The 55807-nt window shown below is 43.8% G+C and carries 68 protein-coding genes and 1 riboswitch (2 of these 69 cut by a window edge); of the genes, 53 read left to right on the plus strand and 15 right to left on the minus strand.

The window, feature by feature from the left end; translation table 11 throughout:
- The 5 genes from G6N79_RS05750 to G6N79_RS05770 all read right to left on the minus strand — a co-directional run.
- Positions 1-123, minus strand: the start of a protein-coding gene (locus G6N79_RS05750; RefSeq protein WP_103906725.1) for a DUF4833 domain-containing protein. Its footprint begins 399 nt before the window's first position; only the first 123 of its 522 coding nucleotides appear in the window; its start codon is at positions 121-123; its stop codon lies off the left edge, out of view.
- Positions 124-188: 65 nt separating this feature from the next.
- Positions 189-368, minus strand: a complete 180-nt coding sequence (locus G6N79_RS05755) for a hypothetical protein (protein ID WP_103906726.1) — start codon at positions 366-368, stop codon at positions 189-191.
- A 147-nt stretch (positions 369-515) separates the two neighbouring features.
- The gene (gene metE, locus G6N79_RS05760) at positions 516-2825 is read right to left on the minus strand and encodes a 5-methyltetrahydropteroyltriglutamate--homocysteine S-methyltransferase (RefSeq protein ID WP_103906727.1); all 2310 of its coding nucleotides are present in this window, start codon (positions 2823-2825) and stop codon (positions 516-518) included.
- A gap of 71 nt (positions 2826-2896) precedes the next feature.
- Positions 2897-2995: riboswitch (SAM riboswitch) on the minus strand.
- A 427-nt stretch (positions 2996-3422) separates the two neighbouring features.
- Complete coding sequence (locus G6N79_RS05765) at positions 3423-4112, minus strand: response regulator transcription factor (protein WP_103906728.1); 690 nt, start codon at positions 4110-4112, stop codon at positions 3423-3425.
- Between the two features lie 21 nt (positions 4113-4133).
- Entirely contained in the window at positions 4134-6008 is a 1875-nt protein-coding gene (locus G6N79_RS05770) for a sensor histidine kinase (RefSeq protein WP_103906729.1), read from the minus strand.
- A gap of 128 nt (positions 6009-6136) precedes the next feature.
- Between G6N79_RS05770 and G6N79_RS05775 the strand changes: the two genes are divergently transcribed.
- Positions 6137-6553: a hypothetical protein gene (locus G6N79_RS05775; RefSeq protein ID WP_103906730.1), complete on the plus strand. Its 417-nt coding sequence runs from the start codon at positions 6137-6139 to the stop codon at positions 6551-6553.
- Positions 6554-6640: 87 nt separating this feature from the next.
- Here the strand turns inward: G6N79_RS05775 and pyk are convergent, their stop codons facing one another.
- Together pyk and G6N79_RS05785 are read right to left on the minus strand one after the other, a co-directional pair.
- Positions 6641-8074 carry a pyruvate kinase gene (gene pyk, locus G6N79_RS05780; RefSeq protein ID WP_103906731.1) on the minus strand — a complete coding sequence of 478 codons (1434 nt, stop codon included), beginning with the start codon at positions 8072-8074 and terminating at the stop codon, positions 6641-6643.
- Positions 8075-8183: 109 nt separating this feature from the next.
- Positions 8184-8684 (minus strand): IPExxxVDY family protein, encoded by a 501-nt coding sequence (locus G6N79_RS05785; RefSeq protein ID WP_103906732.1) that lies wholly within the window; start codon positions 8682-8684, stop codon positions 8184-8186.
- Between the two features lie 266 nt (positions 8685-8950).
- On the opposite strand from G6N79_RS05785, the gene G6N79_RS05790 reads away from it, so the two are divergent.
- From G6N79_RS05790 to G6N79_RS05995, 42 genes are all read left to right on the plus strand, one after another.
- On the plus strand, positions 8951-9187 hold the full coding sequence (locus tag G6N79_RS05790; protein ID WP_079643602.1) for an acyl carrier protein: 237 nt from the start codon (positions 8951-8953) through the stop codon (positions 9185-9187).
- Positions 9188-9214: 27 nt separating this feature from the next.
- The gene (fabF, locus tag G6N79_RS05795; RefSeq protein ID WP_103906733.1) at positions 9215-10468 is read left to right on the plus strand and encodes a beta-ketoacyl-ACP synthase II; all 1254 of its coding nucleotides are present in this window, start codon (positions 9215-9217) and stop codon (positions 10466-10468) included.
- Between the two features lie 80 nt (positions 10469-10548).
- Entirely contained in the window at positions 10549-11289 is a 741-nt protein-coding gene (gene rnc / locus G6N79_RS05800; protein ID WP_103906734.1) for a ribonuclease III, read from the plus strand.
- Positions 11290-11426: 137 nt separating this feature from the next.
- Positions 11427-12806, plus strand: a complete 1380-nt coding sequence (gene hisS / locus G6N79_RS05805) for a histidine--tRNA ligase (protein ID WP_103906735.1) — start codon at positions 11427-11429, stop codon at positions 12804-12806.
- Between the two features lie 323 nt (positions 12807-13129).
- Complete coding sequence (gene pdhA / locus G6N79_RS05810; protein ID WP_103906736.1) at positions 13130-14125, plus strand: pyruvate dehydrogenase (acetyl-transferring) E1 component subunit alpha; 996 nt, start codon at positions 13130-13132, stop codon at positions 14123-14125.
- Positions 14126-14167: 42 nt separating this feature from the next.
- Positions 14168-15847 carry a pyruvate dehydrogenase complex dihydrolipoamide acetyltransferase gene (locus G6N79_RS05815; protein ID WP_103906737.1) on the plus strand — a complete coding sequence of 560 codons (1680 nt, stop codon included), beginning with the start codon at positions 14168-14170 and terminating at the stop codon, positions 15845-15847.
- Between the two features lie 277 nt (positions 15848-16124).
- Positions 16125-17327 (plus strand): serine hydrolase domain-containing protein, encoded by a 1203-nt coding sequence (locus G6N79_RS05820; protein ID WP_200818808.1) that lies wholly within the window; start codon positions 16125-16127, stop codon positions 17325-17327.
- A gap of 18 nt (positions 17328-17345) precedes the next feature.
- Positions 17346-17705 (plus strand): CoA-binding protein, encoded by a 360-nt coding sequence (locus G6N79_RS05825; protein WP_103906738.1) that lies wholly within the window; start codon positions 17346-17348, stop codon positions 17703-17705.
- A gap of 278 nt (positions 17706-17983) precedes the next feature.
- Positions 17984-18601 carry a 50S ribosomal protein L3 gene (gene rplC / locus G6N79_RS05830; protein WP_103906739.1) on the plus strand — a complete coding sequence of 206 codons (618 nt, stop codon included), beginning with the start codon at positions 17984-17986 and terminating at the stop codon, positions 18599-18601.
- A gap of 5 nt (positions 18602-18606) precedes the next feature.
- Entirely contained in the window at positions 18607-19236 is a 630-nt protein-coding gene (gene rplD / locus G6N79_RS05835) for a 50S ribosomal protein L4 (protein ID WP_103906740.1), read from the plus strand.
- Between the two features lies 1 nt (position 19237).
- Positions 19238-19528: a 50S ribosomal protein L23 gene (rplW, locus tag G6N79_RS05840; protein WP_103906741.1), complete on the plus strand. Its 291-nt coding sequence runs from the start codon at positions 19238-19240 to the stop codon at positions 19526-19528.
- A gap of 6 nt (positions 19529-19534) precedes the next feature.
- Positions 19535-20359: a 50S ribosomal protein L2 gene (gene rplB / locus G6N79_RS05845; protein ID WP_103906742.1), complete on the plus strand. Its 825-nt coding sequence runs from the start codon at positions 19535-19537 to the stop codon at positions 20357-20359.
- Positions 20359-20625 carry a 30S ribosomal protein S19 gene (gene rpsS, locus G6N79_RS05850; protein WP_002997495.1) on the plus strand — a complete coding sequence of 89 codons (267 nt, stop codon included), beginning with the start codon at positions 20359-20361 and terminating at the stop codon, positions 20623-20625. Before rplB ends, rpsS begins: the two co-directional genes overlap by 1 nt.
- A gap of 6 nt (positions 20626-20631) precedes the next feature.
- Positions 20632-21063 (plus strand): 50S ribosomal protein L22, encoded by a 432-nt coding sequence (gene rplV, locus G6N79_RS05855; RefSeq protein WP_103906743.1) that lies wholly within the window; start codon positions 20632-20634, stop codon positions 21061-21063.
- Between the two features lie 11 nt (positions 21064-21074).
- A complete protein-coding gene (gene rpsC / locus G6N79_RS05860; protein WP_103906744.1) occupies positions 21075-21857 on the plus strand; it encodes a 30S ribosomal protein S3 in 783 nt (260 codons plus the stop codon).
- A 51-nt stretch (positions 21858-21908) separates the two neighbouring features.
- Positions 21909-22331 carry a 50S ribosomal protein L16 gene (gene rplP, locus G6N79_RS05865; protein ID WP_094257903.1) on the plus strand — a complete coding sequence of 141 codons (423 nt, stop codon included), beginning with the start codon at positions 21909-21911 and terminating at the stop codon, positions 22329-22331.
- A gap of 92 nt (positions 22332-22423) precedes the next feature.
- Positions 22424-22648, plus strand: a complete 225-nt coding sequence (gene rpmC / locus G6N79_RS05870) for a 50S ribosomal protein L29 (RefSeq protein ID WP_103906745.1) — start codon at positions 22424-22426, stop codon at positions 22646-22648.
- Positions 22649-22654: 6 nt separating this feature from the next.
- The gene (gene rpsQ / locus G6N79_RS05875) at positions 22655-22909 is read left to right on the plus strand and encodes a 30S ribosomal protein S17 (protein ID WP_099370336.1); all 255 of its coding nucleotides are present in this window, start codon (positions 22655-22657) and stop codon (positions 22907-22909) included.
- A gap of 1 nt (position 22910) precedes the next feature.
- The gene (rplN, locus tag G6N79_RS05880) at positions 22911-23279 is read left to right on the plus strand and encodes a 50S ribosomal protein L14 (protein WP_037498951.1); all 369 of its coding nucleotides are present in this window, start codon (positions 22911-22913) and stop codon (positions 23277-23279) included.
- Between the two features lie 2 nt (positions 23280-23281).
- Positions 23282-23626, plus strand: coding sequence for a 50S ribosomal protein L24 (gene rplX, locus G6N79_RS05885; RefSeq protein ID WP_103906746.1), 345 nt, complete (start codon positions 23282-23284; stop codon positions 23624-23626).
- Positions 23626-24195: a 50S ribosomal protein L5 gene (rplE, locus tag G6N79_RS05890; protein ID WP_103906747.1), complete on the plus strand. Its 570-nt coding sequence runs from the start codon at positions 23626-23628 to the stop codon at positions 24193-24195. The genes rplX and rplE overlap by 1 nt, the downstream gene beginning before the upstream one ends.
- Complete coding sequence (rpsN, locus tag G6N79_RS05895; RefSeq protein ID WP_103906748.1) at positions 24188-24457, plus strand: 30S ribosomal protein S14; 270 nt, start codon at positions 24188-24190, stop codon at positions 24455-24457. The genes rplE and rpsN overlap by 8 nt, the downstream gene beginning before the upstream one ends.
- 140 nt (positions 24458-24597) lie before the next feature.
- Entirely contained in the window at positions 24598-24996 is a 399-nt protein-coding gene (gene rpsH, locus G6N79_RS05900; protein WP_099365470.1) for a 30S ribosomal protein S8, read from the plus strand.
- A gap of 20 nt (positions 24997-25016) precedes the next feature.
- Positions 25017-25571, plus strand: a complete 555-nt coding sequence (gene rplF, locus G6N79_RS05905; protein ID WP_103906749.1) for a 50S ribosomal protein L6 — start codon at positions 25017-25019, stop codon at positions 25569-25571.
- A 5-nt stretch (positions 25572-25576) separates the two neighbouring features.
- Complete coding sequence (gene rplR / locus G6N79_RS05910) at positions 25577-25930, plus strand: 50S ribosomal protein L18 (protein ID WP_103906750.1); 354 nt, start codon at positions 25577-25579, stop codon at positions 25928-25930.
- 12 nt (positions 25931-25942) lie between these two features.
- Positions 25943-26461: a 30S ribosomal protein S5 gene (gene rpsE, locus G6N79_RS05915; protein WP_093100392.1), complete on the plus strand. Its 519-nt coding sequence runs from the start codon at positions 25943-25945 to the stop codon at positions 26459-26461.
- Between the two features lie 4 nt (positions 26462-26465).
- The gene (gene rpmD, locus G6N79_RS05920) at positions 26466-26645 is read left to right on the plus strand and encodes a 50S ribosomal protein L30 (protein WP_045753985.1); all 180 of its coding nucleotides are present in this window, start codon (positions 26466-26468) and stop codon (positions 26643-26645) included.
- 109 nt (positions 26646-26754) lie between these two features.
- Positions 26755-27201 (plus strand): 50S ribosomal protein L15, encoded by a 447-nt coding sequence (rplO, locus tag G6N79_RS05925; RefSeq protein ID WP_103906751.1) that lies wholly within the window; start codon positions 26755-26757, stop codon positions 27199-27201.
- A 6-nt stretch (positions 27202-27207) separates the two neighbouring features.
- A complete protein-coding gene (secY, locus tag G6N79_RS05930) occupies positions 27208-28554 on the plus strand; it encodes a preprotein translocase subunit SecY (RefSeq protein ID WP_103906752.1) in 1347 nt (448 codons plus the stop codon).
- 7 nt (positions 28555-28561) lie between these two features.
- Positions 28562-29344, plus strand: coding sequence for a type I methionyl aminopeptidase (gene map / locus G6N79_RS05935; protein WP_103906753.1), 783 nt, complete (start codon positions 28562-28564; stop codon positions 29342-29344).
- A 73-nt stretch (positions 29345-29417) separates the two neighbouring features.
- Positions 29418-29636 (plus strand): translation initiation factor IF-1, encoded by a 219-nt coding sequence (gene infA, locus G6N79_RS05940; RefSeq protein ID WP_002997456.1) that lies wholly within the window; start codon positions 29418-29420, stop codon positions 29634-29636.
- Positions 29637-29678: 42 nt separating this feature from the next.
- Entirely contained in the window at positions 29679-29795 is a 117-nt protein-coding gene (gene ykgO / locus G6N79_RS05945; protein WP_013665024.1) for a type B 50S ribosomal protein L36, read from the plus strand.
- A gap of 27 nt (positions 29796-29822) precedes the next feature.
- On the plus strand, positions 29823-30200 hold the full coding sequence (gene rpsM, locus G6N79_RS05950; RefSeq protein WP_103906754.1) for a 30S ribosomal protein S13: 378 nt from the start codon (positions 29823-29825) through the stop codon (positions 30198-30200).
- A 10-nt stretch (positions 30201-30210) separates the two neighbouring features.
- The gene (gene rpsK / locus G6N79_RS05955) at positions 30211-30600 is read left to right on the plus strand and encodes a 30S ribosomal protein S11 (protein WP_103906755.1); all 390 of its coding nucleotides are present in this window, start codon (positions 30211-30213) and stop codon (positions 30598-30600) included.
- 66 nt (positions 30601-30666) lie between these two features.
- The gene (rpsD, locus tag G6N79_RS05960; RefSeq protein ID WP_103906756.1) at positions 30667-31275 is read left to right on the plus strand and encodes a 30S ribosomal protein S4; all 609 of its coding nucleotides are present in this window, start codon (positions 30667-30669) and stop codon (positions 31273-31275) included.
- Positions 31276-31353: 78 nt separating this feature from the next.
- Complete coding sequence (locus G6N79_RS05965; protein ID WP_103906757.1) at positions 31354-32346, plus strand: DNA-directed RNA polymerase subunit alpha; 993 nt, start codon at positions 31354-31356, stop codon at positions 32344-32346.
- Positions 32347-32449: 103 nt separating this feature from the next.
- Positions 32450-33190 (plus strand): 50S ribosomal protein L17, encoded by a 741-nt coding sequence (gene rplQ, locus G6N79_RS17670; RefSeq protein WP_103906758.1) that lies wholly within the window; start codon positions 32450-32452, stop codon positions 33188-33190.
- A gap of 135 nt (positions 33191-33325) precedes the next feature.
- On the plus strand, positions 33326-34459 hold the full coding sequence (locus tag G6N79_RS05975; protein WP_103906759.1) for an aspartate aminotransferase family protein: 1134 nt from the start codon (positions 33326-33328) through the stop codon (positions 34457-34459).
- Between the two features lie 13 nt (positions 34460-34472).
- Complete coding sequence (locus tag G6N79_RS05980) at positions 34473-35438, plus strand: Rossmann-fold NAD(P)-binding domain-containing protein (RefSeq protein ID WP_103906760.1); 966 nt, start codon at positions 34473-34475, stop codon at positions 35436-35438.
- Positions 35439-35444: 6 nt separating this feature from the next.
- Positions 35445-36233 carry an acetylglutamate kinase gene (argB, locus tag G6N79_RS05985; protein ID WP_103906761.1) on the plus strand — a complete coding sequence of 263 codons (789 nt, stop codon included), beginning with the start codon at positions 35445-35447 and terminating at the stop codon, positions 36231-36233.
- 12 nt (positions 36234-36245) lie between these two features.
- On the plus strand, positions 36246-37046 hold the full coding sequence (gene proC, locus G6N79_RS05990; RefSeq protein ID WP_103906762.1) for a pyrroline-5-carboxylate reductase: 801 nt from the start codon (positions 36246-36248) through the stop codon (positions 37044-37046).
- A complete protein-coding gene (locus G6N79_RS05995) occupies positions 37039-38109 on the plus strand; it encodes a M20 family metallo-hydrolase (protein WP_103906763.1) in 1071 nt (356 codons plus the stop codon). Before proC ends, G6N79_RS05995 begins: the two co-directional genes overlap by 8 nt.
- Before the next feature lie 130 nt (positions 38110-38239).
- Here the strand turns inward: G6N79_RS05995 and G6N79_RS06000 are convergent, their stop codons facing one another.
- A complete protein-coding gene (locus G6N79_RS06000) occupies positions 38240-38710 on the minus strand; it encodes an Lrp/AsnC ligand binding domain-containing protein (protein ID WP_103906764.1) in 471 nt (156 codons plus the stop codon).
- A gap of 378 nt (positions 38711-39088) precedes the next feature.
- Between G6N79_RS06000 and G6N79_RS06005 the strand changes: the two genes are divergently transcribed.
- The gene (locus tag G6N79_RS06005) at positions 39089-40132 is read left to right on the plus strand and encodes a hypothetical protein (RefSeq protein WP_103906765.1); all 1044 of its coding nucleotides are present in this window, start codon (positions 39089-39091) and stop codon (positions 40130-40132) included.
- On the opposite strand, the gene ruvC is transcribed toward G6N79_RS06005, so the two are convergent.
- Complete coding sequence (gene ruvC / locus G6N79_RS06010) at positions 40129-40692, minus strand: crossover junction endodeoxyribonuclease RuvC (protein ID WP_103906766.1); 564 nt, start codon at positions 40690-40692, stop codon at positions 40129-40131. The genes G6N79_RS06005 and ruvC overlap by 4 nt on opposite strands.
- Before the next feature lie 69 nt (positions 40693-40761).
- On the opposite strand from ruvC, the gene G6N79_RS06015 reads away from it, so the two are divergent.
- Together G6N79_RS06015 and G6N79_RS06020 are read left to right on the plus strand one after the other, a co-directional pair.
- Positions 40762-41754 (plus strand): lysylphosphatidylglycerol synthase domain-containing protein, encoded by a 993-nt coding sequence (locus tag G6N79_RS06015; RefSeq protein WP_241241726.1) that lies wholly within the window; start codon positions 40762-40764, stop codon positions 41752-41754.
- Positions 41755-41770: 16 nt separating this feature from the next.
- Complete coding sequence (locus G6N79_RS06020) at positions 41771-42871, plus strand: glycosyltransferase family 2 protein (RefSeq protein WP_103906768.1); 1101 nt, start codon at positions 41771-41773, stop codon at positions 42869-42871.
- A 3-nt stretch (positions 42872-42874) separates the two neighbouring features.
- On the opposite strand, the gene G6N79_RS06025 is transcribed toward G6N79_RS06020, so the two are convergent.
- Positions 42875-43621: a lysophospholipid acyltransferase family protein gene (locus G6N79_RS06025; protein ID WP_103906769.1), complete on the minus strand. Its 747-nt coding sequence runs from the start codon at positions 43619-43621 to the stop codon at positions 42875-42877.
- Between the two features lie 136 nt (positions 43622-43757).
- On the opposite strand from G6N79_RS06025, the gene G6N79_RS06030 reads away from it, so the two are divergent.
- From G6N79_RS06030 to G6N79_RS06045, 4 genes are read left to right on the plus strand one after another with little or no spacing between them, the layout of a single operon-like run.
- Positions 43758-44018: a DUF2089 family protein gene (locus G6N79_RS06030; protein WP_103906770.1), complete on the plus strand. Its 261-nt coding sequence runs from the start codon at positions 43758-43760 to the stop codon at positions 44016-44018.
- 2 nt (positions 44019-44020) lie between these two features.
- Positions 44021-44488 carry a hypothetical protein gene (locus G6N79_RS06035; protein WP_103906771.1) on the plus strand — a complete coding sequence of 156 codons (468 nt, stop codon included), beginning with the start codon at positions 44021-44023 and terminating at the stop codon, positions 44486-44488.
- Positions 44475-45071, plus strand: a complete 597-nt coding sequence (locus tag G6N79_RS06040; protein WP_103906772.1) for a hypothetical protein — start codon at positions 44475-44477, stop codon at positions 45069-45071. Before G6N79_RS06035 ends, G6N79_RS06040 begins: the two co-directional genes overlap by 14 nt.
- A 4-nt stretch (positions 45072-45075) precedes the next feature.
- On the plus strand, positions 45076-46443 hold the full coding sequence (locus G6N79_RS06045; protein WP_160003757.1) for an alpha/beta hydrolase family protein: 1368 nt from the start codon (positions 45076-45078) through the stop codon (positions 46441-46443).
- Positions 46444-46666: 223 nt separating this feature from the next.
- Here G6N79_RS06045 and G6N79_RS06050 read toward each other — a convergent pair whose 3' ends face one another.
- The 5 genes from G6N79_RS06050 to G6N79_RS06070 form a co-directional block, all read right to left on the minus strand.
- Complete coding sequence (locus tag G6N79_RS06050) at positions 46667-48052, minus strand: RagB/SusD family nutrient uptake outer membrane protein (RefSeq protein ID WP_103906774.1); 1386 nt, start codon at positions 48050-48052, stop codon at positions 46667-46669.
- 15 nt (positions 48053-48067) lie between these two features.
- Positions 48068-51073 carry a SusC/RagA family TonB-linked outer membrane protein gene (locus tag G6N79_RS06055; protein ID WP_103906775.1) on the minus strand — a complete coding sequence of 1002 codons (3006 nt, stop codon included), beginning with the start codon at positions 51071-51073 and terminating at the stop codon, positions 48068-48070.
- 271 nt (positions 51074-51344) lie between these two features.
- The gene (locus G6N79_RS06060) at positions 51345-52055 is read right to left on the minus strand and encodes an SDR family NAD(P)-dependent oxidoreductase (RefSeq protein ID WP_103906776.1); all 711 of its coding nucleotides are present in this window, start codon (positions 52053-52055) and stop codon (positions 51345-51347) included.
- Positions 52055-52969, minus strand: a complete 915-nt coding sequence (locus G6N79_RS06065; RefSeq protein ID WP_103906777.1) for a lysylphosphatidylglycerol synthase transmembrane domain-containing protein — start codon at positions 52967-52969, stop codon at positions 52055-52057. The genes G6N79_RS06060 and G6N79_RS06065 overlap by 1 nt, the downstream gene beginning before the upstream one ends.
- A 26-nt stretch (positions 52970-52995) precedes the next feature.
- Positions 52996-53319, minus strand: a complete 324-nt coding sequence (locus tag G6N79_RS06070; protein ID WP_103906778.1) for a hypothetical protein — start codon at positions 53317-53319, stop codon at positions 52996-52998.
- A gap of 65 nt (positions 53320-53384) precedes the next feature.
- On the opposite strand from G6N79_RS06070, the gene G6N79_RS06075 reads away from it, so the two are divergent.
- From G6N79_RS06075 to G6N79_RS06085, 3 genes are all read left to right on the plus strand, one after another.
- A complete protein-coding gene (locus tag G6N79_RS06075) occupies positions 53385-53942 on the plus strand; it encodes a hypothetical protein (RefSeq protein ID WP_103906779.1) in 558 nt (185 codons plus the stop codon).
- 107 nt (positions 53943-54049) lie between these two features.
- Entirely contained in the window at positions 54050-55201 is a 1152-nt protein-coding gene (gmd, locus tag G6N79_RS06080) for a GDP-mannose 4,6-dehydratase (RefSeq protein WP_103906780.1), read from the plus strand.
- Positions 55202-55309: 108 nt separating this feature from the next.
- Positions 55310-55807, plus strand: partial view of a hypothetical protein gene (locus G6N79_RS06085; RefSeq protein WP_103906781.1) — the 5' portion only. Its footprint extends 444 nt past the window's final position; only the first 498 of its 942 coding nucleotides appear in the window; the start codon lies at positions 55310-55312; the stop codon falls past the right edge of the window.

Here is a 55807-nt window from a genome sequence, read left to right on the forward strand (position 1 = left end):
TCGATTATGTTGAATATAAAAGAGGAGGCCATTTTTATCGGAAGGTTCTGGATATCCTTCCTGGGCAATGATGGGTAACCCTGCAAGGAACATCAGTATTATAAAACACGTAATCCTAATCATGCCGCGCAAATTTTTTAGGAAGATACTGATATTCCATTAAGGGCAAGTAAAGTTAAGGTTAATCTTTAATCTCGTCGTCCACCGAACATTTTGGAAAACAACCAAATGACCAAAGCCACGGCTCCTACCACCAAAATAATTCCCCACCACATACCGGCTTTGAAGATCCCTTCGATCAGGTTACAAGAACTGAATAGCATACTTGCCAGGGCAACCCCTAAAAATCCTAATAATCTATTGTTCATAATATTTCTTTTACTGTAAAACAATATTAGCGGGTAAAAGTTTGGTTTCGTCTTTTTCAGGTAGAAAAACGCATGGGCAGGCGTATAAAAACGGAAAGTCCGAGCAGCTGCCCGGACTTTCCTATACGATTATATCACAAACGTGGCTTATTCTGCACGTAAGATTTTAGCGGCTTCCACCATGGATTCCAAAGCTGCCTTTGTTTCTGGCCAAGCACGAGTCTTCAAACCACAGTCTGGGTTCACCCATAGCTGCTCTGCAGGAACTACGGCTTTTGCTTTGCGCAATAGGTTCACCATCTCTTCGGTGCTAGGCACACGAGGGGAGTGGATGTCATATACACCAGGACCGATATCGTTCGGGTATTTAAAGTCTGCGAAAGCATCCAATAATTCCATTTGTGAACGAGAAGTCTCGATCGTGATTACGTCAGCATCCATTGCAGCGATATCTTGAATGATATCGTTGAATTCCGAGTAACACATGTGTGTGTGGATCTGCGTATCATCTTCCACATTGGAGGAAGAAACACGGAATGAACGAACCGCCCAATCCAAGTATGCCTGTTGGTCAGCTTTACGCAATGGAAGACCCTCACGGATTGCTGGCTCATCGATTTGGATGATCTTGATTCCTGCTTTTTCCAACGCTTGAACTTCATCCAAGATCGCCAAAGCGATTTGGTAAGTCGTTGTGGAACGTGGTTGGTCGTTACGTACGAATGACCATTGCAAGATTGTCACAGGACCAGTTAACATTCCTTTTACAGGACGGTTTGTCAAGGACTGTGCATATGCAGACCAACGTACGGTCATGTCTTCTGGACGGTAAACATCACCGAAGATAATCGGAGGTTTTACACAACGGGAACCGTAGGACTGTACCCAACCGTTCTGCGTAAAGGCATAACCAGCCAATTGCTCACCGAAATATTCTACCATGTCGTTACGCTCGAATTCACCGTGTACCAATACATCGATGTCCAATTCTTCCTGTAGACGGATGGTTCTTTCTGTTTCTTCAGCGATTTCCTTATCGTATTGTTCCTGAGTGATCGCACCTTTTTTCAAGTCTGCTCTCCATTTACGAACGTCTTTTGTTTGCGGGAATGAACCGATTGTTGTTGTCGCAAATCCAGGAAGGTTAAATTTCGCCTGTTGTGCTTCTTTACGTGCATTGAACGTAGAAGTACGTTTAGCGTCTTCATCCGTGATGTTGCTCACGCGGTTTTTCACTTCCGGTTTGTGGATCAATGGAGAAGTACGACGGCTTTCTGCAGCTTCTTTGTTCGCTTCGAAACGTTTTTGCGTTTCCGCATCAACATCACCTTCTGCCAATACAGCAAGGTCACGAACTTCCGCTAATTTCTGCTTCGCAAATGCCAACCAGTTTTTCACTTCCGCAGGAAGGGACTCTTCGTTGTTCTCATTGTCCAAATCGAAAGGAACGTGCAATAGGGAAGAAGATGGAGCGATCCATACACGGTCTTTACCTAATGCATCTACTGCTTGTTTGATTTTCTTCAATGAATTTTCGTAATCATTTTTCCAAATGTTACGGCCTTCAACTACCCCTAAGGAAAGGGTTAGGTTGGCAGGAACTTTCGCCAATATGGTGTCGAGTTGGTTTTCACCACGGACAAGGTCCAAGTGAAGTGCATGCACAGGAAGATTCACAGCGATATCCTCATTGTCGCGCAATGCCTCGAAGTAAGTTGCAACGATTAATTTGATGCCTTTTGCTGCAGCAGCTAATTTTTCGAATACTTCAGGGTATAAAGCTTTCGTAGCATCATCGATATCCAATGCCAAGAAAGGCTCATCGATCTGCACATATTTTGCGCCAGCATCAGCAAGCTTGCCCAAGATCTCTTCGTAAACCGGTAATAGTTTGTCGATAAGATCGATACGGTTGAAGCCAGCTTCTTTTTCCTTACCCAACAAAAGGTAAGTGATCGGGCCGATCAAAACAGGTTTTGTCTCGATACCCAATTTTTTTGCTTCGTTGTATTCGTTCAAGAATTTCTCGGAAGTCAATTTGAATTCCTGATCCTTCACGAATTCAGGAACGATATAGTGGTAGTTCGTATCAAACCACTTGGTCATTTCCATCGCTGTCACATCGACACCGCCTTCTTGGAAACCACGAGCCATCGCAAAGTACAGATCCAAGTTGTACTGACGGTCGATTTTGTTCAATAGGGAATTGTAACGCGCAGGGATAGCGCCTACAGTTAATGATAAGTCAAGAACTTGGTCATAGAAAGAAAAATCGTTGGAAGGGATTAATTCGATGCCGTTCTCTTTTTGAGTGTTCCAATTGCTTTCACGGATTTTAAGTCCTGCTTGCAATAATTCTTCCGCGCTGATCTTTTTCGCCCAGTAAGCCTCATTAGCTTTTTTCAATTCACGGAAGGCGCCCACACGTGGGTAACCTAAATTGTTTGTTAATAGCATATAGTTCTACTAAATTAAATGTTCAATATGTCTTTTTTGCTAAGAGAAGGCTACTAAGGACTCATGTAACCAGCTTATCGTTCCTTTATCAGGTAGAATGTAGCACCTTGTCAAGTGACAGGTTGCTAAGGCTTCATTGGGTCTAGTCCCTCTGCCTTTCTCTATAAGCGGTGGCTAAGTTAGGGAGAAGATTTTATATATGCAAATTAGATTTGAGATGTGAGATATGAGATGTGAGATAGAAAGGGTCCTTTAGATTTGAGATGCTAGATTTGAGATATGTGATAGGAAGGTTGTAGATATGTTTTTTATGATTTTTTAAAGTTTTGCGAATTAAAATTTAAAAAAAATAAATGGGTAACGGAAATTTCCGTTACCCATATAAATATCTCAACTCTTATATCTCAGATCTGGCCACCACATATCACCCTCACTGTCACATATCTCATATCTCAAATCTCTCATCTATCTCTCGTATCGGGCCACCACATATCACCCTCACTGTCTCAAATCTCACATCTCAAATCTAACATCTAACTCTCATATCTCACATCTCAAATCTCATATCTGGCCACCACATTACATGTGGTGGCCAAACTAGCTGACCAACAACTTATATCCCTTGCCATGTACATTGACGATTTCCACGTTGGGATCTTCCTTCAGGTATTTTCTCAATTTGCTGAGGAATACGTCCATACTGCGGCCGGTGAAGTAGTTGTCGTCGTGCCAGATTTTGATCAGGGCTTCCTCACGTGTCAGGACATCGTTTTTCTTGAGGCATAGCAGGCGCAACAGCTCGGCTTCCTTCGTGGAGAGCTTTTGCTGCTGTCCTTTGTAGGAAATGATCTGGCTGGTGTAGTCAAAGAAGTAGTCGCCGATTTCAAATTTGTCGGACACTTCTTCCTCCTTGTCCTTGGCCGCTCTTTTCAGGAGTGCGTTAATGCGGAGCAGGAGTTCTTCCACGCGGAAAGGCTTGGTGATGTAATCATCGCCACCCAGCTCGAAAGCCTGCGTTTTATCTTCCATCATGCCCTTTGCGGTAGCATAGATGATGGGGATGGTCTGATTGATCTTCCGGATGTCCTTACCCAGGGAGAAACCATCCTTTTTGGGCATCATGATATCCAGGATGCACAAATCGAATTCATCCTTGCGGAATGCATCCATTGCTTCTTGACCATCGACACAAAGTACGACGTCAAATTTCCCTTTCAGCTCCAGGTAATCCTTTAACAATTCGCCTAGGTTCGGGTCGTCTTCCGCTAATAATATCTTTTGATTCATATGTGTCCTTTATAATAATGATTATGCAACTTCCTTTGATGCATTCTTCAAAGGTAAAGTTACTTCAAATTGTGTGCCTTTATCTTTTTCGCTCTTTACGGTAATCTTGCCGTTGAGGCGTCTAATAATATCGTTGACATAACTTAATCCCAGTCCGAAACCCTTTACATTGTGGATGTTTCCCGTCGGGATGCGGTAGAATTGGTCGAAAATCTTCTCCGCCTGATCCTTAGTCATGCCCATGCCCTTGTCGGCCACGGAGATGACGATCTGGTTCCCCCGATTAAATGTACGGAAAGTAATTTCGGGTTTATCCTTGGCGTACTTAATGGCGTTGTCCACCAGATTGAACATGACGTTGGAGAGGTGGAGTTCGTCGCCGATCACCAGGTCATTGGTCGCCTCCAAGTTAACATTCAGGATACCATCCGCCTTCTCCAATTGCAGGCGCATACTTTCCAGTACAGCGTGCGCAATGGTATTGATATGGACGTTCACCCGTTCGATCTTGAGGTTTTCCTTTTCGAGGCGGGCAATATTCAAAACGCGCTCGATATGGGAGCCTAGGCGCACGTTCTCATCATAGATGATATTTGCCAATTTGCTGACGCGCTTGCCGTCGGCTGATATTTCCGGATCCTTTAGGGATTCGCTGGCGATCATGATGGTGGCCACTGGTGTTTTGAACTCGTGGGTCATGTTGTTGATGAAGTCGGTCTTCATCTCCGAGATTTTTTTCTGCTTAAAGATAATGCTCAGGGTATAGGCAAAACATCCGATCAATAGCGCCAATAGTGCTAGGATGGTCGGGAACAGCCAATAGCCCATGGTTTCCGCAATGATTCCCCCTTTGTTGGGAAAATAGATGCTCAGCTCACCGGGGGATTGGCCTTGGTCACCCTGGAAAAGTCGTGCCGTATAGAGCGTCGGGTTCTTTACTTCTTTGAGATCCTCCTCGCCAAATTGATAGACTCCCTGGAATACCGCAGGGCTGCTCTTTGAATCTTTGATCTCCATCACGAAGGATGAGTTGACACCGCGTTCGTTAAGTTCCTTGGCGAGCAGTTTCAGGGAGTAGGGACCATTGATCCGTTCGGCCAGTGGGCGTTTCGCCAATTCCATTCCACGTGCAACATCAGCAACAACGGAGCTCTTTTTGCCACCGAGGATAGCGATGCTGTCAAATAGGGTATGGGCTCCACCAAGTTTCTGGGTCCGCAATTTCTGGAGCTTTCCTTCCAACTCCGTAGCTTTGGACAGGATGCGTTTATTGACTTCCGGCGGTAGGGTACTGATCTTAAAATCAGCGGCCACCACGGAGTTGACCGGGAATATCGGAATCAGGAAACGGGTACTGTCGTCTTTTGCCGGAACCGGCTTAAGCGCACGGGTGGCTTCAATATTGGTAAATTCCGCAATGGTATTGTCCGGCGTGAATTCCTGCTGCAGGGTCACACGGACCAAGTGCCGATATTCTTTCCGACGGATGTACGTTTCGAAAAATTCATTGTTGATCTCCACGGCAGGAAACTGCTGATTCAGCTGCGTCCGCAGGGAGTTGAAATTCTGGGTGTGCAGAAAGGCCAAGCGTTGTAGGATCTTGATGCTGTCCTGGTATTGCAGCTGTAGCGCCAGTAATTTCTCGTTCTTCTGCAGGCGCTCTTGGTCTGCCCGAAATTTCTTCTGGTTTTCACGCTCCTGCTGCCGAGCGAAATCATAGATCTCCTTGCGTTCGATCTTGTTCGCAACAGCAGAAAGGGAAGCCTTGACTTCTTCATCAAAAAGTTTGGATTCCTTATGGAAGGATTCGCGCACGAAATAATATTGCATCGCCATTACGCCGATCAACGCAATGGACATCAACCCAATAATTAATGCAATACTTCTTTTCTTCATTTGTTACAAAAGTAATAAGGTGATTTTGCTAATTTTCTCATTTAACACAATTTAACAGCGCATTTAAGCGGATTTTCTGAAATTTAAATTGTTAATCGTAATTTAAATGTGAATTAAAATAGCTGATTATGAAAGTATTCTCCCTGCTCGTACTATTGATGATGGTTTGGTGTTTTTCTTCATCTGCTCAAAATAAAGAAAAAAAATCAGAAAAGGAATCGACCAAAGCTGCAAAGACCCCAGCGCTGCGGGATAGCAGTATCTTTCCGAATTATAAAGATTCCCTGGTGATCGATATTGTTCCGCAGAAGCGGAAGGATGTTCCCTTTCCGAACATCACAGGTAAGAACCAAGATGATGGTTCCATTGCCATCCCGAATGCCGGAAAGAAACCGCTTCTCCAAGGTCAGGATGACAGTGTAATCCTCCGGAAAGACCTGCCTGGAGATAAGTCGGTTCCGATGAAAGGAACAGAACGGTTGGACCGTAAACAACGCGGGAATGCAATCGATACTCTAAAGACGGAAAAGATTATCAAGAAATAGGTCTCCCTAGGGGATTAAAAACATAGAAAAAGCCGCCAGTGGATAATTCCATTGGCGGCTTTTTTATGCGTTTTCCGTTTTTCAGGGTTATTTCACTTCTGAAACGCGAATCGTATTTGTTCTACCTTTTTCGTGTAGCGGCGTTGATGACGTGTTGATCACGATCTGGCCAGGCTCTACCAAGTGGTTTTCACGAAGGAGTTTATTCACATCCTGGATCGTACCATCCGTACTTTCGTATTTCTCGTACATGAAAGCTTGTGCTCCCCATACCAGACTCAATGTACGCAATAACGTCTTGTTTCCTGTGAAGACATAGATGTCTGCATCCGGGCGGTAACTCGCAATCTCCATCGCTGTATAGCCAGAAGAAGTCATGACCGCGATTGCTGACGCATTTGTTTTCTCAGCAAGGAAAATGGATGAGCTACAGATGGCATCAGGGATACGGGTAACCGCTACAGTTCCTAATGTTTGTTTTTCGCTATAGTAAGGATATGAAGTAGCCTCCACATGGGTGATTACTTTCGCCATGGTCTCGATAACGATTTCCGGGAATTCACCAACGGAAGTTTCACCGCTCAACATTACGGCATCCGCACCATCGATAACAGAGTTCGCGACGTCATTTACCTCTGCACGCGTAGGGCGTGGCGTAGTGATCATACTCTCCAACATTTGAGTAGCAATGATTACCGGCTTGGACAGGTCACGACATTTCTGTGCAATAATTTTCTGCAATCCTGGAACCTCTTCCATCGGAAGTTCAACGCCCAGGTCACCACGTGCCACCATGATGGCGTCCGTTGCTTCGATGATCGCATCGATATTCTCAATAGCTTCCGGTTTCTCGATCTTCGCGATTACGCGCGCATGTGAACCTTTTTCTTTGATGATCTCCTTACATTGGTGGATATCCTCTGCAGAACGCACGAATGACATCGCGATCCAATCAGCACCGTGATCCAAAGCGAAGTTCAGGTTGTCCAAATCCTCTTCGGTCAGGGATGGGATGGATACCTTGGTGTTCGGCAAGTTGACCCCTTTTCTGGATGTAAGGATACCGCCGTGCACAACCTCACACTTCACCGTGTCCTTATGGTTGGTTGAAAGGACACGAAGTTGAAGCTTACCGTCATCCAATAGGATGATCTCGCCTTCCTTCACATCGTTCGGGAAGTTTTCGTACGTGATATAGATCTGTTTCTCGTCACCGATCAATTCGTGTGTCGTGATTTCCAGTTCGCTGCCATTCACCAGGATGGCACCGCCTTCTTTCACTTTACCGATACGGATTTTTGGGCCCTGTAAATCGGCAAGGATACCAACATTGAAAGGGTGTTCTGCGTTAATTTCATTGATTGTGTTGATCACTTTCAGGTGATCTTCCTGAGAACCGTGTGAAAAGTTAAGGCGACAAACGTCTACACCTTTAGCAATCATACGGGTTAAAACATCTTTTTTTGAAGAAGCCGGACCTAATGTGGCTACGATTTTGGTCCGCTTTTTTAATTTATCCATTTAAATTAGTTTTAAATTTATATTCTATTTTATCAAGTTTTGCTTTTCTTTCCTCTTGAAAAGCACAGTTTAGGTTTATGTGTATAAGTTACACTATCTTAATAATCCGCTAAAATATCAGATTTTCTTTAGATTTCAATATTGTTGGATCTATTTCTTTTACAAGGAGGACCTCAGGAATTGCTTTTATGTTTTCCAAAAGTGCGTCCAGGTCTTCCTGATCGATGAAATGTTTGACCATCAGGAAGTAATCAAAACTTAAGATTTCGGGTATCAACGCTGCCCCTTCAATGGATCTATTGCTGAGGAGGTAGAATTCGAATTCGAAAGTTTGGTTATGATAGCGGAAGATATTGTAATGGTGCTGAACGGTCGGCTTGTTCTTTTTTGTCTCGTAGATGATGTGGTAATCGAGTTCATCTTTGGGTTTTTCCTTTTCGTGACCGTTATGGTCGAGGTAATCTTCCTTTCCGTAGACAAATTGGAGGCCGGTATGTTTGTTGATGAAATGACAGAGCCTATAGTCTCTCAGGACAGAGCTGATCCCTATGAGCACAAAATCCAATTCGAGGTCAAAGTCAGTTTCAAGTTTAAAAGTTATTTTGCTCAAGTCTGTAGCGTTTGATGAATTACAAAATTACGTTTTTATGGGATTTAACCTTAGTATTTACGTAAAAATAACATTAATTATGCATTAAGTTTGTAAAACTTTATTTGTTTTAGTATTATTGAATAAAGGTAAATAATGAGGTGTTGAAAAACATTATTAATGAATGCTTTGTTCTTTATTTGAATCCAAAAGTCAAAAAGATTTGATAATTGGGAATATTTATTTTTTCTTTGCACAGATTTATTAAACAATTAAACTAGAAAATCATGTCAGATATCGCATCAAGAGTAAAAGCAATTATCGTAGAAAAGTTAGGTGTAGACGAAAATGAAGTAACACCAGAAGCTTCTTTCACGAATGATTTAGGTGCAGACTCACTTGATACAGTTGAGTTGATCATGGAATTCGAAAAAGAATTCAACGTTGCAATTCCTGATGACCAAGCTGAAAACATCAGTACTGTAGGTCAAGCAATCGCTTACTTAGAAAAAAACGTTAACTAACTAATTTTATTAGGCCAAACATCATAAATGGAGCTTAAGAGAGTAGTTGTAACAGGATTAGGCGCACTTACACCTATAGGTAATACGGTTCCAGAATACTGGGACGGTTTAGTTAACGGTGTAAGTGGAGCCGCTCCTATCACGCATTTCGATGCGTCCAAATTCAAGACCCAATTTGCCTGTGAAGTAAAGGGATTCGATCCGCACGACTTCATGGATCGCAAAGAGGCGCGTAAATTGGACCCATTCGTTCAGTATGCCATCGCTTCCACAGATGAGGCGGTAAAGGATGCTGGATTAGAATTTGATAAATTAGACAGGACCCGTATCGGAGTGATCTGGGGTTCTGGTATTGGCGGTTTGACCACTTTCTCGGAGGAGGTTGCTACCTTCTCTAAAGGAGACGGTACACCTAGGTTCAACCCGTTCTTTATACCCAAGATGCTAATTGACTTAGCACCGGGACATATTTCCATGCGACATGGTCTTCAAGGTCCCAATTTCTCAGCTGTATCTGCGTGTGCTTCCGCTACGAATGCCATGATCGATGCCTTTACGTACATCCGTTCGGGAAGGGCAGACATCATCATTACCGGTGGATCAGAAGCGACAATCAATGAAGCTGGAATTGGTGGTTTCAATGCCATGCACGCACTTTCTACCCGCAATGATGATCCGAAAACGGCTTCTCGTCCATTCGACAAGGACCGTGACGGTTTCGTATCGGGTGAAGGTTCAGGTGCCATCATCCTGGAAAGCTTGGAGCATGCCTTGGCACGTGGTGCGAAGATCTATGCTGAAGTTGTGGGCGGTGGTATGAGTGCAGATGCGTATCACATTACGGCATCTCACCCAGAAGGGCAGGGCGCGAAGCTGGCCATGACAATGGCGATCAAAGATGCTGGGATGGACTTCTCGGATATCGACTACATCAATGTACACGGTACATCGACTCCGGTTGGTGATGTGAGCGAGACCAAAGCCATCGTGGATCTTTTCGGCGAACATGCTTACAATTTAAATATCAGCTCTACAAAATCCATGACAGGTCACCTACTGGGTGCTGCAGGAGCCGTAGAGGCAATCGCTTCCATCTTGGCAGTGAAAAATGATATTGTACCTCCAACGATCAATCACTTCACCGATGATCCTGAAATTGACAACCGCTTGAATTTTACATTCAACAAGGCGCAAGAACGGGTCGTGAATGCAGCGTTGAGTAACACCTTCGGTTTCGGAGGACACAATGCGACTGTAATCGTGAAAAAGTATAATGGTTAAAATGGTTTCATTTTTAACCGTGTTAAAGAAAATAAATAGGTAGTTGGGACCCAACTACCTATTTGCTATTTAGCGAAAACATGGCAATCGCTCAAGTTTATAATCTATATCTCTCCCCCAATCGACAGTACGTTCGAAGGCTTAAAAACTTATTAGGTTTCGTTCCTGGGAATATTAGGCTCTATCAAATGGCATTTCGGCATAAATCAGTAGCCGTTATGATCAAGGATGGTGTCAAGAACAGCAACGAACGATTGGAGTTCCTTGGGGATGCGGTATTGGGTTCCGTGGTTGCCGAACTGCTCTTCAAATTGTATCCCTATAAAGACGAGGGCTTCCTGACCGAGATGCGCTCCAAGATCGTATCCCGGGCAAACCTCAACCAGCTTTCCCGCAAACTGGGGTTCAATGAAATGATCGAGTTTGATGCACGCATGATCAGTTACCCCAATAAGCAGGGATCCCTGTTGGGGGATGCCTTTGAGGCCTTGATCGGTGCGGTATATCTCGATAAGGGCTATACCTTCACCCGCGAATTCCTCCTTTCACGTATCATCAAGCCACATGTGGACATCCATACCCTGGAGGTCACCGAGACGAATTTCAAGAGCCGTCTGATCGAATGGTGCCAACATACCGGAAAGGAAATCAGTTTCGTGCTGGTGGATAATCCAGAAGGTGAATCCAATAAGATGTTTTCGGTTGTTGCCGTTGTCGATGGTGAAGAATGTGGCCTTGGCCGCGATTTCAATAAGAAGAGTGCCGAAAAGATCGCCGCAGAAAAAGCCTGCGAGTACCTCAAGATCTTTGACGGCGAATAGGAATCTCCATTGCTTACTTTCCTAGTTCCATGCTTGGCTTTTTAAACAAAGTCATGAGCTCCTCCATTTCCTGTCCGCGCCCCATTGCACGTGGATTTTGGGGTTGAAAATGGCAAAAATAATGTACCTTTGCCGGCATGGCATCAATTAAACCATCATTAGCAAAAGGAACACGCGATTTCTCTCCGGTGGAGATGGATAAGCGGAATCATATTTTCAATACCTTAAAGGCCATTTTCAGCAAGTATGGCTACAGTGAAATTCAGACGCCAACCTTTGAGAATCTGCAGACCCTGACCGGCAAGTACGGGGATGAAGGCGATCGGTTGATCTTTAAGATCCTGAACTCTGGAGATTACCTTGGAAAAGCACCGGAAGAGCTGCTCTCGGCGAAGAATTCTGCTAGCCTGATTTCCCATATATCAGAAAAAGCCCTGCGCTATGACCTAACGGTTCCCTTTGCGCGCTATGTGGTGATGCACCAAAATGATATTGCCCTTCCTTTCAAGCGTTTTCAGATCCAACCGGTATGGCGTGCGGACCGTCCGCAACGAGGAAGATACCGCGAGTTCTACCAATGTGATGTGGATGTCGTGGGATCAGAATCGCTGTTGAACGAAGCCGAGTTCATCCTGATCTACCACGAAGCATTGACTGCCTTTGGATTGAAGGATTTCAATATCAAGTTGAACAACCGCAAGATTCTTTCCGGGATTGCTGAGGTCGTGGGTAAACCGGACCTGATCGTGGATATGACCGTGGCGATCGATAAGTTGGATAAGATTGGATTGGACGGGGTCAATAAGGAACTTTTGGAACGAGGCTTTACGCAGGATGACCTAGCTACCCTAGAACCAATCATTGCATTGAGTGGAAGCAATACCGAAAAGATTGCCGCTATGAAATCGGTGCTTTCAAATTCGACTGTCGGTCTGGAAGGTGTGGCCGAGTTGGAGGAGGTATTTGCGTACCTGACAAAATTTGGACGTGCAGATCTGCTGGAATATGTGGTTGAGGTAGACATTACCCTGGCCCGCGGATTGAACTATTATACAGGATGTATCTTTGAGGTGAAGACTAACGAGGTACAGATGGGCAGCATCGGTGGTGGTGGCCGTTACGATGACCTGACGGGCATGTTTGGGCTAAAAGGCTTGACTGGCGTTGGGGTGTCCTTCGGTGCAGACCGGATCTATGACGTACTCAATGAACTTGACCTGTTCCCAAAAGAGGGTTCGGCACGCACCAAGTTGTTGATCGTTAATTTCGATTCCGGACTGGAATCTTTTACCCTGCCGCTATTGAATCAACTTCGTGCTGCAGATATCGCCGTTGAACTGTACCCATCGGCTGTCAAGCTGAAAAAGCAGATGAGCTACGCGGATGCCAAACAGATCCCGTATGTGTTGTTGGTGGGGGATGAGGAGGTGAATTCCGGAGAACTATCATTGAAAAACATGCAGACCGGAGCACAGGAGAAGATACGGACAGCAGAGCTGATCGAGAAACTGAAATAATACAACGACCCAATGGGTCGTTTTTTTTTGTGTTCCCTGTGGAACTGTCGTTGCGGGCTGATGATGCCTTGGATTTGGTAGCCAATGCATGAATTACTATCTTTAAGTTATTGAAATTTAATCGTCTTTGCCGGTACGGGGTAGGATACAGGTCCGATCTGGATTGCTGAGCGGAGGTGGATGGCCTACAAGGTTGAGCGCTGTAAGTGTTTTTTTGACACAAAGCATATAATTCGGTTATTTGTAACCTAAAATTTATCAATAATGTCGGTTATTTTGATTAAATTTGTAGTCAGTTTAGTAAAGAAATTCAATACTTAGAAATGAGTTCAACACCTATAACAAAAGAAACCTACCTAGAGTGGTATGAATCCATGCTGCTCATGCGCAAATTTGAAGAGAAATCTGGTCAACTTTATGGACAGCAAAAAATCCGTGGATTTTGTCACTTGTATATCGGACAGGAAGCTGTCGTAGCGGGTACCATGTCCGTGATCAAGCCTGAAGATTCGTTGATTACCGCTTACCGTGATCACGCCCATGCGATTGCAAAGGGTGTTTCTGCGGATGCATGTATGGCTGAGCTTTTTGGTAAAGCGACAGGATGTTCAAAAGGTAAAGGTGGATCGATGCACTTCTTCTCGAAGGAGCACAAATTTATGGGCGGCCACGGTATCGTTGGTGGTCAGATCCCATTGGGTGCTGGTATTGCTTTTGCTGAAAAGTACTTGGGTACCGACAATGTAAACATCTGTTATATGGGTGATGGTGCGGTGCGTCAGGGTGCTTTCAATGAGACTTTGAACATGGCGATGTTATGGAAACTTCCCGTAATCTTTGTTTGTGAGAACAATGGTTATGCGATGGGTACTTCCGTAAAACGTACAACCAACATGCAGGATATCTACAAAATGGGTCTTGGTTTCGATATGCCAAGTGCACCGGTTGATGGCATGGATGTTGTTGCCGTTCATAACGCAATGGATGAGGCGGTTCAACGTGCGCGTGCAGGTGAAGGACCTACATTCTTGGAAATCCGTACGTACCGCTATAAAGGACACTCGATGTCCGATCCGGCGAAATACCGTACGAAAGAAGAATTGGAAGAATACAAAGAGCGTGATCCAATTATCGCTGTGAAGCATGCGATCGTTGAGAACAAATATGCAGACCAAGCATGGTTTGACGAAGTAGAAGCGAAGGTGAAGAAAATTGTTGATGATTCAGTGAAATTTGCTGAGGAGTCACCATATCCAGATGCTTCAGAAATCTATAAAGATGTATATGTACAAGAGGACTATCCTTTTGTAATGGACTAATTAACGGAAATTACTTTAACTAAAATAGAATAATCTTAGAAGATGGCTGAAGTAGTAAAAATGCCTAAAATGAGCGATACGATGACCGAAGGTGTTATCGCGAAATGGCACAAAAAAGTTGGAGATAAAGTGAACTCCGGAGATCTGATCGCCGAAGTAGAAACGGATAAAGCAACAATGGACTTTGAATCCTATCAGGAAGGTACATTGTTGTATATCGGCCCAAAAGAGGGTGACGCTGTTCCCGTTGATTCCGTGATTGCGGTGTTGGGTGATGAAGGCGAGGATTACGAAGCCTTGTTGAAAGAAGATGGTGGATCGGAAAAGAAAGAAGCGCCTAAGGACGATAAAGCTGAAGGTAAGGAGAGCAAAGATGCTCCTGCTGAGAAAGCCGGTGAAGCACCAGCTGAAGCCGTTAGTGATGTAACTGCGGAAGATTTGGGTGTAACGGTGATCACAATGCCTTTATTGAGCGATACAATGACTGAAGGTGTTATCGCGCAATGGAACTTCAAAGTTGGTGATACCATTAAATCTGACGATGCTATCGCAGATGTGGAAACCGATAAAGCGACAATGGAGGTGACAGCCTATGCAGATGGTACTTTATTGTACGTCGGTCTAGAAGCTGGTCAAGCGGCAAAGGTTAACGATATTATTGCTATCGTTGGTCCTGCCGGAACAGACGTGACTCCTTTATTGAACCAAAAACCTGCTGCTGCAAAATCAGCAGATAAGAACGAAGAATCGAAGAAAGAAGAAAGCAAGTCAGCAGCTCCAGCAGCTAAAGAAGAGGCCGCTCCGGCAGCATCTTCCGATGACTCCCGCGTAAAGGCATCTCCTTTGGCGAGAAAAATTGCAAAAGATAAAGGTATCGACCTGAACCAGGTAAAAGGATCGGCAGAAAACGGCCGTATCGTGAAGAAGGATGTAGAGAACTTTACACCTTCGGCAGCACCGGCTGCGGCGGCGTCTACTGCTGCACCTGCGGCACAGGCTGGCGAAACCAAAACAATCAGCTTGCCAACGTACGTTGGGGAAGAGCGCTTTACAGAGAAACCGGTTAACCAAATGCGTAAAACTATCGCACGCAGATTATCGGAATCCCTATTTACAGCACCTCACTTCTACCTAACGATCAGCGTGGATATGGATAACGCAATGGCTGCGCGTGCACAGATCAATGAAGTTGCGCCGGTGAAAGTATCGTTCAACGATATCGTTATCAAAGCTGTTGCTATTGCATTGAAGCAACATCCTGCCGTGAACTCTTCATGGTTAGGCGATAAGATCCGTTACAACGAGCATACCAATATCGGTGTGGCAATCGCTGTAGAGGATGGATTATTGGTGCCTGTAGTGCGTTTCGCAGATGGTAAATCTTTGTCTCACATCTCTGCTGAGGTGAAGGATTTCGCACAGAAAGCGAAAAACAAGAAATTACAGCCATCCGATTGGGAAGGATCAACATTTACAGTTTCCAACTTGGGTATGTTCGGAATTGATGAATTTACATCAATCATCAACTCTCCAGATGGAGCGATCCTATCCGTAGGTGCTATCCACCAGGTTCCAGTGGTGAAAAATGGTGCCGTGGTACCGGGTAATGTAATGAAATTGACGCTAGGATGTGACCACCGCGTTGTGGATGGAGCAACTGGAGCACAATTCCTACAAACATTGAAAGCATTGCTTGAAGCGCCAATTCGTTTATTGGCATAATCAGCAACCAGGATATACAAGGAAAGGCCGCAAGAAATTGCGGCCTTTTGCGTTGAGGGAATTCCGCTTTATTTGGCTTCACGCCTAAAAATTTGCAATCATGCGTACTATATAGTGGACTCGCCCGTTTAGGTTGTGGTTGTTTACGGCTAGCTCATGAACCGGGAGTTGAAATTGTTACGTATTTTTTTTGCCAAAAGAAAGCTAATTATATTGTAAGTTGTCACATTAAGTAGTAATTTGTGAGCTAGGTAATTTTTAGGAGAAGTAGATTTACATGATTGAGATTAAAAGCATATCTATTAAGAATGCATTGATAATATTGGGGTTTGGAGCCATGACGATGATGTCGTGCTCATCCCCTGAAGCGAAGGAGAAACAAGTAAAGGTTGATCAGGGTAAAAAGGACAGTATTGCCCTGTTGTATGATCCGGCAAACGCCGATAAGCAGATTGAAGCCTTTATGCAGAACCTGCACAAGAAATCGGCATTCAACGGGAATGTGTTGGTTGCCAAACAAGGCAAGATCCTCTATGAGGGTTCCTTCGGGTGGGCGGACTACCTGTTGAAGGATAGCCTGAACATCAAGTCCCAGTTTGAGCTGGCGTCAGCATCCAAGCCGATTACGGCCATCGGTGTGATGAAGCTCATCGAAGATGGGAAGCTGAAGATGGAAAACACCGTCAATGATTTCTATCCGGATTTTCCATTTCCGGGGATCACCATCAAGCAATTGCTATCCCACCGTTCCGGACTTCCAAACTATGTGTATTTCTCGGAAGATGTTTGGCCGGACCGTAAAAAGGCGATGACCAACCAGGACGCCATGAACCTGTTGATCGAGCATAAACCGAACCGCTATGGCGCACCGGATGGTCGCTTCCATTACAACAATTCGAACTATATGGTCCTCGGCGCTATCGTTGAGAAAGTGACGGGTCAGGATTTCGCTGTGTATATGAAAGAAAAGGTGTTCGATCCTGCAGGGATGAAGAATACGGCGGTCTATTCGAAGGCGGTTTATGAAAAAATCCCGACCAAAGTTATCGGTCATGACCGGACTTGGCGGAGATCGGTTGTTCAGAATTACCAGGATGGCCCAGTTGGCGATAAGGGAATCTACAGTACAGTGGAAGATATGTACCTGCTGGATCTAGCGATCAAGGACGGTCGGATGCTGCAAAAGGCGACCTTGGATTCCATGTATATACCCCGCAGCGATGCAAAACGCAGTCTTTTCAGTTATGGTTATGGATGGCGCACATTCAGTCCGCCAGGAAATCCGATCGTTTACCATACAGGATGGTGGCATGGCTTCAAGAGCCTGTATGTTCGGGATCTGAAGAACGATGTGACCATCGTATTGCTTACAAATATGGCAAATGGCAGCCTAAATCATCTGGATGACTTGTATAAGATTCTAGAAATGCCTATTTTGAGACAGAATGCATACAATGCAAGTGGTGAATTAGTAAATTAAACCTAATAGATATTACAGATGAAAAAGACCTTGATTTTAGGTGCAAGTACCAATCCAGCAAGATATTCTTACCTGGTAGCGAATAAATTGGTTCGTAAGGGCCACCCGATTGTGAATGTAGGTCGTAAGACGGGAAAGGTTGCGGGCGTTGAAATCGAGCCTGCTGAAGCGATCCATACGGATATTGACACGATTACCCTGTATGTGGGGCCACAGAATCAAGCACCATATTATGATTATATCTTGAATACGAAGCCAAAGCGCATCATTTTCAACCCGGGTGCGGAGAATGCGGAACTGGCGGACAAGGCGCGGGCTGCCGGCATTGAAGTGGTGGAAGCATGTACCTTGGTGATGCTGAATACGGGTCAATTCTAAGCTGCAGTTTCCATTTGGCGATTTGAAAGAATCGTGCGGAGAAATTCCGGTAAATGAAAGAGCTATATGGTGGGCAAATGCCCACCTTTTTTATTTTCAGCAAATGGTACTGGTGGTTGGTGGGGGAGTTGCGTGGCTGGGGATATTTTTTAAAAATAATTGACTAATTATTTGATAGTTATAAAATTGTTTGTACTTTTGCAGTCCCTTAATGGGAGAACTGTGTCTTGAGCGAAGCCCTACTGCTTCGATGGACGTTTAATTAATTTATTTATAACATGTCAGGAATTATTGGTAAAAAAGTAGGAATGACCAGCCTGTTCAATGCTGATGGGAAGAACATCCCATGTACAGTAATCGAGGCTGGGCCGTGCGTGGTAACGCAGATACGTACGGTAGAGAAGGATGGCTATGCTGCTATTCAACTTGGCTATGATGATGCCAAGGAGAAGAACACGACAGCTCCTTTAAAAGGACACTTTGCAAAGGCAGACGTTAGTCCTAAGCGTAAACTAGTTGAATTCAAAACCTTTACGGATGAGAAATCACTAGGAGACATCGTTGATGTTACTTTATTCGAGGAAGGTGAGTACGTAGATGTTGCGGGTACTTCCAAAGGTAAAGGATTTCAAGGTGTAATGAAGCGTCACGGATTTGGTGGTGTAGGTGGTGCGACTCACGGTCAGCACAACAGACTACGTGCGCCAGGTTCCTTAGGAGCTTCATCATGGCCTTCCAGAGTATTCAAAGGAATGCGTATGGCTGGTCGTACAGGTGGCGAGAGAGTAAAAGTTCAAAACTTACAAGTATTGAAAGTTTACCCTGAGCAAAACCTAATCGTTGTAAGTGGTTCCGTACCAGGAGCTAAGGGTTCATATGTAATCGTAGACAAATAGTAGAGATGGAAGTTAAAGTATTCAATTTATCAGGTAAAGAAACAGGTGCCAAGGTGCAACTTCCTGAGACGGTATTCGGTGTTGAGCCAAACGACCATGCGATCTATTTGGATGTGAAACAATACTTAGCGAACCAACGCCAAGGAACTCACAAATCAAAACAACGTAATGAAATCGCGGGTTCAACTCGTAAATTACACAAACAAAAAGGTACTGGTGGTGCTCGTGCGGGTTCTATCAAATCTCCATTGTTTAACGGTGGTGGTCGTGTATTCGGTCCACAGCCTCGTGACTACAGCTTTAAATTGAACAAGAAATTAAAGCAATTGGCACGTAAATCCGCATTAAGCTACAAAGCACAAGAGAACAATGTTGTGGTATTAGACGAAGTGAACTTCGATTCGATCAAAACAAAGAACTACGTTGCCCTAGTTAATGCATTGAACATTGCTGACGAGAAAACTTTATTGGTATTGCCAGCATACAATAACAATGTTTATTTATCAAGCAGAAACTTGAAGAAAGCAAAAGTTATCGTAGCATCTGAGTTGAATACATACGATGTATTGAACGCTACGAAATTGTTGTTAACATCAGATTCTGTTAAATCTTTGGAGGAGGCATTCGCTAAGTAATATGGAAATTATCAAAAAACCGATCTTAACTGAGAAAGCTTCATTGTTAACGGAGAAATTGAACCGTTACTCTTTCAAAGTAGATCATAGAGCAAACAAGATCCAAATCAAAAATGCTGTTGAGCAAATGTTCGGTGTTACTGTTGTTTCAGTAAACACGGCAGTTGTTGCGGGTAAAGCAAAAAGCCGCTACACAAAAGCAGGATTTGTATCCGGCAGAAGCCCTAAGTATAAGAAAGCCATCATCACGGTGAAAGATGGTGAAACAATTGACTTTTACAGTACACTATAATAAGAAATGGCAGTTAAAAGATTCAAACCGGTTACCCCTGGTACTCGTTTCAGAGTAGGTGCTGATTATTCAGACGTTACAACTAACGTTCCTGAGAAATCATTAGTAGTTAGCATCAAGAAGTCAGGTGGTCGTAATAACTCCGGTAAAATGACTATGCGTTACATCGGTGGGGGACATAAGAAAGCATACCGATTAATTGATTTCAAACGCGATAAAAAAGATATCCCTGCAAAAGTAGCTACCATCGAGTACGATCCAAACCGTACAGCACGTATTGCATTATTGCACTACGCAGATGGTGAGAAACGTTACATCATTGCTCCAGCTGGATTGACAGTAGGACAAACAGTAGTAGCAGGTGATACAGTTGCCCCAGAAGTAGGAAATACATTACCATTGGCAAACATCCCATTGGGTTCTATCATTCACAACATTGAATTGAATCCAGGTCAAGGTGGTTCCATCGCACGTTCAGCAGGTACATATGCACAATTGTCTGCACGTGATGGTAAGTATGCTATTATCAAATTGCCATCGGGCGAGACACGCATGATCTTATTGACATGTGTCGCTACGATCGGTTCTGTATCGAACGCAGAGAAAGCGAACCAAGTATTGGGTAAAGCTGGACGTAAGCGTTGGTTAGGCCGTCGTCCTCGCGTTCGTGGTGTGGCTATGAACCCGGTTGATCACCCTATGGGTGGTGGTGAAGGCCGTACTTCAGGAGGTCACCCTCGTTCAAGAACAGGTGTGTTGGCTAAAGGCTACAAAACACGCTACAAGAAGAAAACATCGAATCGTTACATCATTGAGAGAAGGAAAAAATAATGGCTCGTTCAATTAAAAAAGGTCCTTATATCGATCACAACTTAGAAAGAAAAGTTCTTTCTATGAATGAAACAAACAAGAAGTCAGTAATCAAGACTTGGTCTCGTAGATCAATGATTTCACCTGATTTTGTTGGCCATACCTTCGCAGTGCACAACGGGAATAAATTCATTCCAGTTTATGTAACAGAGAATATGGTCGGTCACAAGCTTGGTGAATTCGCGCCTACGCGTACATTCAGAGGCCACGCAGAAAAGAAAAAATAATAGGTAATGGAAGCAACAAAAAAACTCAAAAAATCTGTTTTAATTAAACAGCGCAAAGAGCAGGAAAAAGCTCAAGTAGGAGGAGCTTCTACTGCCAAGTTATTGAATTGCCCTACTTCCCCGCGCAAAATGCGCTTAGTAGTGGATCTTATCCGTGGTCAGAAAGTAGAGAATGCACTTTACATCTTGAAGCACACTGGTAAAGAAGCTGCCGTTCGCGTTGAGAAATTATTATTATCAGCGATCAAGAACTGGGAAGCGAAAAACGAAGGTGCATCAGTAGAAGACGGTGGTCTTTTTGTAAAGGAAGTATCTGTAGGTGGCGGTCGTCAATTGAAGAGATTACGTCCTGCACCACAAGGTCGCGGTTACAGAATCCGTAAGCGTTCTAACCACGTAACATTGGTAGTAGATAGTTTAAATAACGTAAACAACTAATAACATTAAGAATGGGACAAAAAGCAAATCCAATAGGTAGCAGATTAGGAATCATCAAAGGATGGGATTCTAATTGGTTCGGAGGCAACAACTATTCTGATAAGTTAGTTGAGGACGAAAAAATCAGAAAATATCTTTCAGTACGTATCGCTAAAGGCGGTGTTGCGAAAGTGGTTATCGAGCGTACGTTGAAACGTATCACGGTAACTATCCACACAGCACGTCCAGGGATCGTAATTGGTAAAGGTGGTCAAGAAGTTGATAAGATCAAAGAAGAGTTAAAGAAATTAACGAAGAAAGATGTTCAAATCAACATTTTCGAGATCAAACGTCCAGAATTGGATGCGAAACTAGTTGCTGAAGGTATTGCAAAACAATTAGAAGCTCGTATTTCATTCCGTCGTGCTATGAAGACTTCGATCGCGTCTACGATGCGTATGGGAGCTGAAGGTATCAAAGTAATGTGTTCAGGTCGTTTGGGTGGTGCTGAGATGGCACGTACCGAGCAGTACAAAGAAGGAAGAACTCCTTTGCACACATTGCGTGCTGATATCGACTATGCATTGGCAGAAGCGTTGACTACATACGGTAAGATCGGTGTCAAAGTATGGATCTGTAAAGGTGAAGTATATGGCAAGCGTGATCTAAGCCCGAACATCGGTCAGGCATCTGGTGTGAAATCACGTGGTGGCAACGAAGGTGGTGAAAACCGTCGTGACAACCGTGGCGGAGGTCGTAGAGACAACCGTGGTGGTGGCCGTCGTGATAACAACCGTGGTGGAAAAAGAGATTAATTAACAAGAAGACAAAAGATATCTGATTTTCAGATTTAAAAGAATACGAACATGTTACAGCCAAAAAGAACGAAGTTCAGAAAGATGCAGAAAGGCCGCATGAAAGGTAATGCCACTCGTGGAGCGGAATTAGCTTTCGGATCTTTCGGTATCAAATCAATGGAGCCAGCATGGATCACAAGCCGTCAAATTGAGGCAGCTCGTATTGCGGTAACACGTTATATGAAGCGTGAAGGACAAGTTTGGATCCGCATTTTCCCTGACAAGCCAGTTACCAAGAAACCTGCAGAGGTACGTATGGGTAAAGGTAAGGGTGCTCCAGAATATTGGGTTGCTGTAGTGCGCCCAGGCCGTATGTTATTTGAAGCAGAAGGCGTTCCATTGGAAATCGCTAAAGAAGCATTGCGCTTAGCTGCTCAAAAATTACCGGTACAAACGAAATTTGTGATACGTAGAGACTACGTAGAAGCATAGACATCGTTGGTAATGTCAAGAGTCTAGCCTTACAGCCGTTACCTGTAAGGCACCTTTAAAACTTGCGATAACCCAACACAACAAATTGAAAAATGAAAAATTCAGAAATCGTAGAATTATCAACTGAGGATCTAACAGCTCGCCTTGCAGAGGAGAAAGCTGCCTTGAACAAATTGAAATTTGCACACGCTGTTTCTGCTATTGAGAATCCAAACGTGATCAAAGCAGCTCGCAAAACTATCGCTCGTTTATCTACAGAGGTATCCAAGCGTCAAAATGCAGCAAAATCTGAAACAGCCGCTGAGGCACAAAATTAAGTCGAAATGGAAAGAAATTTAAGAAAAACAAGAATCGGCTTAGTAGTTAGCAACAAGATGGACAAATCTATCGTAGTAGCTGTTGAGCGTAAAGTGAAACACCCTATTTACGGTAAATTCGTTAAGAAAACTACTAAATTTAAAGCTCATGACGAAACTAATACCTGCGGTATCGGCGACACGGTATTAATTATGGAAACTCGTCCGCTGAGTAAGACAAAGAACTGGAGATTGGTAGAAATTTTAGAAAGGGCTAAATAACATGGTACAACAGGAATCAAGACTAAATGTAGCTGACAATAGCGGTGCTAAAGAAGTTTTAGTAATCCGTGTATTGGGCGGTACGCGTAAGCGTTATGCATCTATCGGTGATAAAATCGTTGTTACCGTTAAGAGCGCTATCCCTTCAGGAAACGTTAAAAAAGGATCAGTTTCAAAAGCAGTAGTCGTACGTACGAAAAAAGAGATCCGTCGTAAAGATGGTTCATACATTCGCTTCGACGATAACGCTGCAGTATTGTTAAATAACAACGATGAACCACGTGGAACACGTATCTTCGGCCCTGTGGCTAGAGAGTTGCGTGAGAAACAGTTCATGAAGATTGTATCACTAGCACCGGAGGTTTTATAATTATGGCACAGAAAACAAAAACAACGACTCACAAGATCAAGATCAAAAAGGGTGATTTAGTGAAAGTTATCGCTGGTAACTCTAAAGGTGTGCAAGGGAAAGTATTGCAAATTTTAGTGGATGCGAACAGAGCAGTAGTTGAAGGCGCTAACATCGTTAAGAAACACACTAAACCAAGTGCAGCTAACCCGAATGGTGGTATCATTGAAAAAGAAGCTGCAATCAACATCTCAAACTTAGCATTGATCGATCCTAAAACAGGTGAAACTTCACGTGTTGGTCGTAAGCTAAATGCAGATGGCAAATTAGTTCGTTACGCAAAAAAATCAGGGGAGGAAATTAAATAATGACTTATACACCAAGATTGAAAGCGAAATACGCAGAGGAAATCCGTGCGTCGCTTAAAGAAAAATTCCAGTATAAAAGCGTTATGCAAGTTCCTAAACTGGAAAAAATCGTAGTATCCCAAGGTATCGGTGCAGCTACAGCAGACAAGAAATTGATCGACAACTCCATCACGGAATTGACAACGATCACTGGTCAGCAAGCTGTTCCTACGAAATCCAAAAAGGATATCTCGAACTTCAAATTACGTAAAGGTATGCCAATTGGTGCACGTGTTACATTGCGTGACAACACCATGTACGAATTCCTTGATCGTTTAATCGCTGTATCTTTGCCACGTATCCGTGACTTCCGTGGAATCAACGATAAAGGTTTCGATGGACATGGTAACTACAACTTGGGTATCACCGAGCAGATCATTTTCCCAGAGATCAACATTGACAAGATCAACAAGATCCAAGGTATGGACATCACGTTCGTGACTTCTGCAAAGAACGATATCGAAGCATTGGAATTACTTAAATTGTTTGGCTTACCATTCAAAAACCAAAACACGAATAACAATGGCTAAAGAAGGATTAAAGGCACGCGAAGTTAAGCGTCAGAAATTAGTAGCAAAATATGCAGAGAAACGTGCAGCGTTAAAAGCGGCAGGTGACTACGAAGCATTAGATAAATTGCCAAAGAATGCATCGCCTGTAAGATTGCACAACCGTTGCAAATTGACAGGTCGTCCTAAAGGATATATGCGTCAGTTCGGTATCTCCCGTGTAACATTCCGTGAGATGGCGTTGGACGGAAAGATCCCGGGAGTGAAAAAAGCTTCTTGGTAATCAAAAAAATATAATTACTTTTGCCCGGATAAACCACGAACGTGGTTTATCGGGTTTTTTATGCATTGCATTATTTTAACCGATAAAAGGTCTGCAGCTTCGGTTAGTTGCGGAAACCATTATCACAATTTTTATACAAAATGAATACAGATCCAATAGCGGATTACCTTACCCGAGTAAGGAATGCCATTAAGGCCAACCACAGGGTTGTTGAAATTCCTGCATCGAACCTTAAAAAAGAAATCACAAAAGTTCTTTTCGACAAAGGTTACATTGCTAACTACAAATTTATCGAGGAAGGTCCTCAAGGTTCCATCAAGATTGCCTTGAAGTACCACCCAATTAGCAAAGTACCGGCTATTCGCACTTTGACACGTGTGAGTAAACCTGGTTTGAGAAAGTATGCAAGTGTTGACAACTTACCTCGTGTATTAAACGGTTTAGGAATTGCGATTTTGTCTACTTCCAAAGGAGTAATGTCAGACAAAGAAGCTGCCGTTCAAAACGTTGGTGGAGAAGTTTTATGTTACATTTATTAATCAGGTAAAAGCACTTAGAAATGTCAAGAATTGGAAAAGCGCCTATCGCTATCCCTTCGGGAGTAACGGTATCGGTATCAGATAAGAATCTGGTAACTGTAAAAGGCCCTAAAGGTGAGTTATCACAACAATTGGATCGTGACATTACCGTTAAAGAAGAAGATGGTAATATCGTCGTTACGCGTCCTACAGAACAAAAAAAGCACAAAGCATTACACGGTTTATACCGCGCCCTGTTGAACAACATGGTTGTTGGTGTTACTGAAGGTTACAAAACTACACAAGAATTGGTTGGTGTTGGTTACCGTGCTTCAAACACAGGTAATACGTTGGAGTTGACGTTAGGTTTCTCCCACCAGATTGTATTCGTATTGCCACAGGAAATTAAAGTTACCACAACTGCTGAGAAGGGAAAGAACCCAACGATCACGTTGGAATCTATCGACAAGCAACTGATCGGTCAAGTAGCGGCGAAAATCCGTAGCTTCCGTAAGCCAGAGCCATACAAAGGTAAAGGTATCAAGTTTGCAGGTGAAGTATTAAGAAGAAAAGCAGGTAAATCAGCTAAAAAATAATAACCATGGCAGGAATTAAATCAGCTCGCAGAGCGAGAATCAAAAAAGGAATTAGAAAACACCTGGCTGGATCAACAGAACGTCCACGTTTGACAGTTTTTAGAAGCAATAAAGGAATCTACGCACAGATTATCGATGATACAAATGGTAAAACTATCGTTTCCGCATCTACATTATCCAAGGATTTTGCAGAAGGTGGCAACAAAGTAGACCAATCGAAAGCAGTAGGTAAATTGGTTGCTGAGAAAGCGGTTGCAGCAGGAATTAGCAAAGTAGTTTTTGACCGTAATGGGTACTTATACCATGGCCGTATCAAATCATTGGCTGAAGGTGCTCGCGAAGGCGGTTTAGACTTTTAATCTTAGAAGAAAATGGCATTAAGCAATATTAAAAGAGTAAAATCAAGCGAAATCGAATTAAAAGATCGCTTAGTAAGCATCCAACGCGTAGCCAAAGTGACCAAAGGTGGTCGTACTTTCAGCTTTTCTGCTATCGTAGTAGTAGGTGATGAGAATGGTATCGTAGGTTATGGCTTGGGTAAAGCAAAAGAGGTGACAGAAGCGATCACGAAAGGTATCGACGATGCGAAAAAGAACTTGGTGAAAGTTCCTATTATCAAAGGTACAGTTCCTCATGAACAATACGGTAAGTACTCTGGTGGTTCGGTTTTGATCAAACCAGCAGTAAGTGGTACAGGAGTATTGGCAGGTGGTGCGATGCGTGCGGTATTGGAGTCAGCTGGTATCACAGACGTATTGGCGAAATCCTTGGGATCATCTAACCCTCACAACGTAGTAAAAGCAACTATCGATGCATTAGCAAACATGCGTGATGCTTATACAGTAGCGCAAACACGTGGTGTCGATTTAAACAAAGTATTTAACGGTTAATATCATGGCAAAAATCAAAATCACCCAGATAAAGAGCGTTATCGACAGAAGCGAGCGCCAAAAGAAAACAATTGAGGCTTTGGGATTGAAAAGAATCAACCACTCAGTTGAAGTAGAGGCTACCCCAGCGATTATCGGAATGGTTCGCAAAGTGAATCATTTGGTAGCAATCGAAACTATTTAATGAATTAGATGGAAAGGACGCTCACAGTCCTTTCCATTCTTTGTTAATAAATTTTTCAAGGCTATTACCTGTTTAGTGAGAGCGAAGGGATAGCATAATTTTAAAAAAAATGAACTTAAGTAATCTTAAACCAGCAGCTGGTTCAGTAAAAACTAAAAAACGTATTGGTCGTGGTCAAGGATCAGGTCGTGGTGGAACATCTACACGTGGTCACAAAGGAGCAGGATCTCGTTCAGGTAACTCGAGAAAAATCGGTTTCGAAGGTGGTCAAATGCCTTTGCAACGTCGTGTTCCTAAGTTTGGTTTCAAAAACTTGAACAGAGTTGAGTATGTAGGTGTAAACTTAGATGTATTGCAAGGTATTGTTGAGAAGTTCAACTTGACAGCAGTTGATTTCGATACATTGAAAGAGCACGGATTGGTTTCTAAGAATGATTTGATCAAAATCTTAGGTCGTGGTGAATTAACCGCAAAAGTAGAAGTAAAGGCCCATGCATTTTCCGCTTCAGCACAAAAAGCAATTGAAGCAGCAGGTGGTTCTATCGTTAAATTGTAATCATACATGAAGAAACTAATCACAACCTTAACCAATATATGGAAGATAGAAGAGCTACGCAATCGTATCTTGAATACATTGCTATTTCTTCTAATATACCGCATTGGTTGTCACGTGGTTTTACCAGGTGTCAATCCTGATGCATTGGTAGTAAATAGAGAAGGTGGCAATGACATCATGAACCTGATCAATATGTTCGCTGGGGGCTCATTCTCCCGTGCGGCCATCTTTGCATTAGGGGTTATGCCATACATCTCGGCATCTATCGTCGTGCAGCTATTGGGGATTGCTGTGCCTGCTTTTCAGAAGATGCAGAAGGAGGGAGAGTCTGGTCGTAAGAAGATGACGCAGATTACACGTTACCTAACAGTAGCGATTACCTTGGTTCAGGCCGTAGCGTACGTGAAGACCCAGATCGGGCCAGAAGCGAAAACTATTGCAGATCCAATGTTCTCTATCCTATCGGCTATCGTCTTGACCGCGGGTACATTGTTTGTGATGTGGCTAGGTGAAAAGATTACCGATAAAGGAATTGGTAATGGTATTTCCTTGATCATTATGGCGGGTATTATTGCTCAGCTTCCTGCAGGTATTACTGCAGAGTGGGCATCCAGAATGAGCCCTAGTGGCGGTGGTCCTATTCCATTGTTACTGGAGTTCGTTGCCTTATTCTTTGTGGTGATCTTTACGATCTTAATCGTACAGGGTGTTCGCAAGATCCCTGTGCAGTACGCAAAGAAGATCGTTGGTAATAAACAAATCGGTGGTGTTCGTCAATACATTCCTTTAAAGGTAAATGCGGCGGGTGTAATGCCTATCATTTTCGCGCAGGCGATTATGTTCTTACCGATGTCGTTGCAACAGTTCTTCCCGAACGTGCAATCTGACTTTCTGAATTCGTTGGCTAACTATACGTCCGTAACGTATAATGTGGTATTTGCATTGTTGATCATTGCATTCACGTTCTTCTATACGGCGATCATGGTGAACCCGCAGCAGATGTCAGAGGACATGAAGAAGAATGGTGGATTCATCCCGGGCATCAAGCCTGGTTTTGAGACCAACACGTTCATCGACAACGTAATTTCACATATTACCTTCCCTGGAGCAGTATTCATAGCAATCATTGCCATCTTACCGGCAATTGCTACGCTGTTCGGAGTAAACAATCAATTTGCCCACTTCTTCGGTGGTACATCCCTACTGATCTTGGTAGGTGTGGTATTGGATACCATCCAGCAGATTGAGAGTCATTTGTTAATGCGTCATTATGACGGTTTGATGAAAACAGGTCGTGTTAAGGGTAGAAGCACCGCTGCTCCCGTAGATGGCTATGATCAGACCGCATTATAATTTCTGAATGTCTAAAGTATATTATAAAACAGCAGAAGAAATTGAGCAAGTGCGAGAGTCAGCTAATGTACTCTCGCAGTTACTTGCTGAGATTGCCGGTATCATCCAACCTGGAATTACCACGCTATCCCTGGATAAATTTGCTTTCGATTTCATCAGTGATCATAAGGGAACCCCGGCGTTCTTGAACTACCATGGTTTCCCATACTCGCTATGTATTTCCGTGAACGATCAGATCGTGCATGGTTTTCCGAGTGATTACGTGTTGAAGGAAGGTGACATTGTATCGGTGGATGGAGGTGTGAATCTGAACGGGTTTATTTCCGATTCGGCCTACACTTTCGGTGTCGGTGAGATTTCGGCAGAAGCCCAACAATTGCTGGATGTAACCAAGGCATCACTTTATGCTGGTATCGAACAGGCTGTGGCTGGAAAACGCGTAGGCGATATTTCATCCGCTGTTCAGGAATATGTTGCCCCTTATAAATACGGTATCGTTCGGGAGTTGGTTGGCCACGGGGTCGGCTTTCACTTGCACGAGAAACCGGAAGTGCCGAACTACGGTAAACGTGGTGCCGGTCCGAAGTTGGAAGAAGGCTTGGTGATCTGTATTGAACCAATGATCAATGCGGGCAAAGCCGGAGTCAAATTTTGGGATGATGGGTGGACAGTTAGCACGGTTGATGGCAAGTTATCTGCGCATTTCGAGCAGATGGTTGCGATCAAAAAGGGGGAGCCCGACGTGTTATTGAATTTCGAAGCGATAGAGAAAGTTTTAAATAAAAAGTAGTTGGTATTCAATTATTTTATTTATCTTTGCACTCCTGTTTGCGGGTTTAATATAATTTAAAATAACAGATTTTATGGCTAAACAAGCCTCGATAGAACAAGACGGCATTATTAGGGAAGCGCTTTCCAACGCGATGTTTCGCGTAGAGTTAGAGAATGGTCATGAGATCATTGCTCATATTTCTGGAAAAATGCGCATGCACTATATTAAAATATTACCAGGTGATAAAGTAAAGCTTGAAATGTCGCCATACGATTTAACAAAAGGAAGAATTACATACCGCTATAAGTAATTATAGGTTTCTTCAATCAATTGCTTTTAAAAATTTACTAAAATGAAAGTTAGAGCATCAATAAAAAAACGCAGTGCGGATTGTAAGATCATCCGTCGTAAAGGAAAAGTTTTTGTAATTAACAAAAAGAACCCAAAGTTTAAACAACGTCAGGGTTAATTTTAACATAATCGCTTAAAATATTATATGGCAAGGATCGCAGGTATAGATTTACCTAAAAACAAAAGAGGTGTTATTGGCCTTACCTATATCTTTGGTATTGGTCGTGCCACTGCAGCTTATATCTTGGAGAAAGCTGGGATCAGTGAGGACGTGAAAGTTCAAGAATGGAATGATGATCAATTAGCAGCTATCCGTACAATCATCAACGATGAGATCAAGGTAGAAGGTGCTTTACGTTCAGAAGTTCAGTTGAACATCAAACGTTTAATGGATATCGGATGTTACAGAGGCTTACGTCACCGTAAACACTTACCAGTTCGTGGACAACGTACGAAAAACAATTCACGTACTAGAAAAGGTAAACGTAAGACAGTTGCAAACAAGAAAAAAGCTACTAAATAATAAGTAAGAAATGGCTAAAAGTAAAAAAGTTACTAAAAAACGTATCGTCGTTATCGAGCCTGTTGGACAAGCTCATATCAACGCTACTTTTAACAACATCATCGTAACTTTGACTAACAATCAAGGTCAGACTATTTCATGGTCATCAGCTGGTAAAATGGGCTTCAAGGGTTCTAAAAAGAACACACCTTATGCTGCCGGACAAGCTGCTAACGACTGTGGTAAAGTTGCATATGACTTAGGATTACGTAAAGTTGAAGTTTTCGTGAAAGGTCCGGGTGCAGGTCGTGAATCCGCAATCCGTTCATTGCAGTCAGTAGGAATTGACGTTACAACGATCAAGGATATTACTCCACTTCCACACAACGGTTGTCGTCCTCCAAAACGCAGAAGAGTTTAATAACACATTTGTTTAAGATAAGATTCATCAGTTATAGACTGATCGATACTTCAAACAGAATCAGAAATGGCAAGATATACAGGACCTAAGTCCAAAATAGCTCGTAAATTTAGAGAGCCAATTTTCGGCCCAGATAAGGCATTAGAAAAAAAGAATTATCCTCCTGGTCAACATGGACCATCAAAAAGAAGAGGTAAACAATCTGAATACGCAATTCAGTTGTTAGAAAAGCAAAAAGCAAAATACACGTACGGTGTATTGGAGCGTCAATTCGCTAACTTATTTGCTAAAGCGGCAGCAAAACAAGGTATTACTGGTGAGAACTTCTTGAAATTATTAGAAGCACGTTTAGATAATATCGTTTACCGTTTAGGTATTGCACCTACGCGTTCAGCTGCACGTCAATTAGTTTCGCATAAGCACATTACCGTTAACGGTGAAGTCGTTAACATTCCATCATACAGCATCCGTCCAGGTGATGTGATCGCTGTTCGCGAACGCTCTCAAACATTAGAGGCGGTTGTTAATTCAGTAGCGGGCAGAAAGATCAACAAGTTCAGCTGGTTGGATTGGGATGCAGACAAACTTACAGGTACGTTCGTAACTTACCCTGAGCGCGCTGATATTCCTGAGAACATCAAAGAAAACTTAATCGTAGAGTTGTACTCTAAATAATAATTGATAACAACATACATGGCGCATGCCTGTATGTTGTTATTTTCATACATAGTAAATAAACTTAAAAGCACATAAATGGCAATTTTAGCATTTCAAAGACCGGATAAAGTTATCATGCAAAAATCTACTGATTTTGATGGTACCTTTGAATTTCGTCCATTAGAGCCAGGTTTTGGAGTTACTATTGGTAATGCTTTACGCCGTATTTTATTGTCCTCACTAGAAGGATATGCAATTACGTCGATAAGATTTTCAGGCGTTTCGCACGAATTCTCTACGATTAAAGGCGTAGTAGAAGACGTTACGGAGATCATCTTAAACTTAAAGCAAGTACGTTTTAAGAAATCAGGTGAACAAGGCGATAACGAGAAGATCTTTGTAGTTATCAATGGTCAAGATCAATTCACTGCTGGTGATATCACGAAGTTTTCCAACAATTTCACTGTATTGAATCCTGATTTGGTCATCTGTAACATGGATAGCTCAGTTACTGTTGAAGTTGAATTATCAGTTGCAAAAGGCCGTGGATACATTAATGCAGAAGAAAACAAAGTTGTTGATGGTCCTGTTGGTGTTATTGCGATTGACTCAATCTTTACGCCAATCAAGAATGTGAAATATACCATTGAGAACTACCGTGTAGAGCAAAAGACTGACTACGAGAAATTGTTGTTGGATATCTCTACAGATGGTTCTATTCATCCTGAAGACGCGCTTAAGGAAGCTGCTAAGATCTTGATCCAGCACTTCATGTTATTCTCTGATGAGAACATGTTGTTGGAATCACAGACCAAAGAGGAAACAAAGGTTGTTGACGAGGAAATCTTGCACATGCGTAAGATCTTGAAAACAGAATTAGTTGACTTGGATCTTTCAGTTCGTGCATTGAACTGCCTGAAAGCTGCTGACATCCGCACTTTGGCTGAATTGGTAACTTACGATGTAGCCGATATGTTGAAGTTCCGTAACTTCGGTAAGAAGTCCTTGAGCGAAATTCAAGAATTGGTGAAGTCTAAAGGTTTATCTTTCGGTATGAACCTGTCTAAGTACAAATTGGACGAAGAATAATACACAAATAAATAACAATAAGCGACCTGTTGCGTAATTCCTCTGAGAGTATATAAATTACTGTTTGTAGAAAAAGAACGGTACGCACAAAATCAAATTAAAAATGAGACACGGAAAAAAAGTTAATCACTTAGGCCGCACTGACAGTCACCGTAAGGCGATGTTAGCGAACATGGCGACTTCATTGATCGTTCACAAACGTATTACAACTACTTTGGCGAAAGCTAAAGCATTGCGTAAATATGTGGAGCCATTGATTACAAAATCTAAAAACGACACGACACATTCTCGTCGTACGGTATTCGCTTACTTAAAAGACAAAGATGCTGTTTCTATCTTGTTCCGCGAGATTTCTGAAAAAGTAGCTTCTCGTCCAGGTGGTTACACACGTATCATCAAATTGGAAAACCGTTTAGGTGATAACGCGGAGATGGCATTTATCGAACTTGTTGACTATAACGAAGTATACGGTAAAACAGTTAAAACTGAGAAGAAAACTACGCGCCGCCGCGGTTCTGGTGCTACGAAGAAAAAAGCAGCTTCCACGGAAGTAAAAGAAGAGAAAGCAAAAGCAACTGCAGCTGGAGATGATTTGACAATCGTTGAAGGTATCGGTCCTAAAATCGCAGAAGTATTAACTGCTGCTGGAATCGCTACTTACGCTGAATTGGCAAAAACAGATGCAGAAAAAGTTAAAGAAATTTTAACTGAAGCTGGTTCTAACTTTAACACAGCAGATCCTACAACTTGGGCTGAACAAGCACAACTTGCTGCTGATGGTAAATTTGAAGAATTAGAAAAACTTAAAGCTGAATTAGACGGCGGTAAAAAAGTTGATGAATAATCTTTCATAGAATCATATAAAAAAGTCCTCTTCACCAAGAGGACTTTTTTATTTTATATGCTTTTTTGGTAACCTCTCCCTTGAATTATTTGTACATTTGACGGACTAAACTTTACACATTTTTTAATTCTATTCATGGAACTTTTTAATGTATACCCCGTTACTCCCATCAACATCGTAAAAGCGCAAGGCTCTACCGTATGGGACGAACAGGGCAATGAATACCTGGACCTTTATGGAGGCCATGCCGTAATATCGATCGGACATACCCATCCACATTATATCAAACGCATAACCGAACAGCTGCACAACATCGGTTTTTACTCCAATTCCGTACTGATTCCCATCCAGCAACAGCTGGCCAAACAATTGGGTGAAGTATCCGGTAAGGAGGATTACTTTCTATTCCTGTGCAACTCAGGGGCAGAAGCGAACGAGAATGCGCTGAAATTAGCTTCTTTCCATACCGGTCGGAAGAAGATCATTGCGTTCACTAAGGCGTTCCATGGACGTACCTCCCTCGCGGTTGCCGCTACGGACAATCCAGCGATCGTCGCTCCTGTAAATGAAACGGAGAACGTTGTTTTCTTGCCTTTTAATGATGAAGAAGTCTTAACCCAAGCCTTCAAGGATTTTGGCGATGAGGTTGCTGCCGTTATTATTGAGGGGATCCAAGGTGTCGGTGGTATAAGGGAGGCATCCGTGCCGTTCCTGAAATTGATCCGTTCCTTGTGTGATCAATATGGTTCCGTATTCATTGCAGACTCCGTACAGTGTGGTTATGGCAGAACAGGTTCCTTCTATTCCCACGATTATGCCGGTGTTCAAGCAGATATCTATTCCATGGCGAAAGGTATGGGGAATGGTTTCCCGATCGGAGGAATCTCCATTGCTCCTAAATTTAAAGCCAGCTTTGGTCTATTGGGAACTACCTTTGGTGGTAATCATTTGGCATGTGCCGCCGCCGTAGCCGTTTTGGATGTGATGGCGCAGGACAACCTGATGGCCAATGCCCAAGAGGTCGGATCCTACTTGATCGAGGAGTTGAAGAAATTTGACGAGGTATTGGAAGTGCGCGGTCGTGGATTGATGATCGGGATTGAATTGCCTACAGAAATGGGGCATGTCAAAAAGGATCTCTTGTTGAAGAATCGCATTTTTACGGGCGAGGCTAAACCCAATGTTATCCGCCTTCTCCCGGCACTTAATATCACAAAAGCAAACGCAGACCAGTTTTTAACAGCTTTCGCTGAACGCTTGAAAGCATAAATTAATATATTCGATGAAGAAATTCTTTTCGGTAGCCGACGTAGATAATTTAAAAGAAATTGTATCCGAAGCCTTGTCGCTCAAAGCAGCGCCACACGGTAATTCGGAATTGGGTAAGCACCGCATGTTGGGTCTGGTGTTCCTGAACCCGAGCCTCCGCACGCGTTTAAGCACGCAGAAGGCCGCCATTAACCTGGGCATGGATGTTATGGTCATGAACATGGATAAGGACGGATGGGCGCTTGAAACGCGCGATGGCGTGGTCATGAACGGTACCACCGTAGAACATATCCGTGAAGCTGCAGCCGTGATGGGCGAATATTGCGATATCTTGGGCTTGCGGTCTTTTCCTACCCTGAAAGATAAGGAAGCAGATTATTCCGAAGACCTGTTCAACAAATTCATCAAGTTTTGCGGAGTTCCGGTTATTTCCCTGGAAAGTGCGACCCGTCACCCCCTGCAATCTCTGACCGATCTGATCACCATTACAGAACACAAACAAAAAGACAAGCCAAAAGTGGTTTTGGCATGGGCACCCCATGTTAAAGCCTTGCCGCAGGCTGTTCCCAATTCCTTTTCGGAATGGATGTGCCGTGCACAGGAAGAAGGATTGGTGGATTTTACGATCGCCCAGCCAGCAGGCTATGAACTGAGTGAAGAGTTCAGCAAAGGAGCGCATATCACCACGAACCTGGATGAAGCCTTGGCAGATGCCGATTTCGTCTATGTGAAAAACTGGTCCTCCTTTAAGGAGTACGGTGAGGTCTATCCAGTGGCTGAAAATTGGCTGTTGGATAACGAGAAGTTAAAATTAACGAACGATGCCAAGGTGATGCACTGTCTTCCGGTACGTCGCGACTTGGAGCTTTCCTCGGAGATCCTTGACGGTCCGAATTCCTTGGTGATCAAGGAAGCCAGCAATCGCGTATGGGCCGCTCAGGTGGTATTGAAAAGAATGTTAGAAGAACTGAAGGGATAAGATTAGATGTCTGTATTAAATATTATTAAGATTGGTGGGAATGTAATTGATAACCCCGACCAACTTGAAGTATTCCTGGAGAAATTTTCTGCGCTGCCAGGGCGCAAGATATTGGTCCATGGTGGCGGTAAGATCGCTACCCGGATCGCATCGGATATGGGGATCGAGGCCAAGATGGTGGAGGGTCGTCGGATCACGGACGCCGCTATGTTGGATGTGGTCACCATGGTCTATGCCGGACTGACCAACAAGAACATTGTTGCGGCTTTGCAGAAGAACAATTGCAATGCCATTGGTCTCTGTGGCGCGGATGCGAATGTGATCAAGGCGGTGAGACGCCCTGTCAAGGAAATTGATTACGGTTTCGTAGGGGATATCCTGGCAGACTCCATAGATCCATTGGCCATCAAAAAACTTTTGGAAGCGGAGTTCATTCCGGTTTTTTCAGCAATTACCCACAACGGTAACGGACAATTGCTGAATACCAACGCCGATACTATAGCTTCCTCCTTGGCCGTTGCTCTGTCTAAACTATATGAGGTCTCCCTCATCTATTGTTTCGATAAAAACGGTGTTTTATTGGATGTCAATGATGACCAATCGGTGATAGAAACGATCCGATCGTCGGAATTTGAGCGCCTTCGGGATAGCAAGACGATCCATGATGGCATGATCCCAAAATTGTTCAACGCATTCGACGCTATTTCAAAAGGCGTCAGTAATGTGTATATTGGTCATGCTAACAATCTGCACCTGTTCCAGCAGCGTAAGTTTGGAACCTGTCTGATTGCCTAAATCAAGAAATATATGAACAAGATAACCATTATCGGAGGTGGCAATATTGGCCTTTCCCTAGCAAAGGGATTATTGAAGTCCAACTATTGCCAAGCAAATGAAATTACGATCACGCGCCGCAACCTGTCTTCCCTAGCGGAAGAAAAGGAGCTCGGCTTTCGCATCAGTGACTCAAACCCTGATGCGATTGAAGGCGCCGATTTTGTTGTATTAGCGATTCTGCCACAACAAATCAGGAAGGTTATGGACGAGTTGGCACCTGTGCTGAAGCCATCGCAGACCGTAATTTCCGTTGTTTCCGGTGTATCTTGCCAAGATATCAAAACGGTCCTTGGCGCTGACAAGGTGGTGGTTCGGGCGATGCCCAATACGGCCATTGCCATCGGACAGTCCATGACCTGTATCGCTACGGACGATGCACCAGAAGAAAAGGTGAAGGAAGTATCCATTATCTTCGAATCCGTAGGTGCTGTCGTGGTTATCAATGAGGACCTGATGACATCAGCTACGGCCTTGTGTGCCTGTGGCATTGCGTTTTTTCTACGCAGTATCCGTGCGGCATCGCAGGGTGGTGTCGAAATTGGTTTCCATGCCCATGATGCCCTAAAGATGGCCATCCAGACGGCGAAGGGCGCAGCAGATCTGTTGCTGCAGATGGAAAGCCATCCGGAAAGCGAAATCGATAAAGTGACATCACCTAAAGGCTGCACCATTGCCGGTCTCAATGAAATGGAGCACAACGGATTCAGTTCGGCCTTTATCAAGGGCATTAAACTATCCGCCAAGAAAGCCGGAGGCCTGTACAATGACTAATATCGACCAGCTTGCCGAAGAGAGCATTGGGCTCCTTTCCCAATTGATTCGAATTCCATCGTTCAGTCGGGAAGAGGAGCGGACGGCGGATGCCATCGCCAACTTCCTTCAGCAAGATGGAATACCCACACAGCGCGTAGGCAACAACATCATTGCCTACAATCATTTTTTTGATGAAGGTAAGCCAACCATACTGTTGAATTCCCATCACGACACGGTAAAACCCAATCCGGGATATACCAAGGACCCATTTGATCCTATCCAAAACGATGGTAAGCTATTCGGCTTGGGAAGTAATGATGCGGGTGGGTGTCTGGTTTCGCTAATTGCAACATTCCGGTATTATTACAACCGAGAAGACCTGGATTTTAACCTGTGCCTGTTAGCTTCGGCGGAGGAGGAGGTTTCCGGTAAGGGTGGTGTCGAAGCCGCTTTTCCAGAACTGCGTCCCTGTTCTTTCGCCATCGTTGGTGAACCGACCTTGTTGAATCTCGCTGTTGCGGAAAAGGGATTGATGGTCTTGGATTGTGAAGCCATAGGTGTTTCGGGGCATGCAGCTCGCGAAGAGGGGGATAATGCGATATATAAGGCCATGGAAGATATCCAGTGGTTCCGCACCTTTGCCTTCCCACGGCAGTCCGAATTCCTGGGGCCTGTAAAAATGAGTGTCACCATGATCGAAGCCGGTTCTCAGCACAACGTTGTTCCGGCAAGTTGCAAATTTGTGGTCGATGTGCGGACAACGGATGTGTATTCCAATTTGGAAGTGCTGGATATGATCAAGGAACATGTTAGTTCGCATGTTGTAGCGCGTTCTACCCGGTTGAATCCATCTTCCATAGCTGTCGATCATCCCATCGTCCAATCAGGAATTGCGCTCGGAAAGTCCATGTATGGCAGTCCGACCATGAGCGACCAGGCATTATTGCCCATCCCGTCCATCAAAGTAGGGCCAGGGGATTCCGCACGATCCCATACTGCAGATGAATTTATCCATTTGGAGGAACTTCATGAAGGAGTGCGGTTTTATATCGACCTTTTGGGGGATCATTTTAAAATTTAATGCCAATTCAAACCATTTGAGTAGAAAAAAATATAAAAAAACACAAAAAGCAGCTTTTTAGCTGCTTTTTTCGTTCCAGAAAGGATGTTTATGCATAAGTTATGCTCAAATTCCCTGAAAATTCAGATTCTTATAAGGTAATCTGTCTTTTAATGCTTTCTTCCAGTGAGATAATGGTTTCGGTACGTTGGATTCCTTTCAGTCCTTGGATATCCTCGTTCAATACTTTTCTTAAATGAGAAGTGTCCTTACAGATAATTTTAGCGAACATACTGTACTGACCCGTGCAATAGTGCAATTCCACAACTTCCTTCACCTGTTTCAACTGTTCTACAGCATCTGCATACTGCGAACCCTTCTCCAAATAGATTCCAAGGAACGCTGTAATGTCAAATCCAATCTTCTGTGGGTTGATTATTAGGTTTGAGCCGCGAATTATTCCCATTTCTTCCATTTTTTTCATGCGAACATGAATAGTTCCGCCAGAAACAATAAGTTTTTTTGCTATTTCTGTATATGGAATCGATGCATCTTCCATTAAAATGGATAAAATTTGAACGTCAAGCTTGTCTAAATCGTAATTTGTGTAGTTTTTTTCCATAAAAATGGTATTTATATAAGTGTTATTAATGCTTTTTTTAAAATTATCTAAAAAATTTAAAATATTTTCTAAATAAATGCAGAAAAATTTAAATTTGTATAACAAAAAGGCATAAAACTTAAAGTTTTTATGTCCCTTCCCTCAAAATAACATAGGTTTATAATTGGTTAGCGTAGAAGTCCCTCGCCCGGGGGGCTTCTTCCTATTTAAAACCAATCCTACCGCTGTCTTCTGATTTTCTGAATTTTCAAAAATAACAACATTTCTTGTTATTTTAATATTTGATTGATAAAATTAAGGTATTTTTTTTGTAAAATTTACATTGGAGTTTTCCTGATAGTTTTTTGTACTTTAGTTTTAATTCAAAAATATCCCGTGATGCAAGAAGATGATGTAAAGATTTCCCGAAAGAAACCCATTTTTCCCGTTGGCCCAGGACTGGTCAAGTACCTGAAGGCTTACCAACGTGACGGCAAGCTTCCTTTGGCCTACCGTGACCTGTTGAGTTTCCAGGAAACCATTCCATCATTGGATAAATTCGGAAATGATACCCTCTGGGAAATCCCACTCTATCCCCCGCATGTACAGGATACCCTGTACGACCAATTGAAGATTGTCTATGCGCAATTAAAGGCATCCGGTAACACCCGGATTGTGGAACATAAGGTCATTGAGAAAATAGAATTCTGTGCCTTCGGCAATACCCATCCATTTCGGATAAAAATTGTCAACCGGTTGAACGACGTCTATGATTATTTCTATATCAAACAGGCAGATGCATCACGTATCTATGGTTTGGAGTTGGAAGAGATCGTGTCTCCCAATCAGGTGAACTACCTCTATGATCGGGATACGCTTGTTGAAGAACATATCGTCGGTATTCCTGGTGATGTTTTTGCCAAGGGTCGGATTACCAATCCGGATTATAACCAAACGCGGATTGCCAAGGAGTTCGTCAAGTTCAATGAGCGCTGCGTGATTTCCATGCTGGGAGACATGCGTGCGTATAACTTTGTGATGCAGATTACCCCGGACTTTGACGATTTCCAGTTCCGGATCCGAGCCATCGATTTCGATCAGCAATTTTACGAGGGTAATATTAAGGTGTACCTGCCGCAATTCTTCAAGGAGAACTTGCCATTTGTCAAGCTTTCCATGGAGCACCTAAACGAAAAGACGGTATTGCAGTATCAACAAGAGGAACGGTCGTCCATTGTGCATCGTGTTCGGAGCGAACGACACCGGATAAAGGATTTACGGGATGCCTCAAAGACCCAGATGCTGTCCACCCCTGAGAACATAGAACGCTTAAAAGCGGGATATGCGAAGTATTACGATAATGAACATTATTTTAAGTGCCATTCCATGACGGATATCATCGAGCTGAATGTAAAGAATGTGATCCGTCAGGTGCAGCTTTAACGGATTCGCTTCTGGTTGTCCTTAACAAAGGCCTCCCATCCGGAATAGGATTTGCCGGAAGGACTCAGATTCTGCTGGAAGGCATGACAGACGGCTACGGCCAACCCATCGGTCGCATCCAGGAATTCAGGAGTTTCTTTAAAGTTCAACAGGTTTTGCAGCATGGCCGCCACCTGTTCCTTACTGGCGTTACCACTTCCTGTGACCGATTGTTTTATTTTCCTTGGCGCATATTCGAAGATAGGAATATCGTAGTTCAGCGCTGCAGCCATCGCCACCCCTTGTGCTCGCCCCAACTTCAGCATAACTTGGATGTTCTTCCCATAAAACGGTGCCTCCAAAGCAACGGCATCCGGTTTGTATTCCGTGATTAAAGCGTTGACTTTCTTGAATATACGTTGCAATTTAAGTCCGTGGTCATCCAAATGGCCCATCTTGACTACGCCCAAAGTAAGTAAGGTTATTTTCTTGTTGACTTCCTTCAAAACACCATACCCCAGCACCACCGTACCTGGGTCAATCCCTAAAATAATCCGCTCCTTAGCTGGTTCTTTTTGCATAGTGCAAGTATACGATTTTCTAAAGACTGGATTTGAAAATCCGTTATTTATTAAAAAATTGTTAAAATTGTGCTTTCTAAAAATCCATTGACAAAGACACAACGAAAATATCTCAATCTCTTGATCAAAATCGGCATCGTCGCCTTGGCGATGTGGTTCGTGGTGGATAAGGTCAACAATCAGAAGAACCTGCGGGAATTTCAGCACTTGGTGGGCCAGATCGATCCGTTCACCATTCGGACGGTATTGGTGGTGGTTGTGCTGATGATGTTTCTCAATTGGTTCCTGGAGGTGGTTAAATGGCGCTTTTTAAGCCGTCGGATTGAGAAATTGGGATTGTGGACCGCTGTTAAATCGGTTTTTTGTGGGCTTACCTGGGCGATTTTTACGCCGAACCGGATCGGTGAATATGGCGGTCGCGTCATGTTATTAAAGCCGGAGAATAGGGCATCGGGTGCTGTCGCTATGGGGGTTGGGCTATTTGCCCAATTGGTGCTGACCAGTGTGTTCGGCGCTTTGAGTATCGCTTGGTTTGTGACAAAATTTATCGATACACCGACTTCGGTCGATTTTGGTATCTGGTTGCTGGCCATTATCTATGCTTTGGCTTTTCTGGTACTTTACTTCAATGTGTCCTGGGTGGATTACTTGGTCGGCAGGATTAAATTTCTACGGAAGATCAAGCCTTTTTTTGCCGTACTGGAGGATTTCACCGTAAAGGAACTGGCCTATGTCCTTTGGCTGTCAGCTTGTAGGTTCGCCATTTTTACCTCCCAATACATTATCCTGATGTTGGTCATCTTGCCGGAGTTGCCGCTTGTTTCCATGGTGCTGATGATCTTTATTATGTTTTTCATCCAATCGGCAGTGCCTTCCTTGGATATTTTTGATTTTAGTGTCCGTAGTTTTGTGGCAAGCAATCTTTATGCTTACATTACAACCCAGGAAATTGCGGTTATGGCCATTGTGTCCTTAGTTTGGTTTGTCAATCTGATATTCCCGGCTATTATTGGGGCCTTTTTTGTATTTAACGTGAATTACATCAGTGATAGTAAATCTTAGTCTTTTTTTGTTGGTGATGACCATAATCTATGTGGTCCTGGTGCTGTATATGCGAAATGGGTGGATGCGTCTGCCGTATTTTCAACCGAATCCGAGTTATCCCTTGGCTAAGGTCACGGTTATTATTGCTGCCAGAAATGAGGAAGCCAACATTGGTCGGACCCTGGACTGCATCGTAGGGCAGGAGTTCCCACGGGAGCTTTTGGAAGTGATTGTCGTTGATGATCATTCCACGGATGAAACTGGTAACGTCGTAAAAGGCTATGCTGACCGCGGGGTCCATCTGATTACCCTGAATGAAGGCAACAAATTGAACTCTTATAAGAAGTTTGCCATCAATAAGGCAATTCATGCTTCAACAGGTGAAATTATTGTTACTACAGATGCAGATTGTAGGATGGGGCCGAGGTGGTTAATGAATGTAGTGCAGTATATGCAATCCCAACAGAAGGTCATGGTTTCCTCGCCAGTGTGTTATGATGAGGAAAAATCATATTTTGAAAGGTTGCAAACCTTGGAATTCCTGTACCTGATCGGTTTGGGTGCGGCCGGGATTGGTAATGGTAACCCAACCACCTGTAATGGCGCCAATCTAGCCTATCGGAAGGATTTATTCTTTGAAATGGGTGGATTCAATGGGATTGATCAGTTGGCTTCAGGCGATGATGAGCTTCTGCTGCACAAAGTTGCCGAGAAGTATGCCGATAAGATCGGATTCTGTAAATCCAAGGACGCGGTAGTCTATACCGATGCCAAGGAAAATTTAAAGGCCTTCCTGAACCAAAGGAAAAGGTGGGCTTCCAAAAGTACCAAGTATAAGGATAAGAAGGTTGTTGTTCTGGGTGTTTGTATCTGGCTGTTCAACCTGTCGCTATTGGTCAGTGTCGTGTTGCTGCTCTTGGGTTTTACCGAGGCAAGGACGTTGGTCATCGAATCGCTTTTGATGAAGATGCTTGTGGAGTTGGCCTTTCTTTACCCAATCGTCAGCTTTGTGGACAGAAAATCCCTGTTGTGGAACTTACCACTGCTTACGGTAATCCATTCCCTCTACCTTGTTTATATCGGGATTGTCGGCAATATCGGCAAGTACGATTGGAAGGGGAGAACGGTCAAATAGGAACTATAGGTTTTCTTCCTTTACCTTCAGTCGGATCATATCCTCTGCTTTTTTCACGATTTCTTCCACATTCAGGCCCGTAGTATCTATAGGGTCCAGTACCTCCCAGCTCATGGACGTAAATGGACGAAGAGGAAAAGCTCCCCATTGAACCATTTTATAGGAACCATTGATGGCAATGGGAACAACCAAGGCATCCGGATTTTTCTTCAATAAAGTAGCGATGCCGCCAATGGAGAAATTCTTCATCTTCCCTGTTTTTGTGCGTGTTCCTTCCGGAAATATAAACGCCGACCAATTGTTTTTCTTCATGTTATTGGCCAGGGTCAAAATCTCCGCAATGGATTGCTTGGGATCTTTGCGGTCAATATTGGCTGCACCCCCATGCTTCAGGTTAAAGGAAATACTCGGGATACCGGCCGTCATCAATTCGATTTTCGAAATGAATTTCCCGTGGAACCTGCGCATAAAATAAATCAACGGCGGAATATCGTAGGTGCTCTGGTGATTCGCTACGAAAACGATCGGTCGCCCAGTTGGGATGTTCTTGTTGTCTATAAAATGCGTACGATTGAAAAGGATATAGTTGCAGGCAACCAATATACCGTTCAGCATATCCACACTTCTTTTATGCGCACTGTAACCACCTAATTTTAAGCACAACCATTGAATGGGGTGGAATAACAAAAGTGCTACTGCAAAACAGATGTAGAATATAGGCGTAAGGATAAATCCCAGTAATTTTCTCATGGCGATACAAAATTGTGCAAATATAAGGATTTGGCAGATGTTCTGCCTTTTTTGTTTTTAATCCAAAATTTTATGTAAATAAATTTGAATAATGTTAAATCTATTTTTAACTTTATTTAGTTTAATACCTAAAAATATGAAATTTCCCTTGCATTGTCCTGCATGTAACCACGATATGACCGTGGTGAAATTATATTGTGATCACTGCCAAACGGAAGTATCGGGTAAGTTTGGTCTTCCCTTGTTTTTGAAATTGGAACCTGATGAGCAGGATTTCATTATGCAATTCCTTCTGGACTCAGGAAGTTTGAAGGAGATGGCCAATAAAATGGGGAAAAGTTACCCCACTGTTCGGAACAAATTGGATGAATTGATTGAAAAGATAAAAAGTTTATAACCATGCGCGTATTTAAGGAAAAACAAAACATGATGACCTGGTGGATGCTGGCTTTATTGTTGGTAATCATGGGCTATCAGCTTTATCTTTACGGAACGGACTTGGAAAGGTTGATTCGGGAGCCATCTTTATGGATTACGGTATTGGTCATTATATTGTTAGCGGCCATGCAGCTACACACAAGATACGATGAGAAAGGTATTTATGTCCGGTTTTTGCCCTTTGTTTGGGAAAGACAGATTTCATGGGATAGCATTGCACATGCCTACCTCCGCACCTATGATATCAGTGATTTCGGTGGGTGGGGATATCGTGTCGGTCGGCAGGGAAAAGCGTACAATGCCAAGGGTAAGGATGGTTTGCAATTGGTCATGAAAGATGGTAGCCAACTGATGATCGGAACCCAGCATCCTGAGGAGTTAAAGAAAATAATTCAAGACTATAAGCCTTACACTGATGAATTCGAATAGGACCCCGAAAATATGGTATCCCTTTGAACATACCACCACCCAACGGCTATTGCTCTGGGGCGTGTTGGGATTCATTCTGCACGTGCTGCTGAGCTGGTTATGGGATGTCAACCAGGATGCACTATTGCATTTCGCTGAGTCAAAGCCAAAGGCGTGGTGGAAAATCCTTTACAATAACTTCGTGAATATCATTGCGCTGACTGTTGTTCTCTATGTCTATGGGCGCATTGTGTACAATAAGACCCGATGGATTGATGTGCTGGTCGCCATATTGTTCAGTCATATTTTCCTATTCCTGAGCCTCGTAGTTACGTTGAACCCTTACATGGCGGAGATTTCCGGTCAGGTTGTCGATATGGTGAAGAATGGCGATCTGGAGGTAGAGAAACTGGGCGCATTTTCGCTGGCAATGATGTCCATCACAGGATTGCTGGGGATTTTCTTTCTGGTCGTATTTTTCTATTATTTGATTCAGGGTATGAAAATTGCCATCAACAGTAAGAAGTGGTACCATGGGTTGGTCATCGTGTTGTTGGTTTTTATGGTTGACCTGCTTTTACGTATCATACATGTTTATTTATAAGCGAATGAAAAATTATTTTATCCTTTTATTGGTTTTGTGCTCCTGTAGGATGACTGTTGCGCAGTCTTTCGAAGGCAGTTGGAAAGGTAGTCTGGTGGTATCCGCAATGGAACTTCCCCTTATTTTTGAGTTTAAGTACAATGGAGTATGGGAAGGTACTATGCAGAGTCCGATGCAATCCAATGCGAAAATCCCTTTGAGCCGAATCGAGAATCGTGGCGATTCTATTTTTGTTGAGCTTAAACAGGCCGGACTTTCGTATAAAGGCAAATTAAACCAGGATAGAAATGCAATTGAAGGGACTTTCCAACAGCGGACCCTGAAAGCACCCATGGTGTTGACACGCTTGAGCGCTGCACAGGCGGAAGCTGCCGGCACCTTCAAACGATCACAACGGGTCAAACCACCTTATAGCTATGATACCCTGAATGTAAACTTCGAAAATACCATCGATAAGGTCACGCTTGCCGGCACAATGACGTCTCCTAAAGAGAAAGGACGATACCCTGCCGTGGTGCTGGTGACCGGATCCGGTCCGCAGGATCGCAATTCCACTGCATTGGGGCATGAACCCTTTAAAGTGCTGGCGGATTACCTGACCAAACAGGGCATCATCGTGCTGCGTTATGACGACCGCGGCATTGCCCAATCTACTGGCAAGTACCAAACCGCCACAACTGGCGATTTCGGAAAGGATGCCCTTGCGGGACTTCAGTTCCTGCGCAAGCAGGCGAAAGTGGACCCGAATAAAGTAGGCATTGTCGGCCATAGTGAAGGTGGACTGATTTCCTTGATCTTGGCTGGACAGCATGTCGCTGGATTGGATTTTATCGTTTCCCTGAATGGACCCGCCATTCGCATTGATTCCTTGATGATCATGCAGGCGGAAGCTGTGGAGCGCTCCATGGGGAGGACGCTAACCCCAGCGATGAAGGAAAAGGTACTCCGGAATTATGAAATTGCCAAGAGTGACCTGACCACTGAAAAAGCATTCCAAGCGATCATGTCCAATATGAAAGTGATAGAAGGAAGTCAGAATGTTGCCTTTGCCGATGAAATCGGCGTGCTGGTCACACCTTGGTACCGCCACTTCCTCAAAATCGATCCCGTACAGTTCATCAAGAAAATTAAGGTGCCGGTCTTTGCTTCATTTGGGGGTAAAGATATACAGGTGATCGCCGTACCGAATATGGAAAGCATGACAGATAACCTGCCAAAGGGGACAAAGAGTGAAATCAAGATCTATCCAGACCTGAACCACATGAACCAACACGCAAATACCGGGGCGGTTGCTGAATATGCAGAAATTGAGGAGACCATCAGTCCGGAATTGATGGAGGATGTGGCCAATTGGATCAAAGGCCTGAAATAAATCAAAGAAACATGGGGTGAGGAGAAGAGGAAGGCTTTTCTCTGAATCGATAGAGCACACAATAGGGGAGTACGATAATCGTATTCCCTTTTTTAGTTCTTGCTCGTGCTTGGCAGAACAATGTGGTACGGCAAAAAAAATCCGCCCTGTTGGACCAGGACGGATCATGCTTGTTGTTTATATGATAATTGCCTCGAGGCAAATTATGCCGAAAGATACTAATTTATTGTAAATAACCCGGGTTCTGTTCCAAAAGTGGGTTCACGGACCGTTCCGCATACGGAATTGGATAGACAAGTTTCTCCGAATTGTAACTTAAGTTTCCAACATTTCGCTTGGTGCGCTTCAAGTCGTGTAGGCGGTATCCCTCGAATGCCAATTCTGTATCTCTTTCCGCTAAGATGAGATCCAATGTCAAGGTCGAAAGCACATCCACGCCGGCACGTTTCCGAATGGCGTTGATGTCATCCAATGGGGTAGCACCGACCGCTGTGTTCAGCCGGAAATTACATTCTGCCCGGGTTAGGATCAATTCACTTAAGCGTACGATTGGAATATTATCGAAATAGCCGGACCATTTTTGCGTGAACCAGCCGGAGGATTTTACACCGTTCCCTTCGTAGATAAGTTCCGTCTTCCGTTTATCTTTCGGGTCAAAGCTTTCGTAATAGCTGTCAACGATATTGATATCTCCACGACCCACATATCCACCGGTGTTGTTTGTATAGGAAGAATAGAAGGTAGCCAAACCGTCATTTGATGTTCCGGCATTGCTCTGCTCATTCTGGCGAATCTCAAAAACCCCTTCCGAAGAATTCTTTACACGGAATGGAGCTTCAACATCACTTGCCAACGCAAAATTTTCACTGCCAATGATTTCATTGGCGTAATCTCTGGCTTTGTCATATTTTCCCTGTTGCAGGTATAATCTGACCAACATACCCATCGTGGCATAGAGGTCGTTTGTTTCGACATTTTCCAAAAGCTCCAAGGATTTCAATAAGTCATTTTCCGCTTGGGTGTACACTTCAGCAACCGTGCTACGCTTCGCACCTGTGGTAATATCAGGGAATTTCTTTACCGCTTTCAGGACAATGGGCACTGCCGGCGTGCTGTTAGCTCCATTGGCTTCGTAGGGAAGGCCAAAGAGACGGGTGAGTTCAAAGTACATAATGCCACGTACAAAGAGGGCTTTGCCATGGATTTCATTTTTCAGGTTTTCATCACCGACTACGTCCAGTGCTTCAATCACCGTGTTTGCTGCATTGATGGCGCGGTAGGCTTGTGTCCATGTTCGCGCAACATCCGCATTAGTTGATAGCAGGGTCTGCCTGCTGATTTCCCGAAAGGTAGAGAAAGAGCCGGTCCATTGCAGGTAACCTGGATTGGCATACAAGTCGGGCACCATGACTAGGTTGGTGCCGTACAGCGCGCCGCCAGCCATAATGGTATAAGCGCCGACTACTGCATTATTCACATCGGTTTCCGTTTCCAAGGCTTCGTCCGTGCCAATATTGTCCACCGGTTGGATATCCAGCTTCTTGCCGCAGGACGACACCGTCAGAGCAAAAGCGATTAGGGAATAAGTAATTATATTTTTCGTTTTCATGATAATAGGCTTTAATTAAAATCCGACACTGATACCAAAGGAAATAGTTCTCGGCTGTGGTGAAGTATAGAAGTCGTTACCCAACTGATAGCCACCGGCAAATGTGGTGTTGATCTCCGGATCATAACCATCGTATTTCGTAAAGGTCAGGAGGTTCATCGCGGATACATACACACGAGTCCGCTCCATGCCATACCGTGTGGTTAAGGACCTTGGCAAACTATAGCTCAAAACCACATTCTTTACCCGAAAATAGGAGCCATCCTGAAGGTAACGGGAAGAAGGGTTTGTTCCATTCGAATCCAAGAAACGCGGTTGCGGGATATCGGTGTTTCGGTTGTCCTCCGTCCAATAATTCATTTGGTCCACGGTTTGGTTGTCGAAATAATCACCGTTTGCGGCTTGAAAACCACCAGCGGCATTGTATAATTTATTGCCATAAACAAACTGTGTCTGTATATCCAGTGAGAAACTTTTGTAGGAAAGTGTATTTCCCAAACCGCCGAAGAATTTGGCATGTGGGCTGCCCAAGATCTGGGTTGCTGCAGCGGAGTAATCGTTGGTCGTTTCTGTTTTTGACTCATCAACATAATATAAAGCATCGCCGTTTTCCGGATCCACACCCGCATAGGCAACACCATAGAATACGCCGAAAGGTTGACCTTCTTCAACCCGACCCAGATAGCGGCCGCCCGGATAGATCGGTTGTCCATCGTTCAGTTTTGTCACCTTGTTCTTGTTGAACGAGATGTTGAATGATGTGCTCCATTTAAAGTCACCCACGAAATTCTTGCTGTTCAGGGAAAATTCCACCCCTTTATTGTTCATTGCGCCAATGTTGCGGAAGATGGTGCTATAACCGTTTGTAGATTCTATAGGCACGTTCAGGAGCAGGTCTCTTGTATTCTTGAAATAGGCTTCAATGGTACCGGAAAGGCGGTCTGAGAAAAGTCCGAAATCAAATCCAAAGTTGCTCGCGGATGTATTTTCCCACGTCAGTTCCTCGTCTCCGATTTGGAAAGGTACCGTGCCGGGAATGCCCGCATAGTTTGCCCCACTGTAAAGGGATCTCCAACGGTAGTTTCCGATCTCCGCATTACCGGTCCGACCATAGCTGGCGCGGAATTTCAGGAAGTTCAAGGTGCTGTTTTCTTTCAGGAAGTTCTCTTCCGAGATCACCCAACCAAAACCGGCTGCTGGGAATACACCATATTGATTCTTTACACCGAAGCGTGAGGAACCATCCACACGAATGGAACCATCCAGGATATATTTTTCCTTGAATTTGTAATTTGCACGGGCCAGATAGGAAAGGAATGAAAATTCCGAAGCCGATGAACTGGCATTCGATTTAATGGCTGCGCTGGTGATCTTCTGGAACTTATCCGATGGAAATCCATTACCCTCCGCGGAGGTGTATCGAAACTGCCCCTGCTGATAGGACATGCCGCCCATAAGGGATAAATTATGGCGTTCATTGAATGATTTGGTGTACGTCAAGGTATTGTTCGTATTGAAGTTGATGGAACGAGCCTGGTAATTGAAGCCGTATCCACCGACATCACCGCCATCCAATGTTCTTGTGCCTAAATACAACTCTTCTTCCAGGTTTTGAAAATCCAAGCCATATTCTGAACGGAATATGAGATCAGGTGTAATGCGTGCACTCGCATAAACGGTACCAAAAGTTCTGTAAGTATTGGAAAGGTTGTTTCCATCTTCCAGATCGATCAGGTTATTGTAGTACACCGTGTTGCGGTTCAATAATCCATCTTCTCCACGGATTGGTTGGATTGGCGGCAAGGCATTCAGTTGCAGCGGATTCGAAAAGGCATTGTCACTGCTGACACGGTAGTTGTCTATTTTATTGATATTTACGGATCCACCGACATCCAACCAGCTCGTTGCCGAATTATCCACACCCAAGCGGCCAGAGGTGCGGACAAATCTATTACCCACGATAATACCGTTGTTGTCACTGTAGGCACCCGAAGCAATAAAACGGGTTTTGGCGTCGCCGCCGCTTACCGTTGCATTGACTTGTTGGATATTTCCTCTCCGCAAGCCTGCGTTAACCCAATCACTGTCGTGATTGGCATCCCAGTCCGTTGTGCCTGTCCAATCTTCCCAGAATTCGGCCATGCTGCCATAATCGCCGTTCTCACCCACGAGGCCTACATTTTCTGCTGCCACGGTCAATAATTGCCGGTATTGTTCAGCATTCAGGAAATCTCCCTTCTTGGTGGCGTCGTGAAATCCCGCCTGGTAACTGACGTCGATATTGGTTTTGCCAGCTTTCCCTTTTTTCGTGGTAATGAGCACGACACCATTTGAGGCGCGCGCGCCATAAATTGCTGCGGATGCTGCATCCTTCAAAACTTCCATGGATTCGATATCATTCGGGTTGATCGCCGCTAAAGGGTTGTCCGGTTCATCGTATGTACCCATGGCTGATGTTGGTACCGGCACGCCATCGATGACGAACAAGGGTTGCGACCCTGCGGAAATGGATGACGTTCCACGGACACGGATCTGCAAAGCCTGTCCCAGTTTCCCGGAAGAGGAGTTGATAAAAACCCCCGAGGCGCGACCTTGAAGTGCGCTTTCTGCCGTCTGCAGCGGGACGTCCTGCAGGTCGGCCATCTTCACGCTGGCAACGGAACCTGTCAGGTCCTTTTTGGATTGTGTACCGTATCCAACAACCAGTACTTCCTCAAGATCCGCGGCTGATGGATTGAGGGCAACGTCAATATTGATGGAGTTGGAAATGGTAATCTGTTGGGAGGTATATCCCACGAATGTAAAGAATAAAGCTTTGATGTTGCTGTTTACTCCAATTTCGTAACGACCGTTGCCGTCTGTCTGTGCGGCAGAATTACTTCCGACAGCTCGAATGGTTACGCCAGCAATCGGGGTGTTGGTGGCGGCATCCGTAACTGTACCGGTAATGGTCCTGTTCTGCGCAAACGCCAAAATAGGGCATACGCAAAACAAAATGAAAAATGCCAGTTTGTTTTTCATAAATTAAGTTGTTTGGTTAGTATTTGTTTTTCAATAGGCTACTATAGGTAGTAGGCTAAAGTATTCTAAAAATAAATATATCGAAAATTAATAAATCATTGCAAATGATTTTTTGCAATAGTTTTTGGCTTAGGGGTTTAGCAATGCAGTTGGGCTGTTCAGTAGTGAGGTTGATTTAGCAGAAAATGATACTATAAAAGCAAGAACACCCTGTTTTCCAATTTGGACTACAGGGTGTTCTGCGTTTCTCTTAACGACCTTTTGGTGTGGGTTAGGGCGTAGTATTGGATACGGGCAATATTTTCCCGTTGAAATATTTTTGTCCATTTTGGGCAAATTCGGCTACATAACGCCCCATTTCGAACGCTAATGTTCCTGCTTGCAATCCTGGAAATGCCGCTTCGAACATTTCTGTTTGGGATGAGCCTAATGCTAGGCAATTCACTTTGATGCCCCTGTCCTTGAATTCCTCCGCCAAGCACTCGGTCAGAATACCCAAGGCGCCTTTGCTGGCCGAATAGGCGGCAAGACCAGGAAACTTGGAAGAACCCTGAAATCCGCCCATGCTGCTGATGTTGACGATGTGGCTGCCTGCTTCCATCAAAGGAGCGATGTGCTGGATCATCTGGACATGGCCCAGGTAATTCGATTGCAACATGACGGCGATTTCCTCAATGGAGGTTTCCAGAAATGGTTTGTTGATCAGTGCGCCGGCGTTGTTGATCAGGATATCCACTTTGTCGAATTTCGATTTGATGAATGGGATCAATGAATTTGGATAGTCGTCACGGACGATATCAAACTGTGCCGGATAAAGGGTTCCGCCATCGTGGTTGAGGGAGGATGCTATTTCGTGCAATTTACGGAGCTTATCTGCCGATCGAGCCAGGGCAATCACGGTATGTTCCTTGTTTGCCGTCAGGTCCAAAACTGCTTCAAATCCTATTCCACTGCTTGCTCCGGTGATGATAATATTTGCCATTATTCTTCGTCTTCAATTTCTTCTTCGACTTCTTTCGCGGAAGGGAGCTTGTCAGCGCCCAGTCGCTGCGGTCTAAAGATGTAATAGATACCGCTTGAAGCAACCAAAAGAGAGATGATATAAAAAATTAAACTGATTGTTACTGCAATGTGGGGATCCAGTTTGAGGTAGGTCGCCAAACTGAAGATAACCGATTCCCGGAGTCCGATAGCTCCCCCAATGGATGGTACAATGGCCACTAGGGAAGAGACCATGAAGATCAACAGAAAAGGGGAGAATTTGCCGTCAAAATGCATGGCGTAGAGGATGAAAATCGCGGTCAGCGTCTGTAACCCCTGCACGCAGAGTGCTTTGAAGTGTGTTGCCAAGAAACTCTTTAGAAAAGGCTTGAAGAATAAGCGCAGGACATAGAGATAACTTAGCGTACCCACGACAAGTACGGCGATGGTTACGGCATTTGGTATGGCCAGTCGGGGCATAAAGATGACCAATGCGCCGATAATGATACAGAGGGCCCAAAGTCCACTCAACCGGTCAAAGAATACCGCCCCCAACACCTGCCGTCTGGAGATCTGGAAGTTCTTCTTCAGGAAAAATATCTTGTATCCATCACCACCAATGCCGCCCGGCAGGAAAAAGTTGTACAGTAGTCCCAATTGGTACAGCCTGAAATTGTAACGTTCCGTGAGTTGCAACCCGATGGCCTTAAAGAAAGAGTTCAGTCGGGAGGAGGCGATCATCTGGGAGAAAAAATAGGTCAGTAAAGCCAGGGTCAAAAATAGAGGGTTACTGGTTTGGAGCGCCTCTTTGAGTTCAACCAAGGATATTTTTGTGGACACCCAATAAATGGCACCTAAGGTAATGACTACCTTCAGTACATTTTTTGCGATTGCCCAAAGTTTTGATTTGTCCATTTAAAAATGATCGTAAATTCTTTTTGTTACAACATGGGGTATATCCTGCTATACAACAAAAGGAGGTACAAAAGTAAGAAAGCTCCGGCTAAGACAAAGAGCCAATTGTAATCAATGCGTTGATATTTTTCCTTTAACATCATGAACATTAAGATTATAAATATCAAGAATAGGGAAATCGGCGCAAAAATAGCCCATTTATGTGGGAAGTATAGGGAAATGTTTTCCAGTAATTTAGCATCTTTGCTAAAGGAAAAAACGATGCCGGCAATAAAGACAATCAAGATCAATCGTAGGATTGCCTTGGCGACAGTTTTGCTTATGGTATGGTTTTTGGAAGTGTTGTTCATCTAAATTTGCTTAGCATTATTGCTTACGAAGATACATTTTAATAAACTATTTTAAACTTTACAATATGCACAAACGTATTATTTCGTTTTTATCTTTATTAACAGCGTTGTTAGTATTAGGTAGTTGTGGTGCACCGCGCAAAGGTGCTACAGGTGGATCCGATTCAGGATCTGTTTCAGGTCAGGGACCATCCGCTTCGCAATGGCGCTCCGGTGTTAAGGGCAAATGGATATTGAACTCGGTTACCCGTGAAAATATCCCGAGCAGCTACACTGTGAAGAATATGTTCGAAGAAGCGCCGGTAGATTGTTTCATCGGTTCACTTTGGGATCTTCCAGGTGGTGCAAACCGCGGAAGCATTACCTTCAATGCTGATGGACAGCTATGTGCGGCTGGAACTGTTCGTAACATCGTATGGTCTATCCATGATCCGAAGAACGGTGGACAGCCTTCCTTCCAATTCAAGAAGATCTACGCTGGTGACAAAGCATCCAATGTGAACAGTGGTTTCCGTTTGGATCTTTCCTATGCTGATGAGAACAGCCTAGAGATGCGTCTGCCGGTAGCATTGAACGAAGGAACAGGAAACTTGGTGTTGAAGTTCTCAAGAGCTGCTGAATAAGAAACCTATAAAAAACTGACTAAAGGCCACGGGTATTCTCGTGGCCTTTGTTTTTTTATCAATCGTTTACTGTAAATAGCTATATTTGTTGCGTTATAACAATTAGAATGAGTCAAGAAAGTCAAAAGGTTGCACTGATTACCGGAATCACGGGGCAAGATGGTGCCTATTTAGCCGAATTTTTGTTGAAAAAAGGTTATATCGTTCACGGCCTTAAAAGAAGAAGTTCCCTTTTCAATACCGATCGTATCGATCACTTGTACCAGGACCCGCACCAATTGGGCCGCAATTTTGTTTTGCACTATGGTGATCTGACCGATTCGACCAACCTCATTCGTATCATTCAGGAAATCCAACCACAGGAAATCTATAACCTGGCGGCACAATCGCATGTTAAGGTTAGCTTTGATACACCAGAATACACAGCCAATGCCGATGGTATCGGAACGCTCCGGATCTTGGAGGCTGTCCGTTTGTTGGGATTGACGGATAAAACACGCATCTATCAAGCTTCCACCTCGGAGCTTTATGGTCTGGTGCAAGCGGTGCCGCAGAGTGAAACAACCCCATTCTATCCGCGCAGCCCGTATGCGGTGGCAAAATTATACGCTTATTGGATTACCGTGAACTATCGGGAGGCCTATAACATGTATGCCTGCAATGGGATTCTTTTCAACCATGAAAGCCCTGTGCGTGGTGAAACCTTCGTAACGCGCAAGATTACGCGCGCTGCAGCGAAGATTGCCTTGGGACTTCAGGATAAACTTTATTTAGGAAACCTATCTGCGCAGCGCGATTGGGGCCATGCGAAAGATTACGTTGAAGCCATGTGGTTGATCCTACAACAGGAAAAGCCAGAGGATTTCGTCATTGCAACCGGTGTGACGACCACCGTTCGTGATTTTGTGCGCATGAGTTTTGCCGAGCTAGGTGTAGAGATTGAGTTTTCCGGGAAAGGAGAAGCCGAAAAAGGAGTAATCATCGACCGTGATGACGAGCGCTTGAAAGCATTAGGGCTGGATCCAGAGAAAATAAAATTAGGACAAACCGTAGTTAAGGTTGATCCTGCATATTACCGCCCAACAGAGGTGGATCTGTTAATAGGCGATCCGACCAAGGCCAATTCCAAATTGGGCTGGATACCGAAATATAACCTTGAAATGTTGGTCAACGAAATGGTATTGTCTGATTTAAAGCTGATGCAGCGGGAGGAATACCTGAAGGAAGGTGGTTTTGATATCTTAAATTATTTTGAATAACAGCAACTTGGAACAATATTTGCTCCCGAAAGTTAATTAAATATTAAGAATTCGTTTTGAAATTGTTCTGGGCGATTGCGCAGGCGATTTTCAAGGAGAAAATGGGAAATGAAAACAGAAGTAAAACATACCGAAAAAACAGTCTCTTCACAAGAACCGGTCGTAAAACGGGACAATTCGAAGATCTATTTTTTCATATTAGCGATAGCAGCCCTCTTAGCAACAAATATCTATTTTTACGTTAAATACAAATCATCCGGAGAGAAGTTATATACCGTAACCCTTCAGAAAGAGAATTTACAGATAGAGATTGATCGTATAGAAGCTGAACTGGATAATATTAAGGCAGAAGGCATCAGCAGCACGGCTGCTTTGGTCGCTGCAGAGCAATCCGCTCGCCAGAAAATAGAAGAATTGCGCCGCAACCTGGAGAATAAGGGGCTTACTGATGGACAGATGGAATCGGCACGTCAGGAAGTCTTGGCTTTGAAAGGGAAAGTATCCACCATGAAGGATGATGTGACGGCACTTCGGATCAAGAACCAGATGTTGGCCGAAGCTAACAGCCAATTGGTACAGCAGGTCAAAGATTCCGAAGGCAAAGTG

The organism is Sphingobacterium lactis, from assembly GCF_011046555.1.
GTDB lineage: Bacteria > Bacteroidota > Bacteroidia > Sphingobacteriales > Sphingobacteriaceae > Sphingobacterium > Sphingobacterium lactis.

Coding starts and splice junctions, on each gene's coding strand:
- G6N79_RS06075 (WP_103906779.1), top strand. CDS start 53,385: ATGCACAAACGTATTATTTCGTTTTTATCTTTATTAACAGCGTTGTTA.
- gmd (WP_103906780.1), top strand. CDS start 54,050: ATGAGTCAAGAAAGTCAAAAGGTTGCACTGATTACCGGAATCACGGGG.
- rplP (WP_094257903.1), top strand. CDS start 21,909: ATGTTACAGCCAAAAAGAACGAAGTTCAGAAAGATGCAGAAAGGCCGC.
- G6N79_RS05965 (WP_103906757.1), top strand. CDS start 31,354: ATGGCAATTTTAGCATTTCAAAGACCGGATAAAGTTATCATGCAAAAA.
- rplW (WP_103906741.1), top strand. CDS start 19,238: ATGGAAATTATCAAAAAACCGATCTTAACTGAGAAAGCTTCATTGTTA.
- G6N79_RS05995 (WP_103906763.1), top strand. CDS start 37,039: ATGACTAATATCGACCAGCTTGCCGAAGAGAGCATTGGGCTCCTTTCC.
- G6N79_RS05815 (WP_103906737.1), top strand. CDS start 14,168: ATGGCTGAAGTAGTAAAAATGCCTAAAATGAGCGATACGATGACCGAA.
- rplV (WP_103906743.1), top strand. CDS start 20,632: ATGGAAGCAACAAAAAAACTCAAAAAATCTGTTTTAATTAAACAGCGC.
- G6N79_RS06040 (WP_103906772.1), top strand. CDS start 44,475: ATGAATTCGAATAGGACCCCGAAAATATGGTATCCCTTTGAACATACC.
- metE (WP_103906727.1), bottom strand. CDS start 2,825: ATGCTATTAACAAACAATTTAGGTTACCCACGTGTGGGCGCCTTCCGT.
- rpsD (WP_103906756.1), top strand. CDS start 30,667: ATGGCAAGATATACAGGACCTAAGTCCAAAATAGCTCGTAAATTTAGA.
- G6N79_RS05755 (WP_103906726.1), bottom strand. CDS start 368: ATGAACAATAGATTATTAGGATTTTTAGGGGTTGCCCTGGCAAGTATG.
- hisS (WP_103906735.1), top strand. CDS start 11,427: ATGGCATCAATTAAACCATCATTAGCAAAAGGAACACGCGATTTCTCT.
- rplC (WP_103906739.1), top strand. CDS start 17,984: ATGTCAGGAATTATTGGTAAAAAAGTAGGAATGACCAGCCTGTTCAAT.
- G6N79_RS06055 (WP_103906775.1), bottom strand. CDS start 51,073: ATGAAAAACAAACTGGCATTTTTCATTTTGTTTTGCGTATGCCCTATT.
- rplX (WP_103906746.1), top strand. CDS start 23,282: ATGGCACAGAAAACAAAAACAACGACTCACAAGATCAAGATCAAAAAG.
- G6N79_RS05765 (WP_103906728.1), bottom strand. CDS start 4,112: ATGAATCAAAAGATATTATTAGCGGAAGACGACCCGAACCTAGGCGAA.
- ruvC (WP_103906766.1), bottom strand. CDS start 40,692: ATGCAAAAAGAACCAGCTAAGGAGCGGATTATTTTAGGGATTGACCCA.
- rplD (WP_103906740.1), top strand. CDS start 18,607: ATGGAAGTTAAAGTATTCAATTTATCAGGTAAAGAAACAGGTGCCAAG.
- G6N79_RS06065 (WP_103906777.1), bottom strand. CDS start 52,969: ATGGACAAATCAAAACTTTGGGCAATCGCAAAAAATGTACTGAAGGTA.
- rpsM (WP_103906754.1), top strand. CDS start 29,823: ATGGCAAGGATCGCAGGTATAGATTTACCTAAAAACAAAAGAGGTGTT.
- G6N79_RS05770 (WP_103906729.1), bottom strand. CDS start 6,008: ATGAAGAAAAGAAGTATTGCATTAATTATTGGGTTGATGTCCATTGCG.
- rpsK (WP_103906755.1), top strand. CDS start 30,211: ATGGCTAAAAGTAAAAAAGTTACTAAAAAACGTATCGTCGTTATCGAG.
- rpsN (WP_103906748.1), top strand. CDS start 24,188: ATGGCTAAAGAAGGATTAAAGGCACGCGAAGTTAAGCGTCAGAAATTA.
- G6N79_RS06025 (WP_103906769.1), bottom strand. CDS start 43,621: ATGAGAAAATTACTGGGATTTATCCTTACGCCTATATTCTACATCTGT.
- fabF (WP_103906733.1), top strand. CDS start 9,215: ATGGAGCTTAAGAGAGTAGTTGTAACAGGATTAGGCGCACTTACACCT.
- ykgO (WP_013665024.1), top strand. CDS start 29,679: ATGAAAGTTAGAGCATCAATAAAAAAACGCAGTGCGGATTGTAAGATC.
- rpsH (WP_099365470.1), top strand. CDS start 24,598: ATGAATACAGATCCAATAGCGGATTACCTTACCCGAGTAAGGAATGCC.
- G6N79_RS06070 (WP_103906778.1), bottom strand. CDS start 53,319: ATGAACAACACTTCCAAAAACCATACCATAAGCAAAACTGTCGCCAAG.
- G6N79_RS05775 (WP_103906730.1), top strand. CDS start 6,137: ATGAAAGTATTCTCCCTGCTCGTACTATTGATGATGGTTTGGTGTTTT.
- G6N79_RS05820 (WP_200818808.1), top strand. CDS start 16,125: ATGATTGAGATTAAAAGCATATCTATTAAGAATGCATTGATAATATTG.
- proC (WP_103906762.1), top strand. CDS start 36,246: ATGAACAAGATAACCATTATCGGAGGTGGCAATATTGGCCTTTCCCTA.
- G6N79_RS05980 (WP_103906760.1), top strand. CDS start 34,473: ATGAAGAAATTCTTTTCGGTAGCCGACGTAGATAATTTAAAAGAAATT.
- rpsS (WP_002997495.1), top strand. CDS start 20,359: ATGGCTCGTTCAATTAAAAAAGGTCCTTATATCGATCACAACTTAGAA.
- map (WP_103906753.1), top strand. CDS start 28,562: ATGTCTAAAGTATATTATAAAACAGCAGAAGAAATTGAGCAAGTGCGA.
- rnc (WP_103906734.1), top strand. CDS start 10,549: ATGGCAATCGCTCAAGTTTATAATCTATATCTCTCCCCCAATCGACAG.
- G6N79_RS06005 (WP_103906765.1), top strand. CDS start 39,089: ATGCAAGAAGATGATGTAAAGATTTCCCGAAAGAAACCCATTTTTCCC.
- rplN (WP_037498951.1), top strand. CDS start 22,911: ATGGTACAACAGGAATCAAGACTAAATGTAGCTGACAATAGCGGTGCT.
- G6N79_RS06060 (WP_103906776.1), bottom strand. CDS start 52,055: ATGGCAAATATTATCATCACCGGAGCAAGCAGTGGAATAGGATTTGAA.
- rpsC (WP_103906744.1), top strand. CDS start 21,075: ATGGGACAAAAAGCAAATCCAATAGGTAGCAGATTAGGAATCATCAAA.
- G6N79_RS05825 (WP_103906738.1), top strand. CDS start 17,346: ATGAAAAAGACCTTGATTTTAGGTGCAAGTACCAATCCAGCAAGATAT.
- pyk (WP_103906731.1), bottom strand. CDS start 8,074: ATGGATAAATTAAAAAAGCGGACCAAAATCGTAGCCACATTAGGTCCG.
- rplB (WP_103906742.1), top strand. CDS start 19,535: ATGGCAGTTAAAAGATTCAAACCGGTTACCCCTGGTACTCGTTTCAGA.
- pdhA (WP_103906736.1), top strand. CDS start 13,130: ATGAGTTCAACACCTATAACAAAAGAAACCTACCTAGAGTGGTATGAA.
- rpmD (WP_045753985.1), top strand. CDS start 26,466: ATGGCAAAAATCAAAATCACCCAGATAAAGAGCGTTATCGACAGAAGC.
- rplQ (WP_103906758.1), top strand. CDS start 32,450: ATGAGACACGGAAAAAAAGTTAATCACTTAGGCCGCACTGACAGTCAC.
- G6N79_RS06045 (WP_160003757.1), top strand. CDS start 45,076: ATGAAAAATTATTTTATCCTTTTATTGGTTTTGTGCTCCTGTAGGATG.
- G6N79_RS05975 (WP_103906759.1), top strand. CDS start 33,326: ATGGAACTTTTTAATGTATACCCCGTTACTCCCATCAACATCGTAAAA.
- G6N79_RS05790 (WP_079643602.1), top strand. CDS start 8,951: ATGTCAGATATCGCATCAAGAGTAAAAGCAATTATCGTAGAAAAGTTA.
- G6N79_RS06050 (WP_103906774.1), bottom strand. CDS start 48,052: ATGAAAACGAAAAATATAATTACTTATTCCCTAATCGCTTTTGCTCTG.
- rpmC (WP_103906745.1), top strand. CDS start 22,424: ATGAAAAATTCAGAAATCGTAGAATTATCAACTGAGGATCTAACAGCT.
- rpsQ (WP_099370336.1), top strand. CDS start 22,655: ATGGAAAGAAATTTAAGAAAAACAAGAATCGGCTTAGTAGTTAGCAAC.
- rplE (WP_103906747.1), top strand. CDS start 23,626: ATGACTTATACACCAAGATTGAAAGCGAAATACGCAGAGGAAATCCGT.
- G6N79_RS06030 (WP_103906770.1), top strand. CDS start 43,758: ATGAAATTTCCCTTGCATTGTCCTGCATGTAACCACGATATGACCGTG.
- rplF (WP_103906749.1), top strand. CDS start 25,017: ATGTCAAGAATTGGAAAAGCGCCTATCGCTATCCCTTCGGGAGTAACG.
- rplR (WP_103906750.1), top strand. CDS start 25,577: ATGGCAGGAATTAAATCAGCTCGCAGAGCGAGAATCAAAAAAGGAATT.
- G6N79_RS06035 (WP_103906771.1), top strand. CDS start 44,021: ATGCGCGTATTTAAGGAAAAACAAAACATGATGACCTGGTGGATGCTG.
- argB (WP_103906761.1), top strand. CDS start 35,445: ATGTCTGTATTAAATATTATTAAGATTGGTGGGAATGTAATTGATAAC.
- secY (WP_103906752.1), top strand. CDS start 27,208: ATGAAGAAACTAATCACAACCTTAACCAATATATGGAAGATAGAAGAG.
- G6N79_RS06000 (WP_103906764.1), bottom strand. CDS start 38,710: ATGGAAAAAAACTACACAAATTACGATTTAGACAAGCTTGACGTTCAA.
- G6N79_RS06020 (WP_103906768.1), top strand. CDS start 41,771: ATGACCATAATCTATGTGGTCCTGGTGCTGTATATGCGAAATGGGTGG.
- rpsE (WP_093100392.1), top strand. CDS start 25,943: ATGGCATTAAGCAATATTAAAAGAGTAAAATCAAGCGAAATCGAATTA.
- rplO (WP_103906751.1), top strand. CDS start 26,755: ATGAACTTAAGTAATCTTAAACCAGCAGCTGGTTCAGTAAAAACTAAA.
- infA (WP_002997456.1), top strand. CDS start 29,418: ATGGCTAAACAAGCCTCGATAGAACAAGACGGCATTATTAGGGAAGCG.